This is a genomic window from Vibrio sp. FF266, assembly GCF_041439695.1.
Taxonomy (GTDB): Bacteria; Pseudomonadota; Gammaproteobacteria; order Enterobacterales; family Vibrionaceae; genus Vibrio; species Vibrio tasmaniensis_A.
This window is the reverse complement of sequence record NZ_JBGOOO010000022.1, coordinates 1-56,617: the sequence shown is the minus strand read 5'-3', so window position 1 is coordinate 56,617 and position 56,617 is coordinate 1. Positions and strand designations below refer to the sequence as shown.

Below are 56,617 nucleotides of genomic sequence, written 5' to 3'. Positions count from 1 at the left end.
CGTTGATGCTTACGTAATGCGCCACCCTCAAGAAGGCGCAGCGCGTCTGGCTTCTGAGTTCTCAAACGGTGTACCTGTGATTAACGCGGGCGACGGCGCAAACCAACACCCAACACAAACGCTATTAGACCTGTTCTCTATCGCCGAAACTCAAGGCCGCCTCGACAACCTTAACGTTGCATTCGTTGGTGACCTTAAGTACGGCCGTACAGTTCACTCGTTGACTCAAGCACTAGCAAAGTTCGACAACATCTGTTTCTACTTCGTTGCTCCAGAAGCACTGGCGATGCCTGACTACATTTGTGAAGAGCTTGATGAAGCGGGCATCAAGTACCAACTGCTGACAGACATGGAAGATGTGATTCCAGATTTGGATGTTCTGTACATGACTCGAGTTCAAAAAGAACGTTTTGATGAATCGGAATACGCGCACATCAAATCAGCGTACATCCTGACGGCTCCGATGTTGGAAAATGCACGTGATAACCTAAAGGTTCTTCACCCTCTTCCTCGTGTTGATGAAATTACTGTCGATGTCGATAAAACACCTTACGCTTACTACTTCCAGCAAGCTGAGAACGGTGTTTACGCACGTGAAGCATTGTTAGCCCTTGTTCTTAACGAAACGCTGTAGAGGAGAGATATCATGTCTAAAGAGACTCAATTAAAAGTTGAAGCAATCAAGAACGGAACGGTTATCGACCATATCCCAGCCAACATCGGGATCAAGGTACTCAAACTTTTCGACATGCATAACTCTAATCAGCGAGTAACGATTGGCCTAAACCTGCCATCTTCAGCTCTAGGCGGTAAAGACTTACTCAAGATAGAGAATGTGTTTATCACTGAAGAACAAGCGAGCAAGTTAGCACTTTACGCGCCTCATGCGACCGTCAACCAAATCGAAGATTACGAAGTGGTTAAGAAGCTACCACTAGAACTTCCTGAGCAAATCAACGATGTGTTCGAGTGTCCAAACACCAACTGTATTACTCACAATGAACCCGTTGAAAGCAGCTTTAAGATCTTTGAAAAGAAAGAAGATATTCGATTGAAGTGTAAATACTGCGAAAAAGTCTTCTCTCGTGAGATCGTGACAGAAAGATAACGTCATACGGCAACACCGATCGAACGCAAAAACTATTCAATACCTCGCCTGTGCGGGGTATTTTGATCTTTACCTATCCAAAGTTTGAAGGCACACTGAAAATTGATTTTTATCCAATAACTGATGGAATAAACCAATGACTAAAGTACTTCACACAGAATCTGCTCCAGCTGCAATCGGCCCATACGTACAAGGCGTTGACCTTGGCAACATGGTTCTGACTTCTGGTCAAATCCCAGTAAACCCAGCAACTGGTGAAGTATCTGCTGATATAGCAGAGCAAGCTCGCCAATCTCTAGACAACGTTCAAGCAGTTGTTGAAGCTTCAGGCCTGACTGTAAAAGACATCGTAAAACTAACGGTATTCGTTAAAGACCTAAACGACTTCGGCACAGTAAATGAAGTTTACGGTAAGTTCTTTGATGAGCACGGTGTTGCAAACTACCCTGCACGTTCATGTGTTGAAGTAGCGCGTCTGCCAAAAGATGTAGGTATCGAGATCGAAGCTATTGCGGTTCGCAAATAGGTTTTAATATCTAGAATAAACGGTTTCTAGTAAACAAGTTGGCATAATGCTGAGCGTTTATCAGATACAAAAAAGGTTGCCCAATTGGCAACCTTTTTTATTGTTCATCGTTTCGCTTAGATGATTACTTCTTATTAAGCTCAACCACTTCTTTGTCTAACTCTTCAAGCTTCGCAGCCATCTGCTCACGAGCTAGGTTAGCCAGTTGACGAACATTAGACTTATCGTAATCTTCAGTGCTGATTGGTGGCAGCATTTCAACAATCACATGACCATTGTTCCAACGGTTCAGCTTCACGCCACCTGTTGAGCTACACACGATAGGGATAATAGGTAAGCCAGCGCCAATCGCAGCATGGAAAGCACCCGTTTTGAATGGCAACAAACCACGACCACGAGAACGAGTCCCCTCAGGGAACATCCATACTGAAACATCACTCTCTTTAAGGCTAGTAACCACTTGATCGATAGTACCTACCGCTTTGCTGCGGTTAGCTCGGTCAATTAGGATATTACCCGTCAACCAGTACAGCTGACCAAAAAGAGGCATCCACGCTAGGCTTTTCTTGCCGACTGTCACAACTTTAGGTGTTACCGCTGATGAAATCGTGAATAGATCCCAGCTATTTTGGTGGTTTGCAACGTAAACATGTTGGCCACGAGAGTAAGCATCTTCCGGGATACGAAGCTCTAACTTCATGCCAAAGATTTTCGACATGCGACCGAAATAGCGGCCAAAGGTAAATACGTGTTTCGGGTTGCGTGGGCTGAGTAAACAGTAACCACACCCAAATACAAACATAAGAATCGCAAATATCGCCACTGCGAAAATACGTAATATTGCTATCATTTTGTTCCTCACAACCGCCAAGTTGATTCATCTATTTGCACAAAATAGGCAGCAGATTCACTGGCGGTAAATACAACTATAAAAAAGCCGAAACCAAGGTTCCGACTTTTATGTTTTCATCTTACTGATTCATGAACTCACTAACCTAAGTTAGTTCGACTCGCTAAACCGTGTAATGTTTGCGCCTAAGGCTGACAATTTATCTTCAATCTTATCGTAGCCACGATCGATGTGATAAATACGGTCAACAATGGTTTCACCTTGAGCAATACAGCCAGCAATAACAAGACTCGCAGATGCGCGAAGGTCCGTTGCCATTACTTGAGCGCCGCTCAATTTTTTGGTTTCACCACAAATAGCCGTGTTGCCTTCGATCTCGGCTTTTGCGCCCATTCGCTGTAATTCAGGGATGTGCATAAAGCGGTTTTCAAAGATAGTCTCAGTGATAACACCACTGCCCTTCGCCATCATGTTAAGCAGAGTAAATTGCGCTTGCATGTCGGTTGGGAAACCTGGGTGAGGTGCTGTTACGATTTTCACCGCTTTGAGCTCACGATCTGTCATATCAAGGCTGATCCAGTCTTCGCCTGTTTCAACCTTCGCACCCGCTTCTTCAAGCTTCGCTAATGCAGCTTCAAGAAGATGAGCGTTAGTGTTACGACAAACGACTTTACCGCCAGACACTGCCGCAGCAACCAAGAACGTACCGGTTTCAATACGGTCAGCAACCACAGAGTGTTGGCCACCACCAAGACGCTCAACGCCTTCGATAGTGATCGTGTCTGTACCTGCGCCAGAAATCTTAGCACCCAGTTTGTTTAGGAAATCAGCCGTATCAACAATCTCAGGCTCTCGCGCTGAGTTATCTAATACAGTTGTACCTTCAGCCAATGTTGCTGCACACATGATAGTAATGGTGGCACCCACACTTACTTTATCCATCACGATGTGCGCGCCTTTCAGACGGCCATCAACACTTGCTTTCACATAACCATCTTCCAATACAATGGTCGCACCTAGTTGCTCTAGGCCATGGATATGTAAATCAACAGGTCGAGCACCAATTGCACAACCGCCCGGAAGTGACACTTGGCCTTCACCAAAACGAGCGACTAAAGGACCTAAAGCCCAGATAGAAGCGCGCATTGTTTTTACTAAATCGTAAGGTGCACAAAATTCATTAATTTCGCGGCCATCAACATGAACACTACCGTTGCGTGATACTTTTGCGCCTAAACGCTTAAGCAATTCCATCGTAGTATCGATGTCACGTAGGTGAGGAACATTACTCACTTCAACCGGCTCTTCAGCTAGAATTGAAGCAAATAGGATTGGTAGGGCTGCATTTTTTGCGCCTGAGATCGTCACTTCACCGCTTAGCGGCTTATCCGATCCAATAACTCGAAACTTTTCCATCATAAACCTTAAAGTGACATCAGTTTCTTATCACGTTCCCACTCTTCCGGCGTGAAAGCCTTAATAGAAAGAGCATGGATATCATTGCGTTGAATGTATTCCATTAGTGGGCCGTAGATTAGTTGCTGCTTCTTAACTCGATTCATGCCGTCAAAACATGGATCAACCGCAACAACTTCGTAATGACTACCTTCACCCTTCACGATAATTTCCTGAAGGTTCAGAGCCTCTGCTAATAATTCTTGTACTTTTGTGCTGTCCACAAATAGCTCCTGCCTAATTTTTTATGTGTTCTGCCATCATTGGCTGGATATTGCTCAATTGGAACAACGTTCGTAATTGTTCTGGCACGAAACTGAGCATTATATGACAGTTTTGATTTTTTGCATGCTCTAATAAGTGAATTAGCATCACCATTCCTGCTGAATCGACTCGATTTATATGGCTAAGGTCAATTTCAACGCTCGATTCCGTCGTTTGCCACTTTTCCAATATACGCCAGATTGCAGGTACACTATCTCGATCTATATCACCAAGAAGTTGATATTCTTTAGAGCTTAGCGCTTGCCATTGAGAATGGCTCATTATTTATTACTCTCAAAACGAATCGGTTGAGAAGCCAGTTTCTCGAGTTCGTCAGCTACTTGTAAGATGCCTTCTTGACGAATCTTAGTGTTCCACTCAGACTTCTTACTTGATAACAGGCTTATACCTTCGGCAACCATATCAAATGCCTTCCACTCACCTGACTTCTTATCTTTGCGCAGTTTAAACTCAAGGTTAATGTTTGGTCGAGGCGTATCAATGATATCAACCTTAATACTGGTAATACGGCTATCTGTTTTAATTGTTGGTTCTGGACCAAATTTAATCGTCTGATCTGTATATTGAGTTAACACTTGAGCATAAGAAGAAACGAGATATTTACGAAATGCATCAATAAATACGCGCACGTCTCCTCTATCAGCACCTTTCAAGTTCGGCCCTAGCAACTTCAGCGCCGCATATTGAGCATTCACATAAGGCATCAACTCTTCTTCCACGATGACCTTCAGTAACTCTGGGTCTTGATGGATATTCTCTTGCTCGTTCTTCAAACGGGCGAAAGCCTCTTCCGCAACTTGAGTCATCATCTGATAAGGCTGAGTTCGGTCAATCGGTTTTGCCGAAAAAGCTGGAGTCGACATCAGTAAAGCGACTGCTGCCAGAAACCATATTTTCAATAAGTAATTAGTCTTCAATAAATTATTCGTCTTTAACATGAGCCTACTCCTTAGCTTCGCTATTATCAGAGCCACCGACGCTATACAGCACTTGACCAATCAAATCTTCTAATACTAATGCCGACTTGGTGTCTTCGATAGAATCACCATCAACCAACATCTCTTCATCTTCAAAGATGAAGCCTGGAACTAAGCTGATGTACTGCTCACCGATCAAGCCCGACGTTAAGATTTGAGCACTAGAGGTATCAGGAAATTGTGAGTACTTCGCATCAATAGACAGTTCAACCACAGGAAGGTAGCTCTCAGTATCAAGTTCAATACTTTGAACTCGACCAACAACGACGCCCCCCACCTTTACTGGTGAGCGAACCTTTAGGCTGCCAATATTGTCAAAGGTCGCTTTTAGGTTATAAGTATGGTTTGAACCTATACCTTTTACGTCAGCGACTTGAAAGATCATGATTAAGATTGCGCAAATTCCGGCAATAACAAAGGTGCCGACCCATAATTCTAATTTTCGAGTTTGTTGCATGATTAATTCCCAAACATCAATGCGGTAAGAACAAAATCTAGCCCTAATACCGCTAGAGAAGAGTGTACTACTGTGCGTGTGGTTGCCTGACTAATACCTTCGGATGTCGGTACTGCATCATAACCATTAAAAAGTGCGATCCAAGTTACGGTGATAGCGAAGACCATGCATTTGATCATGCTGTTACCAATATCACGGCCAAGCTCAACGGAAGACTGCATCGCAGACCAGAAACTGCCGTGGTCAATACCTTTCCAATCCACACCGACTAACTGAGCACCCCAAATCCCGACCGCCATAAAGATCATAGCGAGCAGTGGCATAGAAATAAGGCCGGCCCAGAGACGTGGCGCAATAATGCGTTTAAGAGGATCAACCGCCATCATCTCAAGACTAGAGATCTGTTCCGTTGCTCTCATTAAGCCGATCTCAGCCGTTAATGCTGAACCCGCACGGCCAGCAAACAGAAGTGCTGTCACCACAGGGCCCAGTTCCCGTAACAACGAGAGCGCGACCATTTGCCCAAGGTTACCCTCTGCGCCATAGTCGATTAATACGACATAGCCCTGCAGACTGAGTACCATGCCAATAAACAAACCCGAAACTAAAATGATAGCCAATGACTGAACGCCAACGCTATAAAATTGTTTAACTAATAGAGGGAAGTTTTTTAGTTTCGGGATGCCAAACAAAGCCCCAAATAGCATTAGGCTTGCTCGACCAAATGACTCACAGATCGCAAGTGCGCGCTTACCGACACCCGCAATAGTTTTAGCAATCATATTCAAACAAATCCTTTTCTAAGCTATTTGCAGGAAACCTAAATGGCACAGGGCCATCCGATTCACCTTGCAAAAATTGCTGCACTCTTGGGTCGCTGTTGTTGTACAACTCATCAGGAGAACCTGCAGCAATAATTTTCCCATCAGCCATCAAATAAACCCAATCAGCAATGCTCATCACCTCAGGGACATCATGAGAAACGACAATCGAGGTTAAACCCAAGGCTTGATTGAGGTTACGAATCAACTCAACCAAAACACCCATGGTGATTGGGTCTTGGCCAACAAAAGGCTCATCATACATAATAAGTTCTGGGTCCAATGCGATCGCACGGGCCAACGCCGCTCGTCTCGCCATACCACCAGACAACTCACTCGGCATTAATTGCGCCGCGCCTCGCAACCCTACCGCCTCAAGCTTAAGCAATACAATGGTACGAATGAATTTTTCGTTAAGTTCAGTGTGCTCTCGCAAAGGAAACGCCACATTATCAAAGACATTCAGATCCGTGAAAAGTGCCCCCGATTGGAAAAGCATGCTCATTTTCTTGCGTGCTTGATATAGCTTTCGACGTGGCAATGCAGGGATGTTGTCGCCATCAAACCAAATTTCACCTTCATCTGGTGGTAATTGTCCACCGATCAGACGTAATAAGGTTGTTTTACCGATCCCTGACGGCCCCATGATCGCGGTTATTTTTCCTTGAGGAACCTCTAAACTGATGTCATCAAAGATAATTCGCTCACCGCGTGAGAAGCTGAGATTCTTAACTTTCACAAGCTCAGTGTTCAACATACTTTTGTTGTTTCCTTGCTTTAAAAACGCCAATTATGGCTGCAATAATAATGAGTCTACTTTAGAATTAAAAGCGCTGTTCAATTAATTATTAAAAACAGAAAACAAAGGCAGGGATTTGAAAGCATTGAGAAATTCATTCCTCATCAACATTTCTTTACCACTAACTAGCAATTAATTTGTCGAGTGACTTCCCTTTTATCTAGCAACAAGTCAAAATTAGCGGTTAATTCTCCGTTTTTTATTAATTTTTAGGAATCATCATGCTTGAAGCGATTGCGTTTCTTATTATCGGTCTAGGTTTTTTGGTGTGGAGTGCAGATAAGCTGGTATACGGTGCCGCAGCTCTTGCTCGCAACTTCGGTATTTCACCACTAGTTATCGGTATGACAATCTTAGCAATGGGATCTTCAGCCCCTGAAATGATGGTTTCTGCGACAGCAGCCCTTGATGGTAAAACAGATACGGCGGTAGGTAACGTATTAGGCTCAAACATCGCTAACATCGCGCTGATTTTAGGTATTACAGCCCTTATCAAGCCATTATCGATTAGCTCTGGTGTGATTCGTCGTGAACTACCTTTAATGATAGGTGTCACTCTATTAGCGGGCGCACTGCTTTGGGATAATCACTTAGGTTTCTATGAAGGTGTGTTGTTGTTTGTTCTTTTTGCCGCTTTCTTATTTGCGATGCTGCAAATCAGCCGTAGTGAGAAAAAGAACGGTGATGCCTTTCTTGACGAACAAGAATCTGAAGTTCCTGAAGGCGTGAGCAACCCCAAAGCCGCAATGTGGGTGGTGGTTGGTCTGATTATTCTACCTCTAGCGGCCAACATGTTGGTTGATAACGCGGTTGTTATCGCGAAGTTCTTTGGTATGAGCGACCTTGTGATTGGTTTAACCATTATTGCCGTTGGCACAAGTTTACCTGAACTTGCAGCATCACTAGCTGGTGTTATGAAAGGTGAAGATGATATGGCTGTGGGTAATATCATTGGCTCAAACGTCTTCAATATCCTTGCCGTGATGGGTATCCCGGGCATCCTAAACCCTTCAATCTTGAGCGAGTTTGCAATGGGTCGTGACTTCTGGGTGATGCTAGGCGTATCACTACTCCTTGTTATCATGGCACTAGGAAAATCTCGTAGCGTGAATCGTATCGAAGGCGGCGTGTTAATCGTGACGTTTGTGGCATATCAAAGTTACCTACTAATGAACATGTCAGCTTAATTGTTGATTTAACTTCCCGTACTTGGAGTATTTGATGTCTCAGCCATTTGATTATTGCAGCGTTGCAAAACAAGTTTTGGAAACTGAAGTTGCAGGTCTCACGCAATTAGACCAATATTTTAATGATGATTTTAGCAAAGCTTGCGACCTAATCCTGTACAACAAAGGCAAAGTCGTAGTGATGGGCATGGGCAAATCAGGCCACATTGGTAACAAAATAGCAGCTACATTAGCAAGCACTGGTACATCGGCTTTCTTTGTACACCCAGGTGAAGCAGCGCATGGTGATTTGGGCATGATCGAACCTGGCGATATTGTGATCGCAATATCCAACTCAGGTGAATCAGGAGAAATCCTCAGCCTATTCCCAGTATTAAAGCGTTTAAACATTAAGATTATCAGCATGACTGGCAAGCCAGCATCAAACATGGCGACTTTATCTGATATTCATTTACAGATTTCAGTACCCGAAGAAGCGTGTCCCCTTGGTTTAGCACCAACAACCAGTACTACCGCTACTTTGGTTATGGGTGATGCATTAGCCGTTGCACTTTTACAGGCAAGAGGTTTTACCGCTCAAGATTTTGCACTGTCTCATCCTGGTGGTGCTTTGGGCCGTCAACTGCTGTTGAAACTAGACGACATCATGCACACCGGCGATTCACTCCCAATTGTTGCTCCGGATGCACTAGTTCGAGATGCCCTGTTAGAGATATCTCAAAAAGGCTTGGGTATGACGGCAATCGTCGGTGAAGATGACCAAATGAAGGGCATTTTTACCGATGGTGATTTACGCCGTATCTTAGATAAACGTATTGATATTCATAGCACGCAGATCGGCGATGTGATGACACTGAACCCAACGGTAGCAGAACCGAATATGCTCGCAGTTGAGGGCTTAAATTTGATGCAAGCTAAGAGCATCAATGGCCTGATGTTGTGTGATAATGGCAAATTAGTAGGCGCTTTAAATATGCATGACTTACTGAAAGCAGGAGTAATGTAATGTCACAGGCAATTGAAACCCTTTACGGCACAGTGGATTCACGTGTATTTGCGATTGCAAAAGAGATCAAACTGCTGATTTGTGATGTCGATGGCGTATTCTCTGATGGCCGCATCTACATGGGTAACAACGGTGAAGAGCTAAAAACTTTCCATACGCGCGACGGTTACGGCATTAAATCGTTGATGAACGCGGGCGTTGAAATCGCAATCATCACTGGCCGTAAATCTCAAATTGTTGAGAATCGAATGACCGCTCTCGGTATTAAGCTAATTTATCAAGGTCAGGGTGATAAAGTTAAAGCCTACCAAGATATTTGCGATAAACTTTCAGTTAATCCTGAAAACACAGGTTATATCGGAGACGATTTAATCGACTGGCCTGTAATGGAAAAGGTTGGCTTGAAGGTATGTGTGGCAGACGGTCACCCATTGCTTGCACAAAGAGCCAACTACGTAACAACCATTAACGGCGGTTACGGTGCAGTACGTGAAGTCTGCGACCTTATTTTACAAGCAAGAAACGAACTCGACGTGCACAAAGGTTTAAGCATATGAGTTTTAATCGTATTATCTACTTAATACTCATCTTTATTGCCTCTTGGTCGGCCTATTACTTGTACGACAAAGAGCAAACTTCGACGATACAAGTAGATCCAAACTTGGAACTGCCTGCGTTTAGTGGCAAGAATCTTGATAACATTAGCTATGACGAAAGCGGTATTCGTAGCTATCAAGTTGAATCGACCAATCTAGAGCACTACTCGGTCGTTGGCGATACGCACTTTCAAGACCCTATTCTTTCAGTATTCCGTGAAGGGCATACGATAGAATGGCGAGTGACCGCTGATCGCGCAATTATGGATGAAAATCAAGTCATCACTTTTTATGACAATGTTGTGGCGAAAAACCTGTTGCCAGATGCTAGCTTCGATACAATGACCACAGATAAAATGGTTGTTGAACTGACTAGCCGAGATTTTTATTCAGACACTCCGGTCCATATGATCGGTACATTTTTTGAAAATGAGGGGCAAGCAATGAAAGGGAACTTCGGTACCAACAATGCGACTCTCTTTAATTCTGTTCAGGGTAGATATGAAACTCTCACACCTTAGTTTATTGGCTTTGACCCTTGCGGCGTCTAATGTCTATGCTCTATCTTCGGATAGCGAGCAGCCTGTCTATATTGATTCAGACAGTCAGCAATTGGATATGAAAAGCAATCAAGTTACCTTTCTTGGTGATGTAAACCTTAAGCAAGGTAGCATCAATATCAATGCCGATAAGGTCATTGTTACACGTAATGCCGTCAACGGTGAAATTGAAGAAATACAAGGTTTCGGAAAGCCCGCAACCTTTTCTCAACTTACTGACGATGGGAAAACACTCTATGGTGAAGCTGACGATTTACATTACCAGCTGATTGCCGATAGATTGATCATGACTAAGAACGCGATGCTATCTCAAGATGGCAGTATCATTCGTGGCTCTAAGATTACCTATCAGATCACCTCTCAAAAATTGGTTGCCGATAGTGATAGCAGTGAGCGAGTATCAACGGTTTTACAACCAGCGGAAGTGAATAAGTAATCATGGCAGTCCTTACAGCAAAGAACCTAGCGAAGACCTACGGAAAACGTAAAGTTGTAACAGACGTAAGCTTGCAAGTAGAGTCAGGTCAGATCGTCGGGCTACTTGGCCCAAACGGTGCAGGTAAAACCACCTCTTTCTATATGATAGTGGGTCTGGTTGCGCGTGATGAAGGTACTATCAGCATTGACGACCGAGACATCAGTATCTTACCAATGCACAGTCGTTCTCGTCTTGGTATCGGTTACCTTCCTCAAGAAGCATCCATTTTTCGTAAATTGTCAGTTGAAGACAACATCATGGCTGTTTTGCAAACGCGCGATGAGATGACTAACGCACAACGTCAAGATAAGCTGGAAGATCTTCTCGAAGAGTTCCACATCCAACATATTCGAGCGAGTAATGGTATGGCTTTGTCAGGTGGTGAGCGTCGCCGTGTTGAGATTGCTCGCGCACTAGCAGCAAACCCTCAATTCATTCTCCTGGACGAACCTTTTGCAGGTGTTGACCCTATATCGGTTATCGATATCAAAAAAATCATTGTTCACTTACGCGATCGCGGCTTAGGCGTTTTGATTACCGACCACAACGTTCGTGAAACATTAGACGTGTGTGAAAAAGCTTACATCGTAAGTCAAGGGCATCTAATAGCTGAGGGAACTCCTGAAGATGTTCTCAATAACGAACAAGTTAAACAAGTTTATCTAGGCGAACAATTCCGTCTATGATTAGATAGAGAGTATCGAGAGTTCTTAGAATAATAACTAGGTAAGTAACACTGAATGAAACCCTCATTACAACTTAAGCTAGGCCAACAGTTAGCAATGACTCCTCAATTGCAACAAGCGATTCGTTTGTTGCAATTGTCTACTTTGGATTTGCAACAAGAGATTCAAGAAGCACTTGAATCGAACCCACTACTCGATGTCGAAGACGGCAATGAAGATACGCCAACATCGGAAGAAAAACCTAGCAGTGACGAGAAAGAAACAGTTGAAACAGTAGAACAAGACTTACCTGATAGCTCCGATTTGATCGAAAAATCAGAGATCGGCAACGAACTAGAAATCGATACAACTTGGGAAGACGTTTACAGCGCAAACACAGGTAACACTGGCATTGCGATTGATGACGACATGCCCGTTTATCAAGGCGAAACCACACAAAGTCTATACGATTACCTGCTCTGGCAACTCGATTTAACACCATTCACTGAAACTGACCGCAGCATAGCTTTTGCGCTAATTGATGCTATCGATGACCGCGGTTACCTGACCGTATCTTGTGAAGACATCCTTGAGAACTTCGACAACGAAGAGATCGAGCTTGATGAAATTGAAGCCGTTCGTAAACGAATTCAGCAGTTTGATCCGCTAGGTGTCGGTTCTGTGAATCTGCAAGATTGCTTGTTACTGCAATTGGCGACCTTCCCACAAGATACCCCTTGGCTTAACGAAGCTAAGTTAGTACTTACTAGCCATATCGACCAACTCGGCAATCGCGATTATAAACTGGTTATCAAAGAGACTAAGTTGAAAGAAGCGGAACTACGCGAAGTTTTGCAATTAATCCAACAGCTGGACCCTCGCCCTGGCAGTAAGATCACGCCAGACGAAACCGAGTATGTGGTTCCTGACGTATCCGTCTTCAAAGAGCTTGGGAAATGGTTGGTCACCATCAATCCAGATAGCGTGCCAAAACTAAAAGTGAATCAACAATATGCGGCCCTTAGTAGCAAAGGCAGTAGCGCTGACAACCAATTTATCCGCTCAAATTTGCAAGAAGCAAAATGGCTAATTAAAAGCCTAGAGAGCCGAAATGAAACGCTACTAAAAGTCGCTCGGTGTATTGTTGAACATCAACGCGGTTTCTTCGAACATGGCGCAGAAGCCATGAAGCCGATGGTATTGAATGATGTGGCTTTAGCTGTTGATATGCACGAATCCACGATCTCTCGTGTGACGACTCAAAAATTCATGCACACACCGCGTGGCATCTTCGAACTCAAGTACTTTTTCTCAAGCCATGTCAGCACTGACAATGGCGGTGAATGTTCATCTACAGCAATTCGCGCACTCATTAAGAAGCTTGTCGCAGCGGAAAATACCGCAAAGCCTCTAAGTGATAGTAAGATTGCTGCTTTACTGGCTGACCAAGGAATTCAGGTAGCTAGACGTACCATAGCGAAATACCGTGAATCTCTGGGCATTGCCCCATCGAGTCAGCGTAAACGCCTGCTATAAACTAAAGTAGTTAGCTCTTTATTCATTAACGATTGATTAGTTAACTATTAATTTAGTTGTAACCTGGCAACCAACTGAAAAGGAAAGTCTATGCAAATCAATATTCAAGGCCATCACGTTGATCTTACCGATTCAATGCAAGACTATGTTCACACCAAATTCGACAAACTTGAGCGCTTCTTTGATCATATCAATAGTGTTCAAGTTGTTTTAAAAGTTGAGAAAATCAATCAAATCGCAGAAGCTACCCTGCATATAAATCAAGGGGAAATTCATGCGACAGCAACAGATGAAAGCATGTATGCCGCGATTGATTCATTGGTTGATAAACTTGTTCGCCAACTCAACAAGCACAAAGAAAAACTAAGTAGTCACTAACATGCAATTAAGCGAAGTACTTTCATTGGACTGCACTAAAAGTGCAGTCCAATGCACAAGCAAAAAAAGAGCCCTTGAGCTGATCAGTCAAATCGCAGCAGAAAGCTGCGGTCAAGATTCAACAGAACTGTTTGAGTGCATGCTGAGCCGTGAAAAAATGGGCAGTACAGGTATCGGTAACGGTATTGCGATTCCCCATGCACGCATGAATGTCAGTGATAAAGCGATTGCTGTATTAATACAATGCCAAGACCCAATCGAATTTGATGCTATCGATAACCGCCCAGTTGATCTACTGTTTGCTCTACTTGTTCCTAGTGAACAATGTAAAGAGCATCTGAAAACCCTTTCTTGTATGGCAGAGCGACTTAACGACAAGCAGACTCTTAAACAGTTGCGTAATGCTCAAAGCGATCAAGAGCTTTACGACATCATGATTCAAGTGCCAACTTGCGAGTAATAACATGCGATTAATCGTTGTTAGTGGCCAGTCAGGAGCCGGGAAAAGTGTTGCGCTACGAGTTCTTGAAGACTTGGGGTATTACTGTGTTGATAACCTACCAGTAAACCTGCTCAACGACTTCGTCGAATCGGTACGCGAGATCAATCAAAACGTCGCTGTTAGCATTGATATTCGTAACCTACCAAAAGAGCCTCAGTTAGTTACAGAAACGCTAGACCAGTTAGAAGCCGCCACAGATATAGACCTAAACGTCTTATTTCTAGATGCGAGTAAACAGACGCTACTCAAGCGCTACAGCGAAACACGCAGAATTCATCCTTTATCGATCGGCCAAGAAAAACTCTCTCTTGAACAAGCTATTGATTTAGAAAAAACACTTCTGACTCCTCTTGTAGAGCAAGCCAGCATTGTGATTGATAGCAGTGACTGTAACCTCTACGAATTGAGTGAACAGGTTCGTTTCAAAGTTGAGGGCAAAGAAAAACAAGAACTCATTATCGTTTTTCAGTCTTTCGGCTTTAAGTTCGGCCTACCAAGTGATGCCGATTATGTGTTTGATGTTCGATTTCTGCCAAACCCTCACTGGGAACCGGCACTACGACCATTGACGGGACTTGATGCTCCAATTCACTCTTTCCTAGAGAAACACGCTGAAGTTCTTGAACTCAAGCAACAAATTCAAGGCTTTGTTGAGCAGTGGTTACCCATGTTAGAGAAGAATAATCGCAGCTACCTAACGGTCGCGATTGGTTGCACTGGCGGCAAACACCGCTCAGTTTATCTAACTCAGAAAATTGGTGAATACTTCGAACAACTCGGTCATCAAGTTCAAATCAGACATGCCTCCCTAGAGAAGCACCAACAGGGCTAACCATGGAATTAACTCGAACTGTACTGATCCAAAATCGCTTGGGTCTTCACGCTAGAGCAGCCGTAAAATTGGTTGAGCTTGCCCAAAGTTTTGATGCAACTATCACTATCCATAGCGAAGAAGATAAAATCGCAACTGCAGACAGTGTGATGGGGTTGCTTATGCTGGAATCAGCGCAAGGGCAACACATCACGATCCAAGCTACAGGCACCGATTCACAACAAGCACTTGATGCTGTTTGCCACCTCATTGAAGACAAGTTTGATGAAGGTGAGTAGCGAAAACGAGTCACTCACAACACTGAAGACTCAAACTTCGAACCAACCAGTATTAAATCTTAGTTCTAGCTAAGTTTATGATTTAAATAAGCCCCAGAATTAAGTTACTATTCCAAGCATTGTTAGAATAATGAAATAGGAGGAAAATATGGCAGAGCAATTAGAATTCGACCAAGCTCACCAAACCCTCCAAGAAGTCAGCGAAGCCCTAGAAAACGGCCGATTTGTTCACGTACGTCGACAACTTCAGGACATGGAACCTGAAGATATTGCACACCTTTTAGAAGCCTCCCCTCGCAAAAGTCGTGACGTACTCTGGCAACTCACCGATCCAGAAGACTACGGTGAAATTCTTGATGAACTAAACGAAGACGTCAAAGATGCGCTTGTGTCGAAAATGGCACCAGAAACCTTGGCAGAAGCAACAGAAGGTATGGAAACCGATGACGTCGCGTACGTACTTCGAAGCCTACCCGACGATGTTTCTCGCGAAGTCCTTTCTCAAATGGACTCAGTTGATCGTGCATTAGTAGAAACCGCCCTTTCGTACCCAGAAGATTCAGCGGGTGCGATCATGAATACCGACGTAATCACGATTCGTGGCGACGTCGATGTCGACGTTGTATTGCGCTATATGCGTATGCGTGGCGAATTGCCCGACGCAACCGATGCTCTGTATGTTATTGATGAAGAAGAACGTCTGATCGGTAACCTATCGCTTACCACACTAGTAACGACTCAGCCCGATGTTCCGGTTTCCGAAGTGATGGAAGATGCTGACGAAGCGATCGCGGTTGAAACCAGTGCTTCCGATATTGCCAGCCTGTTCGAACGTCGTAATTGGGTTTCTGCACCCGTTGTTGATAGTAACCAGCATCTTGTTGGTCGAATCACTATCGATGACGTGGTTGATGTTATCCGTGAAGACGCCGAGCACTCAATGATGAGCATGGCGGGTATGGACGATGACGAAGATACCTTCGCTCCAGTCGTAAAATCAGCTCGTCGTCGTAGTGTCTGGTTGGGTGCTAACGTACTCGCAGCACTTGCTGCTGCATCTGTATCCAATATGTTTGAAGCAACACTCGACCAAATGGCAGCAATTGCGGTTCTAATGACTATCGTACCTTCAATGGGCGGGGTTGCTGGTAACCAAACCGTTGCGCTTGTGATTCGTGGTTTAGCTCTCGGTCATATCGGTGACAGTAACAAACGCGAACTACTACTCAAAGAGGCGGCCATCGGCTTCCTAAACGGCGTGTTATGGGCTGTTATCATTGGCGGTATAGTGGTTGCTTGGAAAGGTAACTGGATACTGGGAGGCATCATCTCAGCTGCAATGATGACCAACTTGATTGTCGCTGGTATCGCCGGTGTAACCATCCCAGTAATGCTGAAAAAGATGAATATCGATCCAGCACTTGCGGGCGGTATGGCTCTGACCACAGTAACCGATGTTATTGGCCTATCGGTGTTCTTAGGCTTAGCAACCATACTGATCTAGTTATCATGAGTAGCTAGCGAATTTTTGGCGAAATACAGAAAACAAAAAGGGAGCCATCGGCTCCCTTTTTTAATTCATAATATTGGCGCTAACTTAATTACTCACCCGCGACTTTCATCGACTCAAGCAAGATAGAACCCGTTTGAATTTGTGAACGTGTTTCAACATCGTTACCAACCGCAACAATCTGAGTGAACATGTCTTTTAGGTTACCCGCGATCGTCACTTCAGATACTGGGTATTGGATTTCTCCATTCTCAACCCAGAAACCTGCTGCGCCACGTGAATAATCACCGGTCACGGTATTAACGCCTTGACCCATTACTTCAGTCACAAGGAAGCCGGTGCCTAGCTCTTTTAGCATCTGCTCAAAGTTTTGACCCGTTGATTTAACAAACCAGTTATGAATACCACCAGCATGACCTGTTGGTGTCATATCCATTTTACGTGCGGCATAGCTAGTTAGCAGGTAAGTTGCTAACACACCATCAGTGATGATTTCACGATCTTGAGTGAACACACCTTCGCTATCGAATGGGCTTGAAGCCAAACCACGTAAGATATGAGGGCGCTCAGAAATGTTAAACCAGTCAGGTAAAATTTTCTGACCTAGGTGATCCAATAAGAACGAAGACTTACGGTATAGGTTACCACCACTGATCGCCATCACAAGGTGGCCAATCAAGCCAGTCGCGACATCGTTAGCAAACATTATTGGGTATTGGCCTGTTGGTAGCTTTTTCGCATCCAAACGGCTAATTGTCTTTTCTGCTGCTTCTTGACCTACGCGCTCAGGCGTCCATAGCTCATCACGGTGACGTGCAACGGTATAGCTGTAGTCTCGCTCCATCTCACCGTTAGCGCCTTGTCCAATCACACAGCAGCTCGTGCTATGGCGGCTTGATGCGTAGCTAGCTAGTAAGCCATGGCTGTTACCATAAACTTTAACGCCATAATGGCTGTCGTAGCTTGCACCATCACTTTGCTTGATCTTATCGCTATAAGCTAGCGCTTGCTTCTCAGCTGCAATCGCAATCTCAGCGGCATAGTCAGGGTTTGGTTCATCAGGGTGGAAAAGATCCAAGTCTGGAATTTCTTTTACCATGTATTCTTTTGCTGCAGGACCAGCAAACGGGTCTTCAGAAGTGTACTGAGCGATATCAAGCGCAGCCGCGACTGTTTGAGCAATTGCCTTCTCACTCAGATCAGATGTAGATGCGCTGCCTTTTTTCTGACCGCGGTAAACAGTAATACCTAGAGCACCATCACTATTAAATTCAACGTTTTCCACTTCACACATACGTGTTGAAACACTTAAACCCGTTGACTTAGTAATAGCAACCTCAGCGGCGTCTGCACTCACTGATGCCATATCCAACGCTTTAGCTACTGCGGCTTCTAGCTCAACTCGTTGTTGGGCGACTTGCTGTTTTACATCCATATCTATTCTAATTTTTTAGGTCAATATTACGTAGGATAACAAGAATTTCGCTTTCTCCCCAAGATTCTTGCTAAAATAGGCAATATATTCGTTTGAGATAGTGACATAGGCAGAAAAGATGGCTCGCAAAAACCAAAAAGCCCCATGGGAACCAGAAGAAGAAATCATCTGGGTAAGTAAGACAGAAATGAAAACGGACATGGACGCCCTGCAAAAGCTGGGAGAAGAGCTTGTTGAATTAAAGCCTTCTGTATTAGACAAATTTCCGCTGTCTGAAGATTTGGCACAAGCGATTAAAGATGCACAACGCTTTAAAAATGAAGCGAAGCGCCGTCAACTTCAATACATTGGTAAAGTAATGCGCAGTGTCGATCCAGAGCCAATTCAAGCGGCTTTAGATAAGATTCGCAACAAACACTCTCAAGCAACAGTTGAACTGCACAAACTAGAACAACTGCGTGATCGTGTTGTTGCAGAAGGCGATGCGGCCATTTCAGACGTTATGGAAATGTACCCGGAAGCTGACCGTCAACGTCTTCGTCAGCTCGCTCGTCAAGCTAACAAAGAGAAAGCGGCAAATAAACCGGCTAAGTCTTCTCGTGAAATATTCCAAATCTTAAAAGAGCTAAAGCTAGGCGACTAATCGTTATCTCGCTTTACTCATAGAGTGAATAAAAGACCTAGCACATGCTAGGTCTTTTTGTTTTCTACGTACTCAATATCAGAGAGATTAAACAGGAGTGATGAGTCGTCACTCACCCGCTTTAACAAATGAGCTTAATTCTGGCTGTGGATGATCCGCCGTCAGTGCCTCTATCGAGTCTTCAACCAACACCTTACCTAGCGCCACAAACACAAACTTATTCGCGATACTGCGTGCGTCACCTAAATGGTGAGTCACCATCAAGACCGTAATATTTCGCTCTGCCGCTAATCGCTTCACTAAGCTAAGCATATCTTCACGCAGCAAAGGATCAAGCGCAGAGAAAGGTTCATCAAGCAGCCAAATATCATGAGGTTGGACAAAACAACGCGCTAACGCGACACGCTGACGTTGACCGCCGGATAAGTGCTCAGGCAATCTATCCAAATACTCAGCAACACCAACTTGTACTGCGGCTTGCTCCACAGCTTGCTTTTGGGTTGCAGTAAGCTTTAAACCTGGATGCAGACCTAAGCCAATATTTTCTCGCACCGTAAGGTGAGCAAACAGGTTGTGCTCTTGAAACAACATCGCCAATGGGCGCTGATGTGCTTCTTTACCAATAAGCGATTGCCCAGCCACTGAAATCTCACCCGATGTAGGCTCGATGAAACCAGCAACTAGCGCCAACAGGGTAGATTTACCCGCACCACTCGGCCCCATAAGCGCAACAATATCGCCCTGCTCAGCTTGAAAATCAAAGCTAAACAACTCTCTGTGATAGTGGTAATCCACATCTTTCATCACTAACATCACCGGTTCCTTAATTCTTTAGCATCGAGCTTAGATCTTTGAGTAAATAAGAATTCTATTAAGCTAAAGCTGCCGACACTCAATAACAGTAAGCTCACAGAAACTACCGCCGCAGCTTCCATTTGATAACTGCCTAACAATTGGAATAGGTACAAAGGCAGAGTTCTAAAATCTTGGCTACCAAACAAAGCAATCGCGCTTAAGTCACCCATCGCCAACATAAAGCTAATCGAGAAGGCTTGCGCCATCGGCTTACGCAGTGCTCGCCACTCCACTAACCTAAAACGCGTGAAACCTGTCATTCCCAAGCTTGCACACACATACTGGTACTGCTGAGACAAATGCAGCATAGGTTGAGCCAAGGTTTTAATTACGTAAGGCAGCGCCATTAAACTGTTGACGGCAATCACGATAAAGAAAGCTAAACTGAATACATCGGTGAATGAACGCAGTAATAAGAAGATACCCGTACTGATCACCAGCCCCGGAGTCACTAAGATAATAGTGCCAATCAGCTCGATTTTATCGGCTCGAAAATTCTTGTTCTGTAAACGCCATGCCCGGCTAGTCAGCAGTATGGCGATACCAATACCAACTGCGATAACACTTGCTAATGACGCGACTTTAACCGAGGTCATTAACGCCGCCCAAAACGGCTCGCTGCTGAGTACGGTTAATGCCTGCGAGTTAATTCCACTGACGATAACCATAGCTAATGGCGGCAATACCAGTATTGAGACTATGATGATCCAAAAGCTATCCCAAGCTTTTGACCACCAGCTGTCCTTAACCAAATATTTCTCTTCCGACAATTGACTGGCCGTCACTGAAATAGGTTTCGATAGCCGTTGAATGCTCACCGCTAGCACACCACACAGCAGCATTTGCCATATCGCGAGCAAGGCACCAGCCTGCAGGTCAAAGTCGAATTTAATCGCCTGATAAATGGCGAGCTCGATAGTGGTTGATTTTGGTCCACCGCCTAGCGCCATCACGGTAGCAAAGCTGGTAAAACACAGCATGAAGACTAAGCCACACACATGAGGTAATTGTTGCCTTAAACGTGGCCATTCAACCCATCTGAATTTGTTCCAATGACTCATACCCAAGTGAGCACAAAGCTTGTGTTGCTCGGCAGGCACTGTATCTAAGGCTTGTAAAAGTAAGCGACTGGCATAAGGCAAGTTAAAGAAAACGTGCGCCAGCAAAATACCATTCAATCCGTATATCGAAAATGGCAATTCAATATCGAAGTTCGCCAAAAACTTAGCTAACCAACCGCTATTACCATAGATCGCAAGTAAGCCAAATACACCCACTAACACCGGCAGGACTAAGGTCGACGCGAACAGCCTTAACAACAAAGCGCGTCCAAAAAATTGTCTACGACAAAGCGCATGAGCAATAGGTATAGCAAAGCCAACACTCAGCACCGTTGAGAGTGTCGCCTGATAAAAACTGAATTTCGTTACATGCCAATAGTAGGGATCGGACCATACTTGGCTGATATCAAGAGAAGGGGCATTGCTAAGCAATGCCCCAACTGCTGAAACCACGAAGGCGGTAATGAGTATCGCAACCCAGATACCTACCTTAGGTGTTTTCTTTATCATAAATTGATTTTTACCGTAAACAGTTCACTCAAAGTATATCGAACGAACTTTTAAATACAGAAAGCCTATTTTTTTTAAAGTAAGTTAGAAAGCTCATTTTTAAAAAGTAAGTGCACTCTGCCATTCACGAATCCAAGGCTTACGCTTCTCGGCGATCTCTTCTGAGCTAAAGCTCAGCGCTTTCTGAGGAACCGTAAGTTGCTCAAACCCTTTTGGTAACTCAACATCCGTAACTGGGTACATCCAGTTACCTGTTGGCATCGCCGATTGGAATTCATCACTTAGGATAAACGCCATAAACTCATCAGCAAGTTTCTCGTTCTTACTGCCTTTAACTTTAGCGGCCACTTCCACTTGAGTGTAATGCCCTTCTTCGAAGCTTGCTGCTGCATACTTAGAATCGCTCTCAGCAATAATGTGGTAAGCCGGAGACGTTGTATAAGACAACACTAAATCCGACTCGCCTTCTAGGAACATAGAGTAAGCTTCAGACCAACCTTTGGTTACAGTCACTGTTTTCTGGGCAAGCTTCTTCCATGCTGTAGTTGCTTCATCACCATATACCGACTTCATCCAAAGCATCATGCCTTGACCTGGTGTTGATGTACGTGGGTCTTGGTAGATAACCTTAAGGTCATCACGCTGCTCAACCAACTCTTTAAGGCTCTTTGGTGGGTTTGCCAACTTCTCTTTGTTGTAAACAAAAGCAAAGTAGCCAAAGTCATAGGGTACAAAAGTGCTGTCGCTCCAACCATTAGGAAGCGTTACTGATGAAGTATCAACATTATGCTCAGCCAATAAGCCCGTCGCTTTCGCTTCAGCCATCAGGTTGTTGTCGAGACCTAGCAAGATATCGGCTTTGCTGTTGCCGCCTTCAAGACGTAAACGGTTCAGGATAGACACGCCATCTTCTAGAGCGACAAAATTCACATCACAACCACACTTCTCTTCGAATGCTTTTTCAACGGCAGGACGAGGGCCCCAATCCGCAGCAAAAGAGTCATAGGTGTATACAGTCAAAGTGTTGTCTGCAGCAAAGGCAGAAAAAGAAATAGCTGTAGTAACAGCAAGAGTAGTTAATGTGAATTTCACTGGACGCTCTCCATGGTCTGAGCGGCACAGGTTTGAGGGAGGAGAACGGTAGAGGTTGTTCCTAACTCAATTCCTACGCCAGCATTATCTGGTTCAGGTTTACGGGTCCCAAGCATCTGCTTGATCTCAGCTAGCATTCATTATTTGAATGGTTCGCTCCCCGATGAGTGTTCAGAATTGTAATTCGAATTTTAACAATAAGCTATCAAGTTTGGATCAATTACGTTGATCGTAGCCCCAACGTGGCACCAAACCTTGTTCGATACCAAGGTGATCGAGAATACGCGCCACCATAAAGTCGACCAGATCTTCAATTGACTTGGGTTGATGATAAAAACCCGGAGCTGCAGGCATGATCGTCACGCCCATGGTCGAAAGTTTGTGCATGTTCTCGAGATGAAGCGTCGAGAATGGCGTCTCGCGAACCACCAACAACAGTTGGCCTCGCTCTTTCATGACCACATCGGCTGCTCGCTCTATCAGGTTATCCGACAAGCCATGTGCAATCGAAGCCAAACTTCCCGCGGAACATGGACAAACGACCATCTGCTTCGGTGCAGCTGAACCAGAGGCAACCGGCGAGAACCAATCATCTTTGCCACACACCACCAGCTTTTCAGGATCGCAGCCAAGATGTTTAACCAAAGCTTGTTTCGCTGCATCTGGCCCAGCAGGTAACTTAAGTTCATGCTCGGTCGCCAATACCACTCGCGCTGCCGATGAAATCAGCAAGTAGACCTGATAATCGGCTGCCAAAAGGCATTCAAGTAAACGCAGGCCATAAGGCGCACCGGATGCGCCAGTGAAAGCGAGGGTTATAGCTTTATCGTGTTTTGTCATGTTCTCAATTACTTCAAAATATAAGGTCGTGGATGCCGTTAGCCTTTGAGTGCCAACGCATCCAACAATTTCTGGTGAATACCACCAAAGCCACCATTACTCATTACTAAGATTTGGTCGCCCGCTTGTGCCTCTGAGACAATTCTAGCAACGAATGCATCCATGTCATCACTTACATGTGCGGGTTGATGGCACGCATCGGCAACATCTTGTACAGACCAATCAATGTTATCCGGTTGGAATAAGTAGGTAGAATCCGCCTGCTTCAACGAATCAGCCAAGGTTTCTTTATGCACACCACGCTTCATGGTGGCAGAACGAGGCTCTAAAACAGCAATGATTTTTTTCGTATCGACCTTATTACGTAAGCCACCCAGAGTAAGTTCAATCGCTGTAGGATGATGAGCAAAATCGTCATAGACAGAAACACCTGCCACTTCGCCTTTAAGCTCTAAGCGACGCTTGGTATTAATGAAAGTCGCCAGTGATTCACATCCTAAGTCGGGTGTCACACCAACATGTCTTGCCGCCGCAATCGCCATCAAGGCATTACTTACGTTATGATCGCCAACCAAATCCCAGTCTACGGTTCCAACACATTCGTCTTGGAAATAGACCTCAAATTTGGAGCCATCTTTAACCAGTTTCTTAGCATCCCAATCGCCAGGTTCGCCGCTCGATTCAGTTTCGCTCCAGCAACCGCGAGCTAAAACATCTTGAATAGCGGTATCCTGCTTAGGTGAGAAAATGCGACCATTGCTTGGCACAGTACGCACCAAATGATGGAATTGTCGCTTAATCGCTTCAAGATCGTCAAAGATGTCCGCATGATCGAACTCTAGGTTATTCATCACTAAGGTTCTTGGGTGGTAATGAACGAACTTAGATCGTTTATCGAAAAAAGCACTGTCGTATTCGTCAGCTTCGACCACGAAGAACATGCTTTCACCAAGGCGAGCAGAGATACCAAAGTTCCCCAACACACCGCCAACTAAAAAGCCCGGAGCATAGCCACAGTCTTCCAAGATCCAAGCCAACATACTTGATGTCGTGGTCTTACCGTGCGTTCCAGATACCGCTAACACCCAACGGTCATGCAGCAGGAACTCTTGCAACCACTGAGGACCAGAGGTGTATCTAAGGTTGTTATCCAACACATACTCAACACACGGATTACCGCGGCTCATTGCGTTACCGATAACCACGAGATCTGGCCTTGGCTCTAATTGGCTAGGGTCGAACCCTTCAATAATTTCAATCCCTTGAGATTCCAACAAGGTACTCATTGGTGGGTAAACATTCGCGTCACTACCCGTAACCTTGTGACCTAATTGACGAGCCAATACCGCAGCACCACCCATGAAGGTGCCACAAATTCCTAAGATATGAATATGCATAAATTGCTTCCAAACGCTTGGCTAAATAAACGATGCCTAATTAAAACGGCTTGCACTCATTATCATTAAATGGCGATTAAAAGCGAGCGGCAATGCAAAACAAATTGAGTCGACATAGTAAGTGAGATCTGTGTCGCTTAGTTCATTACCATTAAAAAGATCTAACCTTTAGAATTTAGGTAAGCGTCTAGATGAATAAAGCCCACTCAAGAGGCCGAATCTACAGTGCTCAAATCCCCCCTAATATTGAGAGAAGTTTAAGGAAATAACATGTCTGAGATGCGCACCCTTGGTGAGTTCATTGTTGAGAAACAGAGTGACTTCCCCCATGCAAGCGGTGATCTATCATCCCTTTTGTCGTCTATTCGACTTGCTGCAAAAATTGTTAACCGTGAGATCAACAAGGCTGGCCTAGTCGACATCACTGGCGCTGTTGGTACAGACAACGTGCAAGGTGAAGAGCAGCAAAAGCTAGACCTTTACGCGAACGACAAATTTAAAGCGGCTCTAGAAGCTCGTGACCAAGTTTGTGGTGTTGCAAGTGAAGAAGAAGACGAAGCTGTCGCCTTCAATAAAGAGCTCAACAAAAACGCAAAATACGTTGTACTGATGGATCCACTTGATGGCTCTTCAAACATCGATGTGAATGTATCAGTTGGTACAATTTTCTCTATCTACCGTCGAGTATCACCTATCGGTACTCCACCAACACAAGAAGATTTCCTACAGCCAGGACACAAACAAGTAGCCGCGGGTTACGTGATTTACGGTTCTTCAACCATGCTTGTATACACAACAGGTGCTGGCGTAAATGGCTTCACCTACGACCCATCACTGGGTACCTTCTGCCTATCTCATGAAAACATGATGATTCCAGACGAAGGTAAGATTTACTCAATCAACGAAGGTAACTACATCCGCTTCCCTACGGGTGTTAAAAAGTACATCAAGTACTGCCAAGAGAATGAGCCAAGCGACAACCGCCCTTACACATCACGTTACATCGGTTCTCTAGTTTCAGATTTCCACCGTAACCTGTTGAAAGGCGGTATCTACTTGTACCCAAGCACGCAAAGTCACCCTCAAGGTAAACTGCGCCTGCTTTACGAGTGCAACCCAATCGCTTTCCTTATGGAGCAAGCGGGCGGCATCGCTTCAGACGGTGCTCAACGTATCATGGATATCAAACCAACTGAGCTACACCAACGTGTACCTTTCTTTGTTGGCTCAACAGACATGGTTCGTAAAGTAGAAGAGTTTCTTGAGTTGAACCGAGACTAAACCCCTCGTTCATTTCTCAAAATAGCGTCATTAAAAAAGCCAGCATTCACATGCTGGCTTTTTGTTTGGTAACTCAGAAGATATAGCGACTAAGCGTTGCTCCGCTTACACCAGTTACCCGAAAGTATTTCTTTATTAGCGGTTAGATCAAGCTGATACAAATATACCCATGCTAATCCAAATATAGTCTCTATTTGCTTGCGACGATACTCAACAGGAACATCTTCTAGCCGATCGAGCGACTCTAAAATTTCGTCGTTAATGATATAGACCTCACCAGCGACACTTTTCTTTCCAGTAATCATCGCCGGATAGGCACCTAAATCAAAAAGTGCATATTCCTTAGGTGTATCAAACTGCCCTAATAAATCACAGCCCTTCAAATAGTGGTGATTGGACTGACCTTGCCTCAAGGTTCCATAAACAAAAACAAGATGCTTCATAAATCCTCCACAAGCCATTCGCGCAGGCGCGTTAAATGAATTGCTGAAACATTGCCGCCCAAGCTCAAACAGCTCTACTCGAACTCAAATTGATAGAGAAGGTCTACAGCACTGTCGAGACCTGATACAGCTTCAACATAGAGATCCTGCATCAATCGATAACGAACGGTAAACTCACCTAACGAGTTAAAGATGCCCACACCATATTTTACCTGTAAGCCCGGCAGGATGTAGCCACTTACCGTCACTTGAGAGTCATCGCCAGAGCCTGCGGTATCCAGTTGCAAGTCCTGTACACCAAAGGCTTCACCAATTTCGCCGACAACCTTACCACTCTTAGCTAAACTCAAACCGATTAAGGTCGTTGTCATCGAACCGCTCGACTCACCGTCGATATCTTGGCCACGCAGAATATAAGACAGCGCGTTCGCTTGTGGCATCGCAGGGTCAGAATAAATCTCGATGGTCGGCTCTGTCGCAGGGCCAGTCACTCGAATACCTGCGGTCACATCATCTTGAGTATTATCAGGATTACGAATCGCATTGATGGCTACGTATGGCTGATCCGGTGGTCCATTCATTAGGATCTTACCCTCTTCGATCAACAGGTCTTGCCCGAATGATTGGTAAGTACCATCGACGATGTTCACTTCACCTGTAATAAATGGACCTTGGTCTTTTTGAGCTACGTTAAGCTTACCGACCAAATCACCCTCAAGACCGAAAGCAGACAGTTTAAAGTCATCACCAATAGAGATATTAATGTTGGTCATCACGTTGAATGGAATCGTATCTTCGTTTTCTGGCTCTAGATCTTTATTCAAAATAACCTGATCAGAAGAGACACCAACCGCTGACGGTGGTAAATCTTCAACAACAATTCGTCCCCATGGTAAGGCAATATCACCGGTAATTTTCGCCAGTTCTGGTGTGACATCAATGGTCATATCAGGCACGACCTTCACCTTAACCATAGGTGGGATATCAACCATCAACTCATCAGCGAAAACTCTAACGTTAGAGTGCCATGCTTTAAGATCTTGCCAATCTCCGGTCCCCTCAATATCAAGGTGACCATCAGGCGTTTCGACATTCGCATCCAGTTTTGCACTATAACCATCAAAGTCGAGGTCGATGCGGCCATCTTTCACATCAACAGGCGTGACGTCGCCTTTCACTTGAATACCATCAACAGAGAATTGACCAAAGACTTGAGGGTGCATCAGAGAGCCTTTAACTTGAAGATCACTCTCTAGGTCGGCTTTCAATAAGCTGTATTCACCTAGTATTGGTTGTAAGAAATCAAGATGGAACGTGGTCAATTTAATTGCTGCATCGACCATTTTGTCTTCGGCGAGAATATCCGGTAACGACACCGTGCCAGACAGGTCACCATTGTCGGAAACATCCAACTTAAAATCGGCATCCAGTTTGTTGTCTTTCAGTTGGGCATTCAATGCAACGCTTTCCCAACCCAGTGTGATTGGCTCACCCACTTGTTGAACAACCTGACCTTTCGGCATATCAACACTTACCGTGACCTCAGGCTCACCTTGTTCAGACCACTTAGCATGAGCGGTCGCATTGACTAAGCCCTGTAATTGCGTCTCTTTAGGCACAAAGGCTTTAATCTGCTCGAAATCGAATTGATTGATGGCCACTTTGGCCTCACCCGATTTTCCGACACGAACATCTTCATCCAAACACACACTCGAACCCGATTGGTTCCAACAATGTGCTTGAACATCAGCAAACTGCTTATCGACATCCGCCTTTATCGCGACAGGTTGGTCTAATACCCAAGGACCTTGCTGAGTAGTGATTTTGACTCTGTCTAACGATCCATCCCAAATAAGAGAAGGCTTTTGAATCAACTCTCCGGAAATAGCTAAGCTTGTAGACACGATGTCGGATATCACATCAAGGGTCACTGTGTGTTTCTTCTCACCACCACTCACCGTGAGATCTATGCTTTCTACGCTTTGATCTTGATAGGTTAGGTTGTTAGCTTTTAATTCAAGATCGGCTTGAGCTTTAGGCAATGGCAGAGGAATCACAGAGCCATTAAGTGACAAGGATTCTAGTGTTGCTTCGCTATTCCAATCTACCTTATCCACATTTAGAGCGAGATCGACTTCAGGCTCTTTCGTTGGACCACTGAGCTGGATGTTACCAATCACTTTACCTTTCAAATCAGGGACGCTTTTTACAAGCTCAGGAAAGTAAATCTCAACATCCATGTTCCATTTCTTATCAAGCTCCCCCTGAGCCTTAATCGAGTTAACACCGTGAGCTAAGCTCAAACCACTGGTTTTCAGTTTTGGTTCACCGCTCGCGCTGCGATCCGACGCTGACAACTGACCTTCGATATCCAGAGGGTATTCTCGCAAGATCCCTTCAATATCCAATTTAGGCAGTTCAATCGCCCAGCCGCCCGCTTCCGTCAACTCACCTGAGGTGACGATGCTTCCACTAATGTTGCCCTCAGCTTCTTGCCATTGCAGACCCGGTTGAATATCTTTGAGTGTCACGTCAGCTTGCCAGTTAACGAGACTCTTCCAGTTCGCTTTAACGACACCGTTAAGCTCACCGCCTAGCGTGTTAAGCTTTAGACGCTCGATCTCAATTTGTTCCGTCGTGCCTTTACCCTGTAGATCGATGGCTAATTCAGGGATTTCCTTACCATCGGCTTCACCTTTAAGAAGAACATTGAAACCATCTAGTGAGCCATCAGCTTTGAATTGCTTAATTGTCGCTTGGTAATCGCTTTTCCCGGTAAGGGGCCACTGCGCTTGCCCGCCTTCTAAGAGAAGGTCAAATGGCAGAGTCGGCTCTAAGGGTTGAATATCCCCAGACAGCTTTGCCTCAATCAGCTCAGAAAATTGGGTGTCTAGGTTTAGCTTAGCCACGCTGCCTTGTACTTTCAGAGACAACTTCTGCCCAGCAAGGTCGGTTTCTTTCACTAACGCATCCAAAGAAAGCTCTAACGGATAACCGCCCTTAAGCTCAACCTTCGTCGTTAGATTTGCGCTTGCTTGTGGCATATCGAATTCGAGAGTGGAAACATCAACCGTGTGTTTACCCGCGCGAGCCTCAAGCCCAAGGTGGTTCACCACAATCGGTGTTTCTTGTTCTAAGGTGAAACGGTTGAGGTCAAAACGCTCCAACACAACCAGTAAAGGAATCCAGACTTCCGGCAATTCGATAGCAGTTTTAACAGCAGCTTCTGGCTCAACCTTTTCTGCTTGCGGTTCTTCTGTCGATTCCGCGAGTTTAACCTTAAGATCATTGAATAAGGTTGGCGATACCGTCAGCTTTTCACCTTGCATACTCAAAGCCGTAGAGAACAGACTCCATTCAATTTCATGCCCTAAGATATTCAACTTAATATCAGACAAAGCGATACGGTTGATTACGATTGGCAACGGTGTTTTTACCGATGTTACGGGCGGAGTAGGTTCTGTTTCTTCTGTAGAGGCAGGAGGCAGTTCAGTAAATGCGAAGTCCAACCCTTGAATCGCTAAACGATCGACACACAGCTTAGGGTCGAGCAGGCAGCGAGGATTAATAGCCAAGTTCAGCTTTTGAACCTTGGTATCGATATGTAGACTGTCATCTTTAAACTGAACATTATTAAGCGTAAAGCTCGGAAACAGAGCCCCTTTAGTGCTTTCCACTTTAAGTTGTGGCAATGCTTTTTCAGCGCCCCACAGCACAGTGTTCAACCCTGGGTTGGTGAACAAAACAAAACCTAGCAGGGCTATCAACAACAGCAAAATAGACGTCAATGAGATCGACGTCCACTTAATGAATTTTCCCATCACTTTGATCATAATTCTGGCCCTAAACTAAAGTGTAACTGGAACTCATCACCTTTTGCTGCATCTAGACCCCAAGCAAAATCTAAACTCACTGGACCAACAGGTGACGCCCAACGAACACCGACACCAGTGCCGTGTTTCCATTCAGGTTTATCATTAAATGCATCACCAATGTCGTAGAATGCTGCACCCCACCAGTTTCCAACCAAGCGGTATTGGTATTCAAGCGAGCTGGTTGCAATAAATTTTGCACCCGTTAGTGCGCCACTTTCATCGCGAGGAGAGATTGACTCATAACCATAACCACGAATGCTATTGTCACCACCAGCAAAGAACCTTAGGGAGGGAGATAGCTTATCAAACTCGTCAGCAAAGTTACCGCCAAATTGAAGCCGAGTTAAGCCTCGGTGATTGTCGCCAATACTTCGAATCCAAGCGGTTTGACCTTGAAAGCGAACAACCTTAGTTTCAGATAGCAAGGTATCGTCACCCGCTTCAAACATAATGGTTTGTTTGTCGCCCCACATCGGCATCGAGCCGCCTCGCGTTCGAGTGCGTGAGAAAGAGATACCCGGCAGCACAAATTGCGCCAAGTCATCTTGCAAACCTTGTTCATAGTTTTCGACCAAGTATCGAATGAACACCGTGCGCTGCCAGCCATTGTCCAAACGCCAATATCTTTCTAAGGCAAGGTTTGATTCCAAACTCTTGGTGTCACGATTATCCAAATTTTTCATACCGTACTTAACTTGGTAGTAGTCATTAAGTACGTCATCCAATGGGATTTTATAAGCAGCCGTGATCGTCTGCTCAGGCTTCGAGATCGACAAGCTACTATTGAAGCTATGGCCTCGATCATTAACCCAAGGTTTTTTCCATTTGAGAGTGCCTTTCACACCAAGGTCGGTTGAGACACCGATACCCGTTTCGATTTGGTTACGAGCTTGCGGAGCAAGGCTAACTTTCATCGGGATTTCTCGGCCTTTACCCAATTGGCTTAAATCTGGTTCAACAAATACCGAGGAGAACCAATCCGTATTGGACAGGTTTTGGTTGTACTCACCAACTTTAGTGATTGAGTAAGGTTCGCCATCCTCAAATGGTTTGAGTGACTGCACCTTATCTTCTTCAATCTGGCTACCAGTAACCTGAGTAGTACCAAAGTGATAGCGGATACCACTGTTATAATGGAGACGAACATAAGCACGATTTAATTCGGGAGCGACTTCTAGTTTACTGAGATCGTAAGCCCCATCGAAATAACCTTTCGCTAATCCAAGATTACGGATCGACGATTTCAAAGAGTCATAATTACCATGATTCAGAGTCGAACCTTTAGACAAGCTACTCTTCGCTATCAAGGCTAAAAAGTCTGGGTCATCCTTGGCTTCACCAGTTAGAACGATATCTGAAGTATAAATAACAACAGGCTCTCCCGGCTCAACCGTAACGGTCATTTCGGTATCATCTTCGGAGTGAGTAAATGTGATTTTAGGGTGGTAGTAGCCTAACGCATTCAGGGCTTCTTTAATCATAGATTCCAAGCGGGATTGGAATCTTAGTGAAACCGAATACTCTTCTTCAGGGATCGCACTCAGATAAGCATCAACATTATCCTCAAGCGCTCCATCTAGCCCTTTGATTTCAAGGGAAACGTCAGCGAAAGCGAGCGTCGATGACAATAGAGTGCCAATCAGAACTGGTAAAGTTTTTCTTATCATGTTTAATTGGTGAAGAAGTTATCAATACGTTAATAAGTGAAAAGAAATAATACCGCTAAATAGGCATTGAGTCTGTAATAAATCCTGGAATAACACGGTCTAATTTAAAGACTTATTCAATATTGACCAACAGTTAATATGAACCCACGTTAAATAAAAGCCAGCGCGGTAAACGTATGCGAAAAGGAATATAACATGCTAAACAAACAACAACTGGTTTCTGCAGTAACCGCACTACCGGGAAATGCTGACCCAATTCGAATCACTGAGCACCATTTCGTCAATCAAACCGACCTGCTCGATGCGCCTACGGGCTCTCAACAAGAAGTCCTGTTTGGTATGGGATGCTTCTGGGGAGCTGAGCGTTTATTTTGGCAATTGGATGGCGTTATTTCAACATCCGTTGGTTACGCTGGCGGATACACGGTTAATCCCACTTATGAACAAGTATGTACTGGGCAAACCGGCCATACCGAAGTCGTTCGTGTCATATTTGATAGTGAACAAACCTCGTTAGCTCGAATACTTGAAACCTTTTGGGAGCGTCATGACCCAACTCAAGGGATGCGCCAAGGCAACGATTTAGGGACTCAATACCGTTCTGCGATCTACACCTTCAGTGAAGAGCAACAATCTATCGCTGAGCACTCTAAACGTGAATATCAACGAGCAATGACTGAATCTTTAGGCAACGAGATCACGACGGAAGTTCTGCCTGCTGGAAAATATTTTTTCGCAGAAACCTACCACCAGCAATACCTAGCTAAAAATCCGAATGGTTATTGCGGGTTGGGTGGAACAGGTGTCTGCTTCCCTCCACAATAAAGGGCCGTTCGACATACCATCGTGAACGACACGCATTAAAAAAGGGCTTCCATCAGGAAGCCCTTTTCATTGTTAATCTATTCGGTGCAAGACAAATCGATAAAGCTCAGTTACACCGGCAACGCTGCAATCGTGCCGTTAACTTCTTTAAAAATAGTGAGCTTTTGTTTGTCTGAAACTTCAGGAAGAAGCACCTTGCCTTGGTCGAAGCGAAACTCTCCGATACCTTCAATAGCAAACTGGCCTTTGAACAGGACTTTAACGAAACGCGCCACCTGATGTGGACGGTAAGTAGAAAACTTTCTTAACATAATACAACCTCAATTCCATTTGAGTACTACAGTCACATACCTGAACAGCGACGCTGTTCAAAGCATATTAAATCGCTAATTCCTTTAGCAAACAGCAAGATAATCTATTGTTCATCTCGATGTTGATGCATTATACCTTTTGGTAACAAACCTGCAACTTATTTCTACGTCGTACGATAAAAAAGTTAAAGAGGCATTTTTCAAATTTCATATTATACTTCCTGTGCAAACCAATAAGCGGAACAAAAATATAATGAAAAACAAAACTCTACTGGCTTTTTTAGCCGCAGCCTCTCCACTCTTCGCCAATGCTCACAACCTATCAGTAGGCGCTACCCTGCCTGCCATCGATGTGAGTAACTATGGTGAGATTGTTCTAAACGACGGAAATACTGGATATCAAGCTTGGGTAACCAATGATCTTCTTGGTAAAGTTCGCGTCGTTCAAGCTATCGCTGGCCGCAGCAGCTCTAAAGAGCTCAACGCACCACTGATGGCAGCCATTACCGCATCAAAATTCTCAGAAGACAGCTACCAAACCACTACCATCATCAACCAAGATGATGCAATTTGGGGGACTGGGTCTTTTGTTAAGTCGTCTGCCGAAAGCAGCAAAGAAGAATTTCCATGGTCTTCTATGGTCCTAGATGAAGACGGCGCCGTTGCGTCATCATGGGCTCTGAAAGAAGAAAGCTCAGCGATTATCGTTCAAGACAAGCAAGGTAAAATCTTGTTTGTAAAAGAAGGGGCATTAAACGAATCAGAAGTCACTCAAGTCATTGAGTTGATTAAAGCGAATCTTTAATAAGATATTCGCGTCTTTTTCGAGACCTAACCAAAGGATATTGTTATATTGTAACAGTATCCTTTTTTAATTCTGTGGTTAATTATCCTGATGTGGCAAAACACACCTAACAATGTGAAACGCAAAACCTGCTTTTTGCTAGGGCTGATGCTTATGCTAAGCCTGTTAGCCGCAACACATATTGTGGATATTCACCCAGAACACCACACTTCGCATCAATGTGAGCTGTTTTCGCTTAATCAGTTCATCACTGCGCACTCACTACCACAGATTCCAGAGTTCCATTCAGAATTTACTGTCGCTATCACAGAGTCAGTAACTTCACTACAGCGGCTATATTTCGCTTATTTGGCACGCTCACCTCCTGTAAATATCGCTTAATTACCACTACTTTTTAATTAACCTTTATTCAGGAAAAAAACATGAAACCTACTTTTTTAGCCGTTGCTATCGGCATGACTGTCTCTACAAATGTTCTAGCTAACGAAGAATTCCGCTCTCATGATGCACACGTACATGGTCAAGTTGAAGTAAACATCGCGCAAGATGGGCAAGAACTGCTTGTTGAAGTAACAGCTCCAGGCGCAGATGTGGTTGGGTTTGAACATGCTCCAGAAACTGCAGAACAGAAGAAAGTGTTTGAGCAGGCTATCGCACAATTAAACAAGCCAGAAGAGCTGTTTAGTTTTAACAATGCGAGTTGTACTCTGAAGTTCAAGTCAGTAGCAAACACCTTAGAAGGCGATCATGACGACCACGAAGGCCATGATCACGCTGATCACGCTGAGCACGATCATGACGACCACAAAGACCATGATCACGCTGAACACGATCATGATGACCACAAAGGCCATGACCACGCTGAGCACGATCATGATGACCACGAAGGTCATGACCACTCTGAAGGTGGCCACGGCGAATTCACCGTTGAGTACCATTACCAATGTTCAGACGTTGCTAAGCTAGACACAGTTAGCACTCAATGGTTCTCTAAGTTCGGTAATACAGAAAAAATGACTGTGAACTTACTAACAGACACAGCTCAAGTACAAGAAGTGCTTAACGCAGAGCGTATTAGTTTCCGATTCTAATCACTCCTAGATCGGATTAAACGTAAAATAAACAGCCAGGTAAGTCATCGCTTACTTGGCTGTTCAAATCGGTGTGTTCTGGGGAATTTATGCTTCAAATTACTGTCCAGTAGATACACCGCTTTAATTATTGGAGCTAGCATGTCTTCTGACAGTTCATCATTTGTGGTCAAACTCGAAAATATCAGCTTTCGTTGGAAGCCTGAATTACCACCAACGCTAGAGATCCCCTCTCTGTACATCCAAGCCCAAGAGCACCTTTTTATTAAAGGGCCAAGTGGTTGTGGAAAATCAACTTTGTTAGGGCTACTGACCGGAATCAACCAAGCTGAACAAGGAGAAGTCTCTATCCTTGATCAAGACCTCACTCAGCTTACACCTCGTCAAAGAGATAAATTCAGAGCCGATCATATTGGTTATATTTTCCAACAATTTAACCTGCTTCCTTATCTATCAGTTATCGATAACGTGACGCTTCCTTGCCAGTTTTCACAGATTCGTAAACAGCAAGTCGCTGAAAGCCAGAAAAGCTTACAAGAGACGGCTCGAGAGTTGTTACTCCGATTAAAGCTACCTCAAGCTTTAATGGACAAGCCCGTTACCGAGTTGAGCATAGGTCAACAACAACGTGTTGCTGCCGCTCGTGCTTTGATCGGCCAACCCAAAATCATTATTGCCGATGAGCCAACCTCAGCTTTGGATCATGACAACCGAGAAGCTTTTATCGAACTGTTGTTAGAACAAGCCAACCAGGCAGGTTCTACTCTTATCTTTGTTAGCCATGATCCAACACTAGAAAAGTTGTTCACTCGAACCATAGATTTAAAAACCGTTAATCAAGCTAAGGTTGTCGTATGAAAGTAATTACTCACTTAGCCTTAAAAAGCGTACTCAACCGTAAAGCCACGGCTATTCTCACTATTCTCACGGTGGCTGTATCCGTCATTCTCTTGCTCGGCGTAGAACGCGTTAGAACCGAAGCAAAAAGCAGCTTCGCCAATACGATTTCAGGTACTGATCTTATCGTTGGTGGCCGTTCTGGTCAGGTAAACCTGTTGCTTTACTCAGTATTCAGAATCGGTAATGCGACCAACAACATCGACTGGAAAAGCTATGAAGAATTTAGCCAGCACAACGCAGTAAAGTGGGCGATACCAATCTCATTGGGCGATTCACACAAAGGCTTCCGTGTGATGGGTACTAACCATAGCTACTTTGAAAACTATCGCTATGGAAGTAAGCAACCACTTACTTTTCAGCAAGGTAAAGAGTTTAATCAGCTATTTGACGTAGTGATTGGTGCCGACGTCGCGAAGAAGCTAGATTACAAAATCGGTGATCAAATCATTCTTGCGCACGGTATCAGTGATGTTGCGTTTAGCCGTCACGATAATCTGCCCTTCAAAATTGTCGGAATACTGGCACCAACTGGGACACCAGTAGATAAAACCGTGCATGTTTCGTTAGAGGCTATTGAAGCGATTCATGTTGGCTGGGAATCAGGTGCCAACCTCGGGCACACACCGAATGCTGAAGCGCTAAAGCAACGTGACTTCCAACCGAAGCAGATTACCGCGATGATGGTTGGCCTTAAATCGAAGATCCAAACCTTCGCACTGCAACGAGAAATCAATAACTACCGCCAAGAACCTTTGAGCGCCATTATGCCAGGCATTGCGCTTCACGAATTGTGGGGAATGATGGCCGTAGCAGAGCAAGCACTACTGATTGTTTCAGGGTTTGTGGTAATCGCGGGACTGTTAGGGATGCTGAGTAGTCTACTCACTAGCTTGCAAGAAAGACGTCGAGAGATGGCCATTCTGCGCGCGATGGGAGCAAGGCCTCGTCATGTGTTCGGTTTACTGATCAGTGAAGCAAGTGCCCTAACCTTCCTCGGTATCACATTGGGTGTTGCCGTGTTGTTTGCGCTAATCGCAGTAGTTGCTCCTATTGTGCAACAAAGTTATGGTATCAACATATCGGTATCCGCAATCACACCCCATGAGTGGAAACTGCTTATGTTGGTGCAAGTTGCCGGAATCATTATTGGCTTTATTCCCGCTTTCAGAGCTTACCGTCAGTCATTGTCTGATGGCATGACTATCCGAATCTAAAATAGGAACCTACGATGCAACGCAAATTCCTACTGATACTTGGGTTACTTATGTTCCCATTTATCAGCACAGCTCACGCTGAAACCACTCAGACTGACGAATCGGTATTAACACTCGATTGGATTGACTTGATTCCAGAGTCAGAGCGAGCACAACTCGACTCATTTGGTATGCCTATGGTTAACCACGACAGTATGGACAAACCTCAACAATCGACACTTGGCGCTGTTCGCCCAGAGCTGAATGGCAGCACAGTCAAGATTCCTGGCTTTGTGATTCCATTGGAAGGCGATGAGAACATGATCACTGAGTTTCTGTTAGTACCGTACTTTGGCGCATGTATCCACGTACCGCCACCGCCGCCGAACCAAATCATCTACGTGAAGTTCCCACAAGGCGCTCCAATCCAGCAGCTATGGGATGTGATTTATTTAGTAGGTACACTAAAAACCGAGTCAATAAGCCACGACTTAGCTCAAACCGGTTATCTTATTGAAGGTACTGCGATTGAAGAATATGACGACATGTAGTCATTAGAAGGGTGGCTCAAGGATGAGCTGCCGTCACTGAACGAGTGAGATCATTCAATAACAGTTTAATAACGATAATTTTATTCTAAATTATGCGATGTAATTAGACAAGTACGCTAGAACAGCGACATAAGTAGCGAGTAATAACCCTATACTAAGCTGTTTCTTCAGCTTGTTATCATTGACTTGATTCATAACTCCTCCTTGAGAATTACAACAAATTTAACATCTTATTATCATTAGCAAAAGTAAAATTTTGTTGAAACCTTCAACTCTGCACGCAAAATCTAGCCACCAATAAGATAAAGAGTTACATTTTAGACAGTTATACCAATCACAATAAGTAAGTGTTCAGAAATAGCGTAGGAAAAAGGCTTGAGAACAAGGCGGAGCTTTTTGATAAGTAGTTATTCTACAATCAAAAATTCTAACGCTGTTATCGAGCGTTTTAACAAGCTAGAGCGAGCAATTATTTACTACGATTGGTATTGAGTCGTCTCCTAACGGTACTCTTATGTCAGAAACCAAACAGCCAGTGATCATTGAGCATGCTAGCGATACACAGCAAAAGCATGAGAAAAAGCCTCATATTGCCGATAGTGCAAGCAGAATGCGGCACATCGCACAAAGCTTCGGCCTCGATTCCTTAATTAGTCATAGTGCAAAGCCAAACGATAAAGCTGAGAGTACGCTTATCGAACGGGCACTATTACGAGAGAAAAAACGTAGAGAACTTCGCCAAAAGAACCTAGAACAGATTCTAAAGTTGGCACACTCTTCATGTAAGGATGAAGCGGCTGGAGACCCTGATCAGGACTGGCTATACCGTTTCTTCGATATGGCACAAGAGATCCACAATACATCGATGCAGAGGCTGTGGGCTCAAGTACTGAAACGAGAAGTCACCAACCCAGGCTCGACGTCGATGAAAGCGCTGCAGATCTTAAAAGACATGACACCAAAAGAAGCGCTCACCCTGCAAAGAGCAGCGTCACTGGGTTGTAGCTTTGGTAGCGATAACAGCAGAAAACTGTTGCTCGGCTTTAAATCCCATGCAGGAATCTTCAGCTTTGGTAAAAGGGACACCACCAACACCATCAATCTTGGTGGACACAACCTTCCCTACTCTAGCTTGCTCCACTTGATTGAACTCGGGATTATTCTGGGCACAGAATTAGAATCTGGAGAGATTGATTTCGATCCAGCTCTGCACTTAACTTATCAAGGTAAGGGCATGTCACTGGCACCATTATCAAAAGGGGTGAAGCTGATTTACTACCGATTCAGCCCAACAGGCAATGAGCTTTGCAACTTACTTGGCAACAAGCCTAACACGCAGTATTACGACCAACTGATTGCGCTATTGAGCCAAAAGTTTACGGTTCAAACAGAAGTTAAAAGCAGTGTGAACTACACCGTCTAGACAATCGATACTGTAAAAAATAGACGGTGTACGCTGTGAAGAGTATTGATAAGAGTGAAGAGAATCTAGAGGATAAGGTTCTTGTCTCGGAAAACCAAGGCTGCACTATTTATCCGTAGTGAATTAAGCAGATAAACAGGAGAGTAGCCTTAGTCATACCAGCGATCTCAATTGGATAAAATATTACGCTTCTCTAAAGCATCAATACACAATTCGACCAGTTCATCGAGTGTCTTTTCGCCCGCAGGAAGATCTATCTCAGGATGCTTAGGCGCTTCGTACACTGAACTAATACCAGTAAAGTTCGGGATGTCTCCAGCGCGTGCTTTTTTATACAGACCTTTCGGGTCTCGCTGCTCACACACCTCAAGTGGTGTGTTTACAAATACCTCAAGAAACTCACCTTCCGGCAATAAGTCTCGCACCAACTGTCTTTCAGCTTGATGTGGGGAAATAAACGCTGACAAGACGATCAAACCCGCATCCGCCATCAATTTAGCGAGCTCACCAATACGACGAATATTCTCTCGACGGTCTTGCTCTGAGAAGCCAAGGTCGCTACATAACCCATGACGGACATTGTCACCATCCAATAAGTAAGTATGGTAACCAAGCTGTGCCAAGCGGTTTTCTAATGCTCCAGCAACTGTCGACTTCCCAGAACCAGATAATCCAGTGAACCAGAGCACCGCTGGTTTCTGTGATTTCAGATCCGCACGAAATGTTTTATCAATCGAGTGTTGATGCCACACAACATTCTCATCTTTTGGTTTGAGTACTGCGGTCATAATTAGTCCTTTAAATAAACAGCATTAAAATGGGAAAAAGTAAGGAATCAGGGTCAGCACCAAGCCCGAATAGACAATCGAGATTGGGATGCCGATACGTAGATAATCCGTGAGATGATAATTACCTACGCTATAAACAAGTAAATTAGTTTGGTAGCCGTATGGCGAAATAAAACTGGCACTGGCACCAAATAGAACCGCCATAATGAATGGCATAGGGTCAACGCCATAGCCGATAGCCATGCTATAGCCGATTGGGAAAGAGAGTGCTGCGGCCGCATTATTGGTAACAAGTTCTGTCAGAACCAAGGTCATAAAATAGGTCGCGACTAACGCACCAAACACGCCCCAGCCATTAAAGGCTTCCATAAACATCAACCCCATCCGCTCAGACAAACCCGATGAAATCATCAGTTGAGCAATAGACAGAGCGGAGCCAACGATCACCACAATATCAACCGGAAAACGGCGACGGAGTTCACCCAGTTGCACCACACCAAAGGCCACCAGCAACAGTAAGAAACCAGCCAGCCCTTTGATAATCGGCACGACTTCAGCAAGGGCTAGACCAATCACACTGGCAAAACCGAGCAATACAAACGTCGATTTATCCGCATCAAGCTTGGCACTCGAGTCCAAGTCATTCATCAACACAAACTCTTTGTTGTGTTGCTGGCGTTGTTCTTCAAAGCGTTTGCCGGGAACCAAAATCAAGGTATCACCAGCGGTCAATGTGATATTCCCTAGCCCACCTTCAAGGCGCTCATGGCCACGACGAATAGCAACCACCACCGCATCGAAACGATCTCTAAACTGGCTGGTTTTCAGGGTTTTATTACAGAAGCTTGCAGACGAACTCACTACTACTTCAACAAAGCTCTGGCCGTTTAGATGATGCTGGCCAAACAGGGTCAACCCTTGAATTTCTTGTAGTGTCGCTACGCTTTCAACGTCGCCACAAAACAGCAACCGGTCACGGGCTTGAAGAATAAAATCAGGGTCAATCGAAGCCGTGGTCTTACCGTCGCGAATCACTTCGGCTAAGAACAGTTTTCTCAAAGCTCTGAGATTATTTTCGCTAACACTGCGGCCAACTAACGGTGAGCCAGGTTCAACTCGCGCCTCTAGAAAGTAAGGCAGATCGTCCTGCGACCCATCATCGTAGCTTGGTAAGAAGTAACTCAGAGGGATAAGAATCAAAACACCACCCACCAAGACCGCTAAACCGATCAAGGTTGGTGTGAAAAAGTTTAAGCTTGGCAATCCCGCATCTTCAACAAAACTATTGATGATCAAATTGGTTGAAGTGCCGATCAATGTCAGGGTTCCGCCTAAAATGGCAGCGTATGACAAAGGGATAAGTAACTTAGATGGCGCGTGCTGTTGATTGCGTTTGATCGCTCCGATCAAAGAGACAACCACCGCTGTGTTATTAGTAAAAGAAGAAAGTAGCGCTGTGGAAATACCCAACTTCGCAACCACGGTACCTAGCCTACCTTCAGAGATATTGCGGCTAACCCAGCTGATTAAGCGAGTTTTCTCCAACGCACTTGATGCGAGGATCAGAAGAATTAAAGTCAGTAACGAGGAGTTAGTGAAGTTATTGGCTAGGCTCGACAAGTCGATCATACCAGCCATAAAAGCAATAAAAGCCGCGCCAGCAAAGATAAAGCTTGGCTTAATACGGGTAACGAGCAGGCAAGTAATGATGCCGAGCAAAATCGCTAATACAAATCCTTGTTGCCACATATACCCGTCCTTTATGGCGGAAACAATCGGTTTCCGCCTGATTCAATAAGCTGTTACTTAGTCGTTTATGACTTCAGTAGTTGGCTTAGATCTTTGGCATCCCAATGAGGGAAGTGCTTGCGTACCAATGCGTTGAACTCAAGTTCAAATGCAGAGAAGTTACCGACTTGCTGTTCAACAGAGTCCAAACGGTCTCGAATCAAACCAGCACCAACCGTCACATTAGTCAGGCGGTCGATAACAATGAAACCACCGGTGTCCGCACTCTCACGGTATTTATCCAGCGCTACGGTCTCGTTCAATGACCATTCACACAAACCAATACCATTCAGTGGCAACTCATCAACAGCGTGAGTCGACAGGTTGTTGATATCATATTGATGACGAACCGTTTCAACCTGACCGACGGTTTTCTTACCTGCGATCTTGATGTCGTAAGCTTTACCCGGTTGCAGTGGTTGCTCTGTCATCCACACGATGTCTGCCAATACATGGTTGGTTGATTCAATCTGTGCATTTTCTAGCACAATCAAATCACCACGGCTGATATCGATTTCATCTTCAAGAGTCAATGTTACCGCCAAACCCGCTTGTGCTGATTCAAGTTCACCATCAAAGGTCACAATGCTTGCCACCTTAGAGGTTTTACCTGAAGGCAACGCCTTGATTTTATCACCGACGCTGACACGACCAGAAGCCACGGTGCCGGCAAAGCCACGGAAATCTAAGTTAGGACGATTGACATACTGCACAGGGAAACGGAATTCGCCCGCAGAACGTTTTTGGTCAATGTCTACGTTCTCTAACACTTCTAATAGCGATGGACCTTCGAACCATTCAAGCTCTTTGCTTGGCGCAGCAACGTTAATACCTTCAAGTGCCGAAACGGGCAGAATCTGAATATTAGTTTCGCCCTCTAGGTTTTCAGCAAACTCTAGGTACTGATCGCGAATCTCCTCAAAACGATCTTGCGAGTACTCGACGAGATCCATTTTGTTGACTGCGACGATGAAATGCTTCAAACCAAGCAGGTTAGAAATAAACGAGTGACGACGTGTTTGATCCAGTACACCCTTACGAGCATCAATCAAGATCACAGCCAGATCACACGTTGAAGCGCCTGTTGCCATATTACGCGTGTACTGCTCATGCCCAGGGGTATCAGCAATAATGAATTTACGTTTTTGAGTCGAGAAGTAGCGATAAGCCACATCGATCGTGATGCCTTGCTCACGCTCAGCCTGTAAACCATCAACAAGCAATGCCAAGTCAGGTTTCTCACCTGTAGTACCCACTCGTTGGCTATCAGAGTGAACCGCTGCTAGCTGATCTTCATAAATCTGTTTTGTATCATGGAGCAAGCGACCGATTAAGGTACTTTTACCGTCATCTACCGAGCCACAAGTTAAAAATCTAAGCATAGATTTATGCTGATGCTGACTTAGATAACCTTCAATCCCTAGTTCAGCCAATTCGGCTTCTACTGCACTATTCATTTTTCTTTCCTTAGATTCTTAGAAATAACCTTGGCGCTTTTTCAGCTCCATAGAGCCCGACTGATCATGGTCAATCGCTCGACCTTGACGCTCACTGGACGTCGCCACCAGCATCTCTTCAATAATGCCTGTTAGCGTATTCGCCTCAGATTCAACGGCTCCGGTTAGTGGGTAACAGCCCAAAGTACGGAAGCGAACGCTTTTTTCTTCAATCACTTCACCTTCTTGCAGTTCCATACGGTCATCATCAACCATGATCAGCATGCCATCACGCTCAACCACAGGACGTTTATCAGATAGGTAAAGCGGAACAATATCGATGCTCTCTAGGTAGATGTATTGCCAGATATCAAGCTCAGTCCAGTTAGATAGTGGGAAGACACGAATGCTTTCGCCCTTATTAACCTGACCGTTGTAGGTGTGCCAAAGCTCTGGACGCTGGTTTTTTGGATCCCATGTATGGTTCTTATCGCGGAAAGAATAAACACGCTCTTTTGCTCGAGATTTTTCTTCATCACGACGCGCACCACCAAAAGCGGCATCGAACCCGTACTTGTTTAACGCCTGCTTAAGGCCTTGAGTTTTCATGATGTCTGTATGCTTAGAAGAGCCATGTACGAATGGGCTACACCCCATCTCAATACCTTCTGGGTTCTTATGTACTAAAAGGTCGAAGCCGTACTTTTTAGCCGTACGATCACGAAACTCAATCATCTCGCGGAATTTCCAATCCGTATCTACATGCAATAGTGGGAATGGAATCTTGCCTGGATAAAACGCTTTGCGAGCTAAATGAAGCATCACAGAAGAATCTTTACCGATGGAGTACATCATCACTGGGTTATCAAACTCAGCAGCAACTTCACGGATAATATGAATACTTTCCGCTTCAAGCTGTTTTAGGTGGGTTAAACGTTCTTGGTCCATTTCAGTGCTTCCTTTAAGGCTCGCAGTACGAGCAATTCATTACTTGGTCTTGCCAAGCAAGGGATTTAACTCATCCACTTGAGTGAATGGGAGTATTGGCACTAGAAGAAAACAGAAGCTTCGTTTTGAGCTATCCTTGCTATTCATCTGCCTGATACGTCCTTGATATAGGCATTATGACGAGCCTCTCATATTACTGGAAATTCTAAAATTTCATTTTTTATTCGAAAAGCTGATAAGGGATGAGATTCATCGATAAATTGGTGAAATGAATGGACTAATATTATCGATATCAGTTGCGCATCGATTGAGCAGCTTTGGGAGGTGTCTTGCAGAACACTATAAAGTAATCGATCTAAGTCACGAATTAACATTCGCTGTAATCATTGTTTCATTCCATTTTGTTACATTACGCAACGAATTTTCTACTAATCCACTTTGGAGCTCCAAAATGAAAGTTGCAATGAAACCTTTGTCATTGGCTGTACTTGCTGGTCTTGGTCTGACTTTAGCTGGCTGCACAACAACACCAGATACCGATGAAGTGATTAAATTACGTGTCGTAGAAACGACGGATATCCATACCAACCTAATGGATTACGACTACTACAAAGACAAGCCGTCGAAAAAAATCGGCTTAGCACGTACTGCAACTCTAGTAAAAGAAGCTCAAAGCGAAGTAACCAACAGCGTATTAGTTGATAACGGTGACTTGCTGCAAGGTAGCCCGATGGGTGACTACATGGCAGACAAAGGCATCGAGGCTGGCGAAGTTCACCCTGCATATAAAGCAATGAACCAACTAAGCTACGACGCTGCAAACCTAGGTAACCACGAATTCAACTACGGTCTTGAGTTCCTAGAAGAATCTATTAACGACGCTGATTTCCCGTACATCAGTGCTAACGTTTACGACGCAGAAACCAAAGAACACTACTTCACGCCATACATCATCAAGACGCACACCTTTGAAGATACTGCTGGCGTAGAACATGAAGTAAAAGTGGGTTACATCGGTTTTGTTCCACCACAAATCATGACGTGGGATAAGAAGAACCTTGAAGGCAAAGTGATCGCTCGCGATATCATTGAGACAGCTAACGAGTTAGTGCCTCAAATGAAAGCGGAAGGCGCTGAAGTAATCGTTGCTATCCCTCACTCAGGCGTATCAACTGACCCGTACAAAAATGGCGAAGAGAACTCAACGTTCTACCTATCTGAAGTAGACGGCATTGATGCAATCGCATTTGGTCACTCTCACGCAGTATTCCCAGGAAAAGGTTTTGATGACATTCAAGGCATCAACAACGAAACGGGCACAATGAACGGCGTTGCGGCTGTAATGCCAGGCCGCTGGGGTAGCCACGTTGGTGTTATGGATCTAACACTTGCACAAAAAGACGGTAAGTGGGAAGTTGTTAAAGGCCAATCAGAAGCACGCCCAATCTACGACAAGGTAGAAAAGAAATCTCTTGCTGCTGCTGATGAAGGCATCGTTTCTGCACTAGAAAAAGACCACGCAGGTACTCGTGAGTTTGTTAACCAACCGATTGGTAAAGCAGACGATGTGATGTACAGCTTCTTGTCTCTAGTACAAGACGATCCAACTGTTCAAATCGTGAACCTTGCGCAAAAAGATTACGTTGAGCAGTTCATCCAAGGTGATCCAGACTTAGATGGCACACCTGTACTTTCAGCAGCTGCACCATTCAAAGCAGGCGGCCGTAAGAATGACCCAGCGAACTTCACTGAAGTTGAATCTGGTCAACTGACATTCCGTAACGCGGCTGACTTATACCTTTACCCGAACACGCTAGTTGCAATGAAGGTAACAGGCCACGAAGTAAAAGAGTGGCTTGAGTGTTCTGCTGGTCAATTCCAACAAATAGATGTTAATTCGACCGCACCACAGCAGTTGGTTGAATGGGACGGCTTCCGCACTTACAACTTTGATGTCATCGATGGCGTTGAGTACCAAATCGATGTTACACAACCAGCAAAATACGATGGTAACTGTAAAGTTATTAATGAAGGCTCTGAGCGTATCGTAGGTCTAACTTACCAAGGTAAGCCGATCGACGTGAAGCAAGACTTCCTGATCGCAACCAACAACTACCGAGCATACAGCAATAAGTTCCCAGGTACGGGTGAAGACTTCATCGCATTTGATGCACCAGATGAGAACCGTACTGTTCTTGCGAACTACATCTCTCGCGTAAGTAAAGAGCAAGGTCAAGTTAGCCCAACGGCTGATAACAACTGGTCATTTGCGCCAATCAAAACGGATAAAAAGCTAGATATCCGCTTTGAAACATCTCCAAGCGACAAAGCGGCAGAGTTCATCAAAGAAAAAGGGCAATACCCGATGAAACGTGTTGCGACTGACGATGTTGGTTTTGCTGTTTACCAGATTGACCTAACTAAATAGATTGCTTAAGTAATCCATAGTTAACGTTCTGAAAGGCTGAGTTTAACGACTCAGCCTTTTTCTTTTGTTATTTATAAACCGAATCCACTGCCCTACTTTTCTCACCGTAAACACCCGCTAATTCAACCCCCAAACAGCACCACTCAAACCGTCAATCGATTTAAGTCCCCACAAAAAAACACTAATCAGCTGTAAGTTTTTCTCTGCTCCTCCTGTCTATTTAATTTACTACACTCAATGAATGGCCAATAAGCCATTCATCTATAGGATAGATAAGGGTATTTGATGAGCACCGTCGAGAGTATTCAAGCATGGTTAAATACAGGAGAAGAATCGCTGCTATGGCTGATGCTTGGCATTATCGCGCTTTCTTACTTGCTTGAAGATCTGGCGATTGTTACAGCGGCAGGTTTAGCAACTCAAGGACTCATGCTTCCTCAATATGCGTTGCTTGCCATTTTCATCGGCATTGCCACAGGTGATCTCGGTCTCTACTACCTAGGCAAATCAGGACGTTATTTCCGCGGCGTTCGCTACAAAGCCCTCACCAACCGATACTTTCGTGCACTTCGTACTAAATTACGTCAAAACGCTTTCAGCAGTCTTTTTGTCATCCGCTTTATTCCTGGGCTTCGTACCGTCGGTTTTACCTTAAGTGGCTTTTTCGCAATCCCACTGCCTACTTTCTTGTTTGCCGTTATTAGTGCCACTGCGCTCTGGACTGGCATTGTCTTCTCTGCCATCTACTATTTAGGGACATCAGCGTGGCTGCAAGCCTCTGAATATCAATGGATCATCATCCCGTGTGCCATCGCTTTGCTGTTTATCGGCAATCGATTAATGAATAGAACCTACTCTAGAGGATTATCATGAGTTCACCGCAAGATATTCGCATCATTCCAGCACATCAAATCAATGCAGGTATGCCCTTGCTTGAAAAAGATACCGTGCGCAGTGTCTCTCCTTATGAGTTTCTTCCAACGTGGTTCTTCTACACGCCAGTGGTGATTCAAAGCCTGATGCAAGGGTTGCGGCACTTTGACTGGGCACTGCCGCTCATCGCCAACCCGAGTATTAAGTTAAGCGGCATGGTCGGCGAATCAAAACACGAGATACTGAGCCTTGCTGGATCATCGAGTCAGCGTTGGATCTCTCCGTTTATCACCTTAACCAAAACGGATCTTAGCAGTAAGAAACAAGCCGAAGATGCGCGCAGCGCACTCATACAGTCGGATCTCGATTTCCCGATTGTGGCTAAACCGGATCTTGGCTGTCGAGGTGTTGGCGTTAAGCTGATCAACACACAAGATCAACTTGAGCAGTATGTTGAGTCTTTCCCAAATAATGCTCGCTTTCTATTGCAAGAAAAGGCGCCTTATCAAGCCGAGGCGGGTGTTTTCTATGTTCGCTACCCAAATAAAAAGCAAGGCGAGATCATCTCGATCACACTCAAGTACGCACCAATGGTGACGGGTGATGGCAGCTCGACACTCAAGCAGTTAATTGAAAATAGCCCGCGTGCTGGGCAGCTTAGTCACCTGTATCTACCGAGACATGAAGATAAATTAGATCAAGTGCTCGCAGAGGGCGAAGAGTTCCAACTCGCGTTCGCAGGTAGCCATAGCCGTGGCTGTATCTTCCGAGACGGTAATCAATACATCACTCAGGCTTTAACCGAACGCTTAGATGAGATATTCGACGACTTCGATGGCTTTCACTTTGGTCGACTCGACGTCAAATTCAAGGACATGCACAGCCTAATGAACGGCGAGGACTTCACTATCCTTGAGGTCAATGGCGCAAGCAGTGAGGCCGGGCACATCTGGGATCGCAACACACCGCTACGAGAGATATTTTCGACGCTACTTCTGCAATACCGCATTCTTTTTGATATTGGTGCTCAACAGAAACAAAGAGGCCACCAGTCTCCTTCTTTTAAGAGCTTATATAACGCGTGGCAAGAAGAGCGACGTCTTGTTCAACAATATCCGACCACCGATTAACTTTGTACGAGGATCATGAATGAACCCCATAGCCCAACCGAGCGCCCTAACTTCTTTCTCTCCTAGTATCAAGGGAGCGGTAGAGATATTGAATCAGGGTTTAGAGTTTTTGTTAGCGATATCTGACAGCGACTATCTGACACGAGCAAAGCCGCACGTCACAAGTTCTATTGGTGAGCATACCCGTCACACGCTCGATCTTTTTCACGCTTTGATTTTAAAAGAGAATGCGACCGTTGATTACAACACTCGTCGTCGTGGTCACCCCGTCGAATTCGACAGGTCGATTGCGTTGAAAGAGATCCATTACGTGATCAACTGGCTTGAACGATTAGACCGCAGAGATCTCGAAGCGCCCATCATGATCCAAACCGAAGTTTCAATGGATACACAAGTGTTTGCCAGCCTGCCTTCTACGCTAGAAAGAGAGGTCACCTTTGCCGCGCTGCATGCCAATCATCATTACGCGATGATCAAGGTGATCACGACCTTTCTTGATGTCGAAACATGCAACACCTTTGGTTATGCCCCAACCACCAGCAGCTATTTGAGGGAGCAATAATCATGTGTTCAGTATCTTGGCTGCTTGAAGACAATGGCTATCAGGTCTTCTTTAATCGTGATGAACAAAAGACACGGACACTGGCGATGCCACCTAAACAATATCGAGTTAACGGCGTCGATATCATCATGCCACTCGACCCAACCGGCGGTGGTAGCTGGATCAGTATCAATGAGTTCGGGCTTTCGTTATGCCTACTCAATAACTATCAAGGCATCGTTCCTGATGGACTTTTAGTCAGCCGTGGTTTGTTACTCAAGAACCTATCATCGAGTCGTAATATCAGTCAGCTCTCTGAAGCATTTCATAAGCTCGATCTGCACTCTTTTGCCCCATTTACCTTGCTAGCTTTCGCGCCGAACTTAACTCAACACCATGGCTTGGTTATCGCCTATATGTGGGATGGCATTCAACAAAAAATAGTCGAAACCGACTCTCCGCTGTTCTCATCCGGTGTTGATTTAGAGCGAGTGCAAGCCTATCGACAAGCAAAATACGATCAGCTTATGGCTACGGGTAAGAATCAACAGAACTTACTTCAATTTCACTCTCACCATCACAGCGAACAACCTCATTTAGCGACCTGTATGCATCGTGAAGACGCGCACACAGTGAGCTTTACACACTTACGCAATCTACACGGCCAAGCCTCTATGTTTTACGTACCCGGCTCGCCTTGTGAACCCATTAAACCATGCCAGATAAATCAACAGCGTTTTACCTTCGATTTATCACCAGCAATCAATCTATAGATGGAGTCCATCATGAGAAAACTATTAACCATGGTCATGCTACTTGTTAGCCCTTACGTCTTTGCCGCCGATGAAATCTACACAGGGTTCTTTAGCAGCAAGGCGCTCGATGGCTACGACACTGTGGCTTACTTCACTTCAGGTAAGCCCATTGAAGGCAGTAAAAAATTCAGCACCGAGTACAAAGGCGCAGACTGGTATTTCTCTTCTGAAAAGAATCTGACTTTATTTGTTAATAATCCTGAAAAATATGCCCCTCAATATGGTGGCTATTGCGCTTGGGCTGTTTCAGCAAAAAGTGATTTTGCACCCGGAGACCCGAATCAATGGACGATTGTTGATAACAAGCTTTACCTCAACTACGACCAAGAGATTAAACAGCGTTGGGAACAAGACCGAGCGCAACATATTCAAAAAGCCGACACCATTTGGCCGCAACTGATCAAATAAGGGAATAACCATGACATTCACTCCAGCTAAACATATCCCTGCGGCATTTATTGCGTTTGTGTTCATTCAGTCGCTGTTTTTTAAGTTCACAGGCTCATACGAAACTGAGCATATCTTTGGCACCTTAGCGACATGGTCTGGCTTAAGTTGGTTCGGTTCATTTGGCGGCTACTTGATTGGGTTCGCTGAATTGATTGCTGCCATTTTACTGTTTACTCGTTGGCATGGCTTGGGTGCCATCATGAGTGTGGGAATTATGAGTGGTGCGATTTTCTTCCACCTGTTTACACCACTCGGTATTCAAATGCCTGAGTTTAATGCAGCGGGTGAAATTGTCGGTTATGACGGCGGATTACTGTTTGGTATGGCATGCCTAGTGTGGTTGTGCGGTGCATTTTTAAGTGTGAAAGATTTCAAGAATCAAGACGGTTTCCTAAACAACTTTAGTCAATAAGGTAGCTTCATTATGATTGATAGTCCTTTTCGTTTACCACGTTACACGCCTTTTGGTTTAGGTGAGTCTGTTGTCGAGTGGGCAACTGGGCTATCTAAGCTAGATAAACTCTATCAAGATAGACCTGATGAGTTATCTAGTTTTGAATTCATGCATCACACCCTGTCGGCATTGAATATCGACTATTCTATTTCAGCAGGCGCCACTGACAATATTCCTGAAGAAGGACCGGTTGTGATTGTGGCTAACCACCCGCTTGGCGCGATTGAAGGTGTGATCCTTGCTGATCTCGTAGGATCGGTAAGGAAGGATGTGAAGGTGTTGGCGAATGAGTTGCTCAAGCGACTACCTGAACTGGATGATCTTTTCATCGGAGTCGATGTCTTTAATAGTAAAGAATCAAAACGAACCAACGCTAAAGCCATTCGAGATGCCAATCGTCATTTGGCAGGCGGGGGGCTATTGATTGTGTTCCCTGCGGGCGAAGTATCGAGTTACCGTAAAGGGGCAAAAACACTGACAGACATCGAATGGAGCAAATCGGTTGCCAAGTTCGTCAAACGTCATCAGGCAACTACGGTTCCTATCTTTATCAATGGTAAAAACAGCGAGCTTTTCTACCAAGCTGGACGAGTTCATCCACTGCTAAGAACGGCTTTACTTGGCCGTGAACTTCTTAATAAACGAGCGACTACCATCTCTATCTCTATTGGCTCTTCAATCCCATACTCAGAGATAAAATCGTTTGAACAAGAGATGGATATCGTCAACTATCTGCGACTCAATACCTATCTGATGAGTCAACAAGATAGCCCTAGTACGCCAATCCATGCGCCCTCTTTTGACACTCAGGTTATTGCGCCTATTCCATCAGAAGTACTCTCTATAGAAGTCGCGTCACTTCCTCAAGAAATGAGATTACTGGAACAGGGAGATTTTGAGGTGTACTGCACACCGAGCCAGTCGATCCCCAATTTAATGCGCGAGATTGGTCGAGTAAGAGAGGAGAGCTTTAGAGAGGTCGGCGAAGGCAGCGGGCTTGCCTGTGATTTAGATGAGTATGACCTTTACTACCATCAACTGTTTGTGTGGAACAAAGCCAAGGCTGAATTAGTCGGTGCATATCGACTTGGTATGGTCGACAAGTTGATCGCTGAGCACGGGCTTGATCAACTCTATTCCCGCAGTCTGTTTAACTACAATCAAGAATTCATCGATACTTTAGACAACAGTATCGAGCTTGGGCGTTCTGTAGTGAGCAAGCCTTATCAAAAGAGCCTTAACTCACTATTACTATTGTGGAAAGGTATCGCGGCCTTCGTGTATCGTCATCCTCAATACACTCACCTATTCGGCCCAGTCAGTATCAGTAATGATTACAGCCACAATGCGCGTCTGTTGATTGCGACGACCTTATCGATACATCATTATGACGAAGAAAAAGCAAACCTGGTTTCTCCTTCTTCACCACTCAATACCAGTAATCATGTGTTCTGGCAAAATCATCTGTTATCGTCATTGGCGAGTGTTCCTCTGCTCTCTAAAGTGTTAGCGCGTATGGAGCAAGGAAAAGGCCTGCCAGTACTACTCCGCCAATACCTAGGGATGAACGGTAAGTTGGTGTGCTTTAACGTCGACCCATCATTTAATGATGCTCTGGATGGCTTGATTGTGGTTAACCTTAAGAAAGTACCACTGAAAACTCTTGGTAAATACATGGGTAGAGAACTTGCTCAAGATTATCTAGCACAGCACGCTCGACGCTGATTTAGCCCGCTCTGTACCTAAACTCAAATAAGTGCGATGATTTCGACACTTATTTGGGTTAGGTTATTTCCATGCACACCTCTTTTATCGAACAACTACAAAGCTTCGACTTCTCTGAAAGTCAGATTGAATCTCTATTAGCCGTCGCGAAACCACTTGAGCTACCAACCAGACACATCCTGATCAATCAAGGTGAAATGGCGAGTTCAATCTACTTTGTACTTGAAGGCTTGTGCCACGCTTGTTATCTCACTGATGACGGCAAGCAATACAGCAAAGAGTTCTACTGGGAACAAGATTGGATCATCGGCTTTGAGAGTCTGATAAAAAACCAAGCGTCCCCTTACCTATTAGAAACGCTCACACCAATTACTATGTTAGAACTGCCAATGAACGCAGTTATCGAGTGGCGCGCATCAAACAACCCTTTGTATTTAAAGTTATTAGAAACTCAGCTGATGCATAAGGAAAACAAAGAACGCTTTATGCTGCTCTATACTCCAGAGCAACGCTATCAACTTTTCTGCGAACATTATCCCGACCTTGAACAGCGCTTGAACGACAATCAAATTGCTGCTTACCTCGGTATAACCGCGATCAGCCTGAGCAGAATCAAAGGTCGAATTAACAATAGTTAATGCCAACAATCATCGCACATAGTACATTCAGAGCATCGATAATCTCTGGATGTAAACATGATCACTTGGCACTCAATTCCCTTCTCTGAACTTTCAACACAGCAGCTTTATCAACTACTTCAATTACGAGTAGATGTGTTCGTCGTTGAACAAAATTGCCCTTATCCAGAACTCGACGGTAAAGATACACTCGCGGGTGTTGAACACTTGCTTGGCTATGCTGATGCAGAGTTAGTGGCGTGTGCACGCTTGTTACCACCAGGAACTTCTTACGACAACACGAGCATCGGTCGAGTGGCAACGAAGCAATCGGCAAGAGGTGATGGTTTAGGGCATCAATTGATAAAAGAAGCGTTAACACGCTGTGAGGCTCTTTGGCCGAGCAAGACCATCGATATTGGCGCGCAACAACACCTAGAAAACTTCTATGCGAATCACGGGTTCGAAACTATCTCTGAGATGTATCTGGAAGACGATATTCCGCATGTAGACATGAGATTTGAAAAGTAATGACGAATATCACTGTCGGTATTCTATTGTTGGTTGCAGGTAACTTGTTTGCCTCGCTTTCCGACGTAGCGGTAAAACTGTTGAATGGCGAAGTACCGCCTCTTCAGTATATTTTTTTCCGACAGTTGATATCTCTGCTCATCATCACCCCTTTGTGGCTACAACAGAAAAAAGAACAACGACGCTTACAACAAGCTAAAGTGACCTTTATTCGAGGACAACTGATCCTAATCGGCAGCGGATGTATGGTCGTCGCGATCACCCACCTTTCTTTGGCTACCGCCAACGCAGTATTTTACGTCGCGCCCCTGTTGATGTTACCTCTCTCTATGTTTCTACTGAAAGAGCAACCGGCACTTGGCAAGGTTATCGCCACCACTATCGGTTTTATTGGTGCATTGATTGTCTTGAGGCCATCACAATTTCATTGGGCAGCACTGTTTGCTTTGGGTACAGCACTCACCCTCGCACTATTCAATGTATTGGTAAGAAAGCTTCCTAGTGAGCAAACGGTGGTCACTACGCTGTGGTGGACAACCTTATGCTCTATTCCAGCCTCATTAGTACTGTGCTTCTTATACTGGCAGCCGGTGTCTGTGGAGCATTTGGGATACATAGCATTAAGTGCGACGCTAATCTTAAGCTACAACGGACTTGCGGTCGCTGCCTACCAAAAAGCACACTCTAGTCAAATTGCCTTGGCTGAATACTCAGGCTTAGTGTTTGTCGCCATAATAGGCGCGATATGGTTTGATGAGATTCCAGATACGTTAACCTTTATCGGAATTATGCTCATCATCTTACCGCTTGCACCTTTCAAGCGACCAAAAAAAAGAGCTAATCATTAGCTCTTTTCTATCGACTATCTGTATCTGACAAAACGCTTAAACGCAGGCTCAGAATTGAGCTACTTACTACGGCCAAAGCCACCGTCTGACAATCGGAAAAACATCACCGAAGTGTTGCCTTTTTCTAGCTGAAGAATGTCTAGTTTCCCGGTCTCGGCGAGTTTGAATCGAACTAGCTGGCCTTTACGAATCTGACTAAGTGGTTTGTCTGCCCCTTCAATACGCACTAGCGCGTTCAAGTCAGACAACGGTAAGTCGTTATTTCGAAAAACCTGCGCTAACGTATCCCCTTGCTTAACAAGATACTCTTGCCAACTGGTTAGCTCAGAAGAATTACTTTTAGCATTTTTCTGCTCGCTTAAGCCAACAGTATTTATCTCAAGCTCAACACGAGATGTTGCTGGTGCGTTGTCTACTTTAGGCTCTGGTAGCGGTGTAAACAATAAGATTAATATGATCGGCGAAATCACCATCAATAATTTCTGGTGTAATTTCGGCAATGATCCCCAAGTTTGCACTGTTGAGGTTTTCATTTTCTTTAGATCGATCGAGCTTAGTTTCTCTTTGACCTGATTCAGTCGGTCCTTGAACTCTGCTAAGTGGTCTACTTTCTGTTTTTTCTTTTGACGACGATTCATGCCACTGCGTCCTATACATTGAATAACTACAGTATAAAAACCAAAGTACCAACAGTATAGATCTTTCCGCGACAACAGAGAGCAAAGCAAGAAAATTGACATAGCTGTGATTTGGACACGGTAAAGCGTAAGTGATCAGAGGCTAGCCGTTTATTCAGGCTGCTAATACTGGTATTCTTACCCTTTTAGTACTGACAAAAAGAGTGACTTTTCATGTCTGAAGTAAAATTTGAAACTGTAGAGCAAAAAGCTAGCTACGGTATCGGTCTACAAATGGGCCAACAACTTGCTGGTTCTGGTCTTGAAGGCCTAAACGTTGATGCAATCGCTGCTGGTATCGCAACAGCTCTAGTTGGCGACATGCCAGCTATCGAAGTTGACGAAATCAACAACGCACTACAAGAGCTACACACTCGTGGTGAAGCTGCACGTCAAGAACTAGCTAAAGCTGCTGCTGCTGACGGCGAAGCTTTCCTAGCTGACAACGCTCTTCGTTCAGAAGTTACAGTTCTTGAGTCTGGTCTTCAGTACGAAGTACTAACTGAAGGTACTGGCGAAATCCCAACTGCAGACAAGCAAGTGCGCGTTCACTACCACGGCGAACTAACTGACGGTACAGTTTTCGATAGCTCTGTATCTCGCGGTCAACCTGCTGAATTCCCAGTAACTGGCGTAATTCAAGGTTGGGTACAAGCTCTACAAATGATGCCTGTTGGCTCTAAGTGGAAGCTATACATCCCTCAAGATCTAGCATACGGTGAGCGTGGCGCAGGTGCTGCAATCCCACCATTTGCTGCTCTAGTATTCGAAGTAGAACTTCTAGCAATTCTTTAATTTCTATAAAAACCTTTAGTAAAACAAAAAACTATAGGTAAATTAGACTGAATTAGCTCAACGGCGATGTGACTACATCGCCGTTTTTCGTTTATAGTGAAAGAGTAAATTACTTTATTACTTAAGGACGAATAATGAAGAAAGTACTCATCACCGTTTTAAGCAGCCTTGCTGTGGTATCTTGCGCTAGTACTAGCGAGTCAGAACAAGTTAGCCCAACTTCTGATATTAACTATTCCCAACTATCACAAACAGCCCTTATGGCCGCTGTAGACATGTGGTCTCAAAAAAATGAAGCAACACCATTTACGAGCACCCTTGCTAATTCCCTAAGTGACAAAGCATCTGTAACAAATGAGCAAGCTATAGGTGGAGTAGGCTCCATGCTAGCTCTTGCCCAAAATACCCTTGATAACTTTGACAACCAAGAGCTCGAAATGCTTTTCCCTGGAATGTCGACGCTTGATTCTACCGGTTTAACGTCAGTATTGGACTCAAAAACATCTGTTGAAAATGCATTTTCAGGATTAGGTATGGATTCATCAATGGTTGCGGCGTTTGCACCAATCATTATTCAAGGGCTAGAGTCACAAGGCGCAACAAGCGGTCTCGTTGATTCACTCGAAGCTATTTGGTTGTAATAACCAGTGATTAATAATTGATTTAAAATACTTAAAGGGCGCTTCGGTGCTCTTTTTTGTGCGCTGAACAAAAGAGATACGAGATACGAGATACGAGATACGAGATACGAGATACGAGATACGAGATA

At 44.6% G+C, this 56,617-nt stretch carries 61 protein-coding genes and 1 riboswitch (1 of these 62 cut by a window edge); of the genes, 38 read left to right on the top strand and 23 right to left on the bottom strand.

What is annotated here, in order from left to right; all coding sequences use genetic code 11:
• The 3 genes from pyrB to ACED59_RS16225 form a co-directional block, all read left to right on the top strand.
• Positions 1-634 carry the 3' portion of an aspartate carbamoyltransferase gene (gene pyrB / locus ACED59_RS16235; RefSeq protein ID WP_017097536.1) on the top strand. The gene continues 296 nt to the left of window position 1, outside the view, so 634 of the gene's 930 nt are visible here — the last part of the coding sequence; its start codon lies off the left edge, out of view; it ends in the stop codon at positions 632-634.
• A gap of 12 nt (positions 635-646) precedes the next feature.
• Entirely contained in the window at positions 647-1,108 is a 462-nt protein-coding gene (pyrI, locus tag ACED59_RS16230; RefSeq protein WP_004735320.1) for an aspartate carbamoyltransferase regulatory subunit, read from the top strand.
• 136 nt (positions 1,109-1,244) lie between these two features.
• Positions 1,245-1,634 (top strand): RidA family protein, encoded by a 390-nt coding sequence (locus tag ACED59_RS16225; protein ID WP_004735319.1) that lies wholly within the window; start codon positions 1,245-1,247, stop codon positions 1,632-1,634.
• A 124-nt stretch (positions 1,635-1,758) separates the two neighbouring features.
• Here the strand turns inward: ACED59_RS16225 and ACED59_RS16220 are convergent, their stop codons facing one another.
• From ACED59_RS16220 to mlaF, 8 genes are all read right to left on the bottom strand, one after another.
• Positions 1,759-2,484 carry a 1-acylglycerol-3-phosphate O-acyltransferase gene (locus tag ACED59_RS16220; protein WP_004735318.1) on the bottom strand — a complete coding sequence of 242 codons (726 nt, stop codon included), beginning with the start codon at positions 2,482-2,484 and terminating at the stop codon, positions 1,759-1,761.
• A gap of 150 nt (positions 2,485-2,634) precedes the next feature.
• On the bottom strand, positions 2,635-3,900 hold the full coding sequence (gene murA / locus ACED59_RS16215; RefSeq protein ID WP_029223886.1) for a UDP-N-acetylglucosamine 1-carboxyvinyltransferase: 1,266 nt from the start codon (positions 3,898-3,900) through the stop codon (positions 2,635-2,637).
• 8 nt (positions 3,901-3,908) lie between these two features.
• Positions 3,909-4,163 (bottom strand): BolA family iron metabolism protein IbaG, encoded by a 255-nt coding sequence (gene ibaG, locus ACED59_RS16210; RefSeq protein ID WP_004738686.1) that lies wholly within the window; start codon positions 4,161-4,163, stop codon positions 3,909-3,911.
• A 13-nt stretch (positions 4,164-4,176) separates the two neighbouring features.
• A complete protein-coding gene (locus tag ACED59_RS16205) occupies positions 4,177-4,485 on the bottom strand; it encodes a lipid asymmetry maintenance protein MlaB (RefSeq protein WP_004735315.1) in 309 nt (102 codons plus the stop codon).
• Positions 4,485-5,162 (bottom strand): phospholipid-binding protein MlaC, encoded by a 678-nt coding sequence (locus ACED59_RS16200; RefSeq protein WP_029223887.1) that lies wholly within the window; start codon positions 5,160-5,162, stop codon positions 4,485-4,487. Before ACED59_RS16200 ends, ACED59_RS16205 begins: the two co-directional genes overlap by 1 nt.
• A gap of 4 nt (positions 5,163-5,166) precedes the next feature.
• Entirely contained in the window at positions 5,167-5,658 is a 492-nt protein-coding gene (gene mlaD, locus ACED59_RS16195) for an outer membrane lipid asymmetry maintenance protein MlaD (RefSeq protein WP_009847732.1), read from the bottom strand.
• A gap of 2 nt (positions 5,659-5,660) precedes the next feature.
• Complete coding sequence (gene mlaE, locus ACED59_RS16190; RefSeq protein ID WP_029223888.1) at positions 5,661-6,440, bottom strand: lipid asymmetry maintenance ABC transporter permease subunit MlaE; 780 nt, start codon at positions 6,438-6,440, stop codon at positions 5,661-5,663.
• Positions 6,430-7,236, bottom strand: coding sequence for a phospholipid ABC transporter ATP-binding protein MlaF (gene mlaF / locus ACED59_RS16185; protein WP_009847734.1), 807 nt, complete (start codon positions 7,234-7,236; stop codon positions 6,430-6,432). Before mlaF ends, mlaE begins: the two co-directional genes overlap by 11 nt.
• A gap of 263 nt (positions 7,237-7,499) precedes the next feature.
• Here mlaF and ACED59_RS16180 point away from each other — a divergent pair, with 263 nt between their 5' ends.
• The 12 genes from ACED59_RS16180 to mgtE all read left to right on the top strand — a co-directional run bounded on the left by ACED59_RS16180 (position 7,500) and on the right by mgtE (position 16,800).
• Positions 7,500-8,465: a calcium/sodium antiporter gene (locus tag ACED59_RS16180; RefSeq protein ID WP_009847735.1), complete on the top strand. Its 966-nt coding sequence runs from the start codon at positions 7,500-7,502 to the stop codon at positions 8,463-8,465.
• Between the two features lie 34 nt (positions 8,466-8,499).
• The gene (kdsD, locus tag ACED59_RS16175) at positions 8,500-9,471 is read left to right on the top strand and encodes an arabinose-5-phosphate isomerase KdsD (RefSeq protein ID WP_017097541.1); all 972 of its coding nucleotides are present in this window, start codon (positions 8,500-8,502) and stop codon (positions 9,469-9,471) included.
• A complete protein-coding gene (kdsC, locus tag ACED59_RS16170; RefSeq protein ID WP_017097542.1) occupies positions 9,471-10,028 on the top strand; it encodes a 3-deoxy-manno-octulosonate-8-phosphatase KdsC in 558 nt (185 codons plus the stop codon). The genes kdsD and kdsC overlap by 1 nt, the downstream gene beginning before the upstream one ends.
• The gene (gene lptC / locus ACED59_RS16165; RefSeq protein WP_017097543.1) at positions 10,025-10,588 is read left to right on the top strand and encodes an LPS export ABC transporter periplasmic protein LptC; all 564 of its coding nucleotides are present in this window, start codon (positions 10,025-10,027) and stop codon (positions 10,586-10,588) included. Before kdsC ends, lptC begins: the two co-directional genes overlap by 4 nt.
• Entirely contained in the window at positions 10,569-11,063 is a 495-nt protein-coding gene (lptA, locus tag ACED59_RS16160; protein ID WP_009847739.1) for a lipopolysaccharide transport periplasmic protein LptA, read from the top strand. The genes lptC and lptA overlap by 20 nt, the downstream gene beginning before the upstream one ends.
• A 2-nt stretch (positions 11,064-11,065) precedes the next feature.
• Positions 11,066-11,791, top strand: coding sequence for an LPS export ABC transporter ATP-binding protein (gene lptB, locus ACED59_RS16155; RefSeq protein WP_009847740.1), 726 nt, complete (start codon positions 11,066-11,068; stop codon positions 11,789-11,791).
• A gap of 54 nt (positions 11,792-11,845) precedes the next feature.
• The gene (locus ACED59_RS16150) at positions 11,846-13,306 is read left to right on the top strand and encodes an RNA polymerase factor sigma-54 (protein ID WP_009847741.1); all 1,461 of its coding nucleotides are present in this window, start codon (positions 11,846-11,848) and stop codon (positions 13,304-13,306) included.
• Positions 13,307-13,396: 90 nt separating this feature from the next.
• On the top strand, positions 13,397-13,684 hold the full coding sequence (gene hpf, locus ACED59_RS16145; protein ID WP_009847742.1) for a ribosome hibernation promoting factor: 288 nt from the start codon (positions 13,397-13,399) through the stop codon (positions 13,682-13,684).
• Position 13,685: 1 nt separating this feature from the next.
• Positions 13,686-14,144 (top strand): PTS IIA-like nitrogen regulatory protein PtsN, encoded by a 459-nt coding sequence (ptsN, locus tag ACED59_RS16140; RefSeq protein WP_009847743.1) that lies wholly within the window; start codon positions 13,686-13,688, stop codon positions 14,142-14,144.
• 4 nt (positions 14,145-14,148) lie between these two features.
• Positions 14,149-15,018: an RNase adapter RapZ gene (rapZ, locus tag ACED59_RS16135; RefSeq protein ID WP_017097544.1), complete on the top strand. Its 870-nt coding sequence runs from the start codon at positions 14,149-14,151 to the stop codon at positions 15,016-15,018.
• 2 nt (positions 15,019-15,020) lie between these two features.
• Positions 15,021-15,296, top strand: coding sequence for an HPr family phosphocarrier protein (locus ACED59_RS16130; protein WP_009847745.1), 276 nt, complete (start codon positions 15,021-15,023; stop codon positions 15,294-15,296).
• A 148-nt stretch (positions 15,297-15,444) separates the two neighbouring features.
• Positions 15,445-16,800, top strand: a complete 1,356-nt coding sequence (gene mgtE, locus ACED59_RS16125; RefSeq protein WP_012604872.1) for a magnesium transporter — start codon at positions 15,445-15,447, stop codon at positions 16,798-16,800.
• Positions 16,801-16,897: 97 nt separating this feature from the next.
• Here the strand turns inward: mgtE and pmbA are convergent, their stop codons facing one another.
• Positions 16,898-18,241, bottom strand: coding sequence for a metalloprotease PmbA (gene pmbA / locus ACED59_RS16120; protein ID WP_017058910.1), 1,344 nt, complete (start codon positions 18,239-18,241; stop codon positions 16,898-16,900).
• A gap of 118 nt (positions 18,242-18,359) precedes the next feature.
• On the opposite strand from pmbA, the gene yjgA reads away from it, so the two are divergent.
• Entirely contained in the window at positions 18,360-18,884 is a 525-nt protein-coding gene (yjgA, locus tag ACED59_RS16115) for a ribosome biogenesis factor YjgA (RefSeq protein WP_017097545.1), read from the top strand.
• A gap of 108 nt (positions 18,885-18,992) precedes the next feature.
• On the opposite strand, the gene thiQ is transcribed toward yjgA, so the two are convergent.
• The 5 genes from thiQ to mpl form a co-directional block, all read right to left on the bottom strand.
• The gene (thiQ, locus tag ACED59_RS16110; protein WP_020477204.1) at positions 18,993-19,697 is read right to left on the bottom strand and encodes a thiamine ABC transporter ATP-binding protein; all 705 of its coding nucleotides are present in this window, start codon (positions 19,695-19,697) and stop codon (positions 18,993-18,995) included.
• A complete protein-coding gene (gene thiP, locus ACED59_RS16105; RefSeq protein WP_017097547.1) occupies positions 19,697-21,310 on the bottom strand; it encodes a thiamine/thiamine pyrophosphate ABC transporter permease ThiP in 1,614 nt (537 codons plus the stop codon). Before thiP ends, thiQ begins: the two co-directional genes overlap by 1 nt.
• 99 nt (positions 21,311-21,409) lie before the next feature.
• Positions 21,410-22,402: a thiamine ABC transporter substrate binding subunit gene (gene thiB, locus ACED59_RS16100; protein WP_017097548.1), complete on the bottom strand. Its 993-nt coding sequence runs from the start codon at positions 22,400-22,402 to the stop codon at positions 21,410-21,412.
• A gap of 53 nt (positions 22,403-22,455) precedes the next feature.
• Positions 22,456-22,575: riboswitch (TPP riboswitch) on the bottom strand.
• 43 nt (positions 22,576-22,618) lie between these two features.
• Positions 22,619-23,242 carry a flavin prenyltransferase UbiX gene (locus ACED59_RS16095; protein WP_016787846.1) on the bottom strand — a complete coding sequence of 208 codons (624 nt, stop codon included), beginning with the start codon at positions 23,240-23,242 and terminating at the stop codon, positions 22,619-22,621.
• 38 nt (positions 23,243-23,280) lie between these two features.
• Complete coding sequence (gene mpl, locus ACED59_RS16090) at positions 23,281-24,639, bottom strand: UDP-N-acetylmuramate:L-alanyl-gamma-D-glutamyl-meso-diaminopimelate ligase (protein WP_017097550.1); 1,359 nt, start codon at positions 24,637-24,639, stop codon at positions 23,281-23,283.
• A gap of 270 nt (positions 24,640-24,909) precedes the next feature.
• On the opposite strand from mpl, the gene fbp reads away from it, so the two are divergent.
• Positions 24,910-25,920 carry a class 1 fructose-bisphosphatase gene (gene fbp / locus ACED59_RS16085; protein ID WP_017097551.1) on the top strand — a complete coding sequence of 337 codons (1,011 nt, stop codon included), beginning with the start codon at positions 24,910-24,912 and terminating at the stop codon, positions 25,918-25,920.
• A gap of 89 nt (positions 25,921-26,009) precedes the next feature.
• Here fbp and ACED59_RS16080 read toward each other — a convergent pair whose 3' ends face one another.
• The 3 genes from ACED59_RS16080 to ACED59_RS16070 all read right to left on the bottom strand — a co-directional run bounded on the left by ACED59_RS16080 (position 26,010) and on the right by ACED59_RS16070 (position 31,905).
• Positions 26,010-26,363 carry a gamma-glutamylcyclotransferase gene (locus ACED59_RS16080; RefSeq protein ID WP_017097552.1) on the bottom strand — a complete coding sequence of 118 codons (354 nt, stop codon included), beginning with the start codon at positions 26,361-26,363 and terminating at the stop codon, positions 26,010-26,012.
• Between the two features lie 74 nt (positions 26,364-26,437).
• On the bottom strand, positions 26,438-30,196 hold the full coding sequence (locus tag ACED59_RS16075) for a translocation/assembly module TamB domain-containing protein (RefSeq protein ID WP_017097553.1): 3,759 nt from the start codon (positions 30,194-30,196) through the stop codon (positions 26,438-26,440).
• Complete coding sequence (locus ACED59_RS16070) at positions 30,193-31,905, bottom strand: autotransporter assembly complex family protein (protein ID WP_017097554.1); 1,713 nt, start codon at positions 31,903-31,905, stop codon at positions 30,193-30,195. Before ACED59_RS16070 ends, ACED59_RS16075 begins: the two co-directional genes overlap by 4 nt.
• Before the next feature lie 195 nt (positions 31,906-32,100).
• On the opposite strand from ACED59_RS16070, the gene msrA reads away from it, so the two are divergent.
• Positions 32,101-32,730: a peptide-methionine (S)-S-oxide reductase MsrA gene (msrA, locus tag ACED59_RS16065; RefSeq protein ID WP_017097555.1), complete on the top strand. Its 630-nt coding sequence runs from the start codon at positions 32,101-32,103 to the stop codon at positions 32,728-32,730.
• 110 nt (positions 32,731-32,840) lie between these two features.
• Here the strand turns inward: msrA and ACED59_RS16060 are convergent, their stop codons facing one another.
• Entirely contained in the window at positions 32,841-33,041 is a 201-nt protein-coding gene (locus ACED59_RS16060) for a DUF1107 family protein (RefSeq protein ID WP_004735283.1), read from the bottom strand.
• A 253-nt stretch (positions 33,042-33,294) separates the two neighbouring features.
• Here ACED59_RS16060 and ACED59_RS16055 point away from each other — a divergent pair, with 253 nt between their 5' ends.
• The 7 genes from ACED59_RS16055 (at position 33,295) to ACED59_RS16025 (ending at position 39,004) form a co-directional block, all read left to right on the top strand.
• On the top strand, positions 33,295-33,846 hold the full coding sequence (locus ACED59_RS16055; RefSeq protein WP_017097556.1) for a YtfJ family protein: 552 nt from the start codon (positions 33,295-33,297) through the stop codon (positions 33,844-33,846).
• A gap of 90 nt (positions 33,847-33,936) precedes the next feature.
• Positions 33,937-34,227: a DUF2607 family protein gene (locus ACED59_RS16050; RefSeq protein WP_017097557.1), complete on the top strand. Its 291-nt coding sequence runs from the start codon at positions 33,937-33,939 to the stop codon at positions 34,225-34,227.
• Between the two features lie 41 nt (positions 34,228-34,268).
• Complete coding sequence (locus tag ACED59_RS16045; protein ID WP_371705052.1) at positions 34,269-34,937, top strand: DUF2796 domain-containing protein; 669 nt, start codon at positions 34,269-34,271, stop codon at positions 34,935-34,937.
• Positions 34,938-35,078: 141 nt separating this feature from the next.
• Positions 35,079-35,795 (top strand): ABC transporter ATP-binding protein, encoded by a 717-nt coding sequence (locus tag ACED59_RS16040; RefSeq protein ID WP_017097559.1) that lies wholly within the window; start codon positions 35,079-35,081, stop codon positions 35,793-35,795.
• Positions 35,792-37,051 carry an ABC transporter permease gene (locus ACED59_RS16035; protein WP_017097560.1) on the top strand — a complete coding sequence of 420 codons (1,260 nt, stop codon included), beginning with the start codon at positions 35,792-35,794 and terminating at the stop codon, positions 37,049-37,051. Before ACED59_RS16040 ends, ACED59_RS16035 begins: the two co-directional genes overlap by 4 nt.
• Positions 37,052-37,065: 14 nt before the next feature.
• Positions 37,066-37,581 (top strand): DUF3299 domain-containing protein, encoded by a 516-nt coding sequence (locus ACED59_RS16030; RefSeq protein ID WP_009847763.1) that lies wholly within the window; start codon positions 37,066-37,068, stop codon positions 37,579-37,581.
• A gap of 514 nt (positions 37,582-38,095) precedes the next feature.
• Positions 38,096-39,004 carry a TIGR03899 family protein gene (locus ACED59_RS16025; protein ID WP_012604888.1) on the top strand — a complete coding sequence of 303 codons (909 nt, stop codon included), beginning with the start codon at positions 38,096-38,098 and terminating at the stop codon, positions 39,002-39,004.
• A 167-nt stretch (positions 39,005-39,171) separates the two neighbouring features.
• Here ACED59_RS16025 and cysC read toward each other — a convergent pair whose 3' ends face one another.
• From cysC to cysD, 4 genes are all read right to left on the bottom strand, one after another.
• Entirely contained in the window at positions 39,172-39,792 is a 621-nt protein-coding gene (gene cysC, locus ACED59_RS16020; RefSeq protein WP_017096581.1) for an adenylyl-sulfate kinase, read from the bottom strand.
• 24 nt (positions 39,793-39,816) lie between these two features.
• On the bottom strand, positions 39,817-41,541 hold the full coding sequence (locus ACED59_RS16015) for an SLC13 family permease (protein WP_009847766.1): 1,725 nt from the start codon (positions 41,539-41,541) through the stop codon (positions 39,817-39,819).
• Positions 41,542-41,606: 65 nt separating this feature from the next.
• Complete coding sequence (gene cysN / locus ACED59_RS16010; RefSeq protein WP_017096579.1) at positions 41,607-43,037, bottom strand: sulfate adenylyltransferase subunit CysN; 1,431 nt, start codon at positions 43,035-43,037, stop codon at positions 41,607-41,609.
• 18 nt (positions 43,038-43,055) lie between these two features.
• Entirely contained in the window at positions 43,056-44,000 is a 945-nt protein-coding gene (gene cysD, locus ACED59_RS16005) for a sulfate adenylyltransferase subunit CysD (protein ID WP_226974827.1), read from the bottom strand.
• Positions 44,001-44,415: 415 nt separating this feature from the next.
• On the opposite strand from cysD, the gene ACED59_RS16000 reads away from it, so the two are divergent.
• From ACED59_RS16000 to ACED59_RS15950, 11 genes are all read left to right on the top strand, one after another.
• Positions 44,416-46,392, top strand: a complete 1,977-nt coding sequence (locus ACED59_RS16000; protein ID WP_017096578.1) for a bifunctional 2',3'-cyclic-nucleotide 2'-phosphodiesterase/3'-nucleotidase — start codon at positions 44,416-44,418, stop codon at positions 46,390-46,392.
• Positions 46,393-46,677: 285 nt separating this feature from the next.
• Positions 46,678-47,265 (top strand): DedA family protein, encoded by a 588-nt coding sequence (locus tag ACED59_RS15995; protein ID WP_017096577.1) that lies wholly within the window; start codon positions 46,678-46,680, stop codon positions 47,263-47,265.
• Entirely contained in the window at positions 47,262-48,395 is a 1,134-nt protein-coding gene (locus tag ACED59_RS15990) for an ATP-grasp domain-containing protein (RefSeq protein ID WP_012604894.1), read from the top strand. Before ACED59_RS15995 ends, ACED59_RS15990 begins: the two co-directional genes overlap by 4 nt.
• Positions 48,396-48,414: 19 nt before the next feature.
• Positions 48,415-48,957, top strand: coding sequence for a DinB family protein (locus tag ACED59_RS15985; protein ID WP_017078811.1), 543 nt, complete (start codon positions 48,415-48,417; stop codon positions 48,955-48,957).
• Positions 48,958-48,959: 2 nt separating this feature from the next.
• Positions 48,960-49,709 (top strand): NRDE family protein, encoded by a 750-nt coding sequence (locus tag ACED59_RS15980; RefSeq protein WP_017096576.1) that lies wholly within the window; start codon positions 48,960-48,962, stop codon positions 49,707-49,709.
• A gap of 12 nt (positions 49,710-49,721) precedes the next feature.
• Complete coding sequence (locus tag ACED59_RS15975; RefSeq protein WP_012604897.1) at positions 49,722-50,159, top strand: YHS domain-containing (seleno)protein; 438 nt, start codon at positions 49,722-49,724, stop codon at positions 50,157-50,159.
• 10 nt (positions 50,160-50,169) lie between these two features.
• Positions 50,170-50,613 carry a hypothetical protein gene (locus ACED59_RS15970; RefSeq protein ID WP_017096575.1) on the top strand — a complete coding sequence of 148 codons (444 nt, stop codon included), beginning with the start codon at positions 50,170-50,172 and terminating at the stop codon, positions 50,611-50,613.
• Positions 50,614-50,625: 12 nt separating this feature from the next.
• Positions 50,626-52,380, top strand: coding sequence for a lysophospholipid acyltransferase family protein (locus ACED59_RS15965; RefSeq protein ID WP_017096574.1), 1,755 nt, complete (start codon positions 50,626-50,628; stop codon positions 52,378-52,380).
• A 71-nt stretch (positions 52,381-52,451) separates the two neighbouring features.
• Positions 52,452-53,018, top strand: coding sequence for a Crp/Fnr family transcriptional regulator (locus ACED59_RS15960; RefSeq protein ID WP_017067547.1), 567 nt, complete (start codon positions 52,452-52,454; stop codon positions 53,016-53,018).
• A gap of 57 nt (positions 53,019-53,075) precedes the next feature.
• Positions 53,076-53,528 carry a GNAT family N-acetyltransferase gene (locus ACED59_RS15955; protein ID WP_017096573.1) on the top strand — a complete coding sequence of 151 codons (453 nt, stop codon included), beginning with the start codon at positions 53,076-53,078 and terminating at the stop codon, positions 53,526-53,528.
• A complete protein-coding gene (locus tag ACED59_RS15950) occupies positions 53,528-54,376 on the top strand; it encodes a DMT family transporter (protein WP_017096572.1) in 849 nt (282 codons plus the stop codon). The genes ACED59_RS15955 and ACED59_RS15950 overlap by 1 nt, the downstream gene beginning before the upstream one ends.
• A gap of 59 nt (positions 54,377-54,435) precedes the next feature.
• Here the strand turns inward: ACED59_RS15950 and ACED59_RS15945 are convergent, their stop codons facing one another.
• The gene (locus ACED59_RS15945; protein WP_029223760.1) at positions 54,436-55,014 is read right to left on the bottom strand and encodes a LysM-like peptidoglycan-binding domain-containing protein; all 579 of its coding nucleotides are present in this window, start codon (positions 55,012-55,014) and stop codon (positions 54,436-54,438) included.
• 213 nt (positions 55,015-55,227) lie between these two features.
• Between ACED59_RS15945 and ACED59_RS15940 the strand changes: the two genes are divergently transcribed.
• Both ACED59_RS15940 and ACED59_RS15935 read left to right on the top strand, forming a co-directional pair.
• Positions 55,228-55,848: an FKBP-type peptidyl-prolyl cis-trans isomerase gene (locus ACED59_RS15940; RefSeq protein WP_008220519.1), complete on the top strand. Its 621-nt coding sequence runs from the start codon at positions 55,228-55,230 to the stop codon at positions 55,846-55,848.
• Positions 55,849-55,982: 134 nt separating this feature from the next.
• Positions 55,983-56,489, top strand: a complete 507-nt coding sequence (locus ACED59_RS15935; protein ID WP_017096570.1) for a DUF2780 domain-containing protein — start codon at positions 55,983-55,985, stop codon at positions 56,487-56,489.
• Positions 56,490-56,617 lie beyond the last annotated feature (128 nt).

Excerpts from the sequence above, each read along its gene's own strand:
- ACED59_RS15965 (WP_017096574.1), top strand. The coding sequence starts at position 50,626 with ATGATTGATAGTCCTTTTCGTTTACCACGTTACACGCCTTTTGGTTTA.
- lptB (WP_009847740.1), top strand. The coding sequence starts at position 11,066 with ATGGCAGTCCTTACAGCAAAGAACCTAGCGAAGACCTACGGAAAACGT.
- ACED59_RS16050 (WP_017097557.1), top strand. The coding sequence starts at position 33,937 with ATGTGGCAAAACACACCTAACAATGTGAAACGCAAAACCTGCTTTTTG.
- ACED59_RS15985 (WP_017078811.1), top strand. The coding sequence starts at position 48,415 with ATGAACCCCATAGCCCAACCGAGCGCCCTAACTTCTTTCTCTCCTAGT.
- msrA (WP_017097555.1), top strand. The coding sequence starts at position 32,101 with ATGCTAAACAAACAACAACTGGTTTCTGCAGTAACCGCACTACCGGGA.
- ACED59_RS16040 (WP_017097559.1), top strand. The coding sequence starts at position 35,079 with ATGTCTTCTGACAGTTCATCATTTGTGGTCAAACTCGAAAATATCAGC.
- ACED59_RS16150 (WP_009847741.1), top strand. The coding sequence starts at position 11,846 with ATGAAACCCTCATTACAACTTAAGCTAGGCCAACAGTTAGCAATGACT.
- kdsC (WP_017097542.1), top strand. The coding sequence starts at position 9,471 with ATGTCACAGGCAATTGAAACCCTTTACGGCACAGTGGATTCACGTGTA.
- ACED59_RS15950 (WP_017096572.1), top strand. The coding sequence starts at position 53,528 with ATGACGAATATCACTGTCGGTATTCTATTGTTGGTTGCAGGTAACTTG.
- fbp (WP_017097551.1), top strand. The coding sequence starts at position 24,910 with ATGTCTGAGATGCGCACCCTTGGTGAGTTCATTGTTGAGAAACAGAGT.
- ACED59_RS16220 (WP_004735318.1), bottom strand. The coding sequence starts at position 2,484 with ATGATAGCAATATTACGTATTTTCGCAGTGGCGATATTTGCGATTCTT.
- yjgA (WP_017097545.1), top strand. The coding sequence starts at position 18,360 with ATGGCTCGCAAAAACCAAAAAGCCCCATGGGAACCAGAAGAAGAAATC.
- kdsD (WP_017097541.1), top strand. The coding sequence starts at position 8,500 with ATGTCTCAGCCATTTGATTATTGCAGCGTTGCAAAACAAGTTTTGGAA.
- lptC (WP_017097543.1), top strand. The coding sequence starts at position 10,025 with ATGAGTTTTAATCGTATTATCTACTTAATACTCATCTTTATTGCCTCT.
- ACED59_RS16055 (WP_017097556.1), top strand. The coding sequence starts at position 33,295 with ATGAAAAACAAAACTCTACTGGCTTTTTTAGCCGCAGCCTCTCCACTC.
- mlaD (WP_009847732.1), bottom strand. The coding sequence starts at position 5,658 with ATGCAACAAACTCGAAAATTAGAATTATGGGTCGGCACCTTTGTTATT.
- ACED59_RS16035 (WP_017097560.1), top strand. The coding sequence starts at position 35,792 with ATGAAAGTAATTACTCACTTAGCCTTAAAAAGCGTACTCAACCGTAAA.
- ACED59_RS15975 (WP_012604897.1), top strand. The coding sequence starts at position 49,722 with ATGAGAAAACTATTAACCATGGTCATGCTACTTGTTAGCCCTTACGTC.
- mlaF (WP_009847734.1), bottom strand. The coding sequence starts at position 7,236 with ATGTTGAACACTGAGCTTGTGAAAGTTAAGAATCTCAGCTTCTCACGC.
- ACED59_RS16200 (WP_029223887.1), bottom strand. The coding sequence starts at position 5,162 with ATGTTAAAGACGAATAATTTATTGAAGACTAATTACTTATTGAAAATA.
- ACED59_RS15990 (WP_012604894.1), top strand. The coding sequence starts at position 47,262 with ATGAGTTCACCGCAAGATATTCGCATCATTCCAGCACATCAAATCAAT.
- ACED59_RS15995 (WP_017096577.1), top strand. The coding sequence starts at position 46,678 with ATGAGCACCGTCGAGAGTATTCAAGCATGGTTAAATACAGGAGAAGAA.
- ACED59_RS16000 (WP_017096578.1), top strand. The coding sequence starts at position 44,416 with ATGAAAGTTGCAATGAAACCTTTGTCATTGGCTGTACTTGCTGGTCTT.
- ACED59_RS15960 (WP_017067547.1), top strand. The coding sequence starts at position 52,452 with ATGCACACCTCTTTTATCGAACAACTACAAAGCTTCGACTTCTCTGAA.
- ACED59_RS16080 (WP_017097552.1), bottom strand. The coding sequence starts at position 26,363 with ATGAAGCATCTTGTTTTTGTTTATGGAACCTTGAGGCAAGGTCAGTCC.
- pyrI (WP_004735320.1), top strand. The coding sequence starts at position 647 with ATGTCTAAAGAGACTCAATTAAAAGTTGAAGCAATCAAGAACGGAACG.
- ACED59_RS15955 (WP_017096573.1), top strand. The coding sequence starts at position 53,076 with ATGATCACTTGGCACTCAATTCCCTTCTCTGAACTTTCAACACAGCAG.
- ACED59_RS16225 (WP_004735319.1), top strand. The coding sequence starts at position 1,245 with ATGACTAAAGTACTTCACACAGAATCTGCTCCAGCTGCAATCGGCCCA.
- ACED59_RS15980 (WP_017096576.1), top strand. The coding sequence starts at position 48,960 with ATGTGTTCAGTATCTTGGCTGCTTGAAGACAATGGCTATCAGGTCTTC.
- ACED59_RS16205 (WP_004735315.1), bottom strand. The coding sequence starts at position 4,485 with ATGAGCCATTCTCAATGGCAAGCGCTAAGCTCTAAAGAATATCAACTT.
- pmbA (WP_017058910.1), bottom strand. The coding sequence starts at position 18,241 with ATGGATGTAAAACAGCAAGTCGCCCAACAACGAGTTGAGCTAGAAGCC.
- ACED59_RS15935 (WP_017096570.1), top strand. The coding sequence starts at position 55,983 with ATGAAGAAAGTACTCATCACCGTTTTAAGCAGCCTTGCTGTGGTATCT.
- ACED59_RS16015 (WP_009847766.1), bottom strand. The coding sequence starts at position 41,541 with ATGTGGCAACAAGGATTTGTATTAGCGATTTTGCTCGGCATCATTACT.
- ACED59_RS15970 (WP_017096575.1), top strand. The coding sequence starts at position 50,170 with ATGACATTCACTCCAGCTAAACATATCCCTGCGGCATTTATTGCGTTT.
- ACED59_RS15940 (WP_008220519.1), top strand. The coding sequence starts at position 55,228 with ATGTCTGAAGTAAAATTTGAAACTGTAGAGCAAAAAGCTAGCTACGGT.
- murA (WP_029223886.1), bottom strand. The coding sequence starts at position 3,900 with ATGGAAAAGTTTCGAGTTATTGGATCGGATAAGCCGCTAAGCGGTGAA.
- thiQ (WP_020477204.1), bottom strand. The coding sequence starts at position 19,697 with ATGTTAGTGATGAAAGATGTGGATTACCACTATCACAGAGAGTTGTTT.
- thiP (WP_017097547.1), bottom strand. The coding sequence starts at position 21,310 with ATGATAAAGAAAACACCTAAGGTAGGTATCTGGGTTGCGATACTCATT.
- ACED59_RS16070 (WP_017097554.1), bottom strand. The coding sequence starts at position 31,905 with ATGATAAGAAAAACTTTACCAGTTCTGATTGGCACTCTATTGTCATCG.
- ACED59_RS16095 (WP_016787846.1), bottom strand. The coding sequence starts at position 23,242 with ATGACAAAACACGATAAAGCTATAACCCTCGCTTTCACTGGCGCATCC.
- mgtE (WP_012604872.1), top strand. The coding sequence starts at position 15,445 with ATGGCAGAGCAATTAGAATTCGACCAAGCTCACCAAACCCTCCAAGAA.
- hpf (WP_009847742.1), top strand. The coding sequence starts at position 13,397 with ATGCAAATCAATATTCAAGGCCATCACGTTGATCTTACCGATTCAATG.
- ACED59_RS16075 (WP_017097553.1), bottom strand. The coding sequence starts at position 30,196 with ATGATCAAAGTGATGGGAAAATTCATTAAGTGGACGTCGATCTCATTG.
- ACED59_RS15945 (WP_029223760.1), bottom strand. The coding sequence starts at position 55,014 with ATGAATCGTCGTCAAAAGAAAAAACAGAAAGTAGACCACTTAGCAGAG.
- ptsN (WP_009847743.1), top strand. The coding sequence starts at position 13,686 with ATGCAATTAAGCGAAGTACTTTCATTGGACTGCACTAAAAGTGCAGTC.
- cysN (WP_017096579.1), bottom strand. The coding sequence starts at position 43,037 with ATGAATAGTGCAGTAGAAGCCGAATTGGCTGAACTAGGGATTGAAGGT.
- ACED59_RS16030 (WP_009847763.1), top strand. The coding sequence starts at position 37,066 with ATGCAACGCAAATTCCTACTGATACTTGGGTTACTTATGTTCCCATTT.
- rapZ (WP_017097544.1), top strand. The coding sequence starts at position 14,149 with ATGCGATTAATCGTTGTTAGTGGCCAGTCAGGAGCCGGGAAAAGTGTT.
- ACED59_RS16180 (WP_009847735.1), top strand. The coding sequence starts at position 7,500 with ATGCTTGAAGCGATTGCGTTTCTTATTATCGGTCTAGGTTTTTTGGTG.
- ACED59_RS16025 (WP_012604888.1), top strand. The coding sequence starts at position 38,096 with ATGTCAGAAACCAAACAGCCAGTGATCATTGAGCATGCTAGCGATACA.
- ACED59_RS16060 (WP_004735283.1), bottom strand. The coding sequence starts at position 33,041 with ATGTTAAGAAAGTTTTCTACTTACCGTCCACATCAGGTGGCGCGTTTC.
- ACED59_RS16130 (WP_009847745.1), top strand. The coding sequence starts at position 15,021 with ATGGAATTAACTCGAACTGTACTGATCCAAAATCGCTTGGGTCTTCAC.
- ACED59_RS16045 (WP_371705052.1), top strand. The coding sequence starts at position 34,269 with ATGAAACCTACTTTTTTAGCCGTTGCTATCGGCATGACTGTCTCTACA.
- mlaE (WP_029223888.1), bottom strand. The coding sequence starts at position 6,440 with ATGATTGCTAAAACTATTGCGGGTGTCGGTAAGCGCGCACTTGCGATC.
- mpl (WP_017097550.1), bottom strand. The coding sequence starts at position 24,639 with ATGCATATTCATATCTTAGGAATTTGTGGCACCTTCATGGGTGGTGCT.
- lptA (WP_009847739.1), top strand. The coding sequence starts at position 10,569 with ATGAAACTCTCACACCTTAGTTTATTGGCTTTGACCCTTGCGGCGTCT.
- cysC (WP_017096581.1), bottom strand. The coding sequence starts at position 39,792 with ATGACCGCAGTACTCAAACCAAAAGATGAGAATGTTGTGTGGCATCAA.